61 protein-coding genes and 1 pseudogene (2 of these 62 only partly in view) are annotated in these 54,361 nt (G+C 71.2%); 36 read left to right on the top strand and 26 right to left on the bottom strand.

What is annotated here, in order from left to right; all coding sequences use genetic code 11:
• On the top strand, positions 1-83 hold the final stretch of the coding sequence (locus tag ACFQRI_RS02890; protein WP_380664068.1) for a DUF6221 family protein. Its footprint begins 238 nt before the window's first position; the window shows 83 of its 321 coding nt (coding positions 239-321); its start codon lies beyond the left edge, outside the window; it ends in the stop codon at positions 81-83.
• A 91-nt stretch (positions 84-174) separates the two neighbouring features.
• Positions 175-1,062, top strand: a complete 888-nt coding sequence (locus ACFQRI_RS02885; protein WP_380664066.1) for a universal stress protein — start codon at positions 175-177, stop codon at positions 1,060-1,062.
• A gap of 25 nt (positions 1,063-1,087) precedes the next feature.
• Here ACFQRI_RS02885 and ACFQRI_RS02880 read toward each other — a convergent pair whose 3' ends face one another.
• On the bottom strand, positions 1,088-1,435 hold the full coding sequence (locus ACFQRI_RS02880) for a hypothetical protein (RefSeq protein ID WP_380664064.1): 348 nt from the start codon (positions 1,433-1,435) through the stop codon (positions 1,088-1,090).
• 403 nt (positions 1,436-1,838) lie between these two features.
• Here ACFQRI_RS02880 and ACFQRI_RS02875 point away from each other — a divergent pair, with 403 nt between their 5' ends.
• The 3 genes from ACFQRI_RS02875 (at position 1,839) to ACFQRI_RS02865 (ending at position 5,959) form a co-directional block, all read left to right on the top strand.
• Positions 1,839-4,127, top strand: coding sequence for an FdhF/YdeP family oxidoreductase (locus tag ACFQRI_RS02875; RefSeq protein WP_380664062.1), 2,289 nt, complete (start codon positions 1,839-1,841; stop codon positions 4,125-4,127).
• Between the two features lie 28 nt (positions 4,128-4,155).
• Positions 4,156-4,992 (top strand): formate dehydrogenase accessory sulfurtransferase FdhD, encoded by an 837-nt coding sequence (fdhD, locus tag ACFQRI_RS02870; RefSeq protein ID WP_380664060.1) that lies wholly within the window; start codon positions 4,156-4,158, stop codon positions 4,990-4,992.
• A gap of 67 nt (positions 4,993-5,059) precedes the next feature.
• Positions 5,060-5,959 (top strand): LysR family transcriptional regulator, encoded by a 900-nt coding sequence (locus tag ACFQRI_RS02865; RefSeq protein WP_380664058.1) that lies wholly within the window; start codon positions 5,060-5,062, stop codon positions 5,957-5,959.
• 1,052 nt (positions 5,960-7,011) lie between these two features.
• Here the strand turns inward: ACFQRI_RS02865 and ACFQRI_RS02860 are convergent.
• From ACFQRI_RS02860 to ACFQRI_RS02850, 3 genes are all read right to left on the bottom strand, one after another.
• On the bottom strand, positions 7,012-7,563 hold the full coding sequence (locus tag ACFQRI_RS02860; RefSeq protein ID WP_380664056.1) for a P-loop nucleotide/nucleoside kinase family protein: 552 nt from the start codon (positions 7,561-7,563) through the stop codon (positions 7,012-7,014).
• A complete protein-coding gene (locus tag ACFQRI_RS02855; protein ID WP_380664054.1) occupies positions 7,551-7,724 on the bottom strand; it encodes a hypothetical protein in 174 nt (57 codons plus the stop codon). The genes ACFQRI_RS02860 and ACFQRI_RS02855 overlap by 13 nt, the downstream gene beginning before the upstream one ends.
• 74 nt (positions 7,725-7,798) lie before the next feature.
• Positions 7,799-7,978 (bottom strand): hypothetical protein, encoded by a 180-nt coding sequence (locus ACFQRI_RS02850; protein WP_380664052.1) that lies wholly within the window; start codon positions 7,976-7,978, stop codon positions 7,799-7,801.
• Between the two features lie 268 nt (positions 7,979-8,246).
• Here ACFQRI_RS02850 and ACFQRI_RS02845 point away from each other — a divergent pair, with 268 nt between their 5' ends.
• The 3 genes from ACFQRI_RS02845 (at position 8,247) to ACFQRI_RS02835 (ending at position 9,760) form a co-directional block, all read left to right on the top strand.
• Entirely contained in the window at positions 8,247-8,687 is a 441-nt protein-coding gene (locus tag ACFQRI_RS02845) for a VOC family protein (RefSeq protein WP_380664050.1), read from the top strand.
• Between the two features lie 92 nt (positions 8,688-8,779).
• Positions 8,780-9,313 carry a dihydrofolate reductase family protein gene (locus tag ACFQRI_RS02840; protein WP_380664048.1) on the top strand — a complete coding sequence of 178 codons (534 nt, stop codon included), beginning with the start codon at positions 8,780-8,782 and terminating at the stop codon, positions 9,311-9,313.
• A 159-nt stretch (positions 9,314-9,472) separates the two neighbouring features.
• Complete coding sequence (locus tag ACFQRI_RS02835; protein ID WP_380664046.1) at positions 9,473-9,760, top strand: DoxX family protein; 288 nt, start codon at positions 9,473-9,475, stop codon at positions 9,758-9,760.
• Between the two features lie 73 nt (positions 9,761-9,833).
• Here the strand turns inward: ACFQRI_RS02835 and ACFQRI_RS02830 are convergent, their stop codons facing one another.
• The 4 genes from ACFQRI_RS02830 to ACFQRI_RS02815 form a co-directional block, all read right to left on the bottom strand.
• Positions 9,834-10,598: a class I SAM-dependent DNA methyltransferase gene (locus tag ACFQRI_RS02830; RefSeq protein ID WP_380664044.1), complete on the bottom strand. Its 765-nt coding sequence runs from the start codon at positions 10,596-10,598 to the stop codon at positions 9,834-9,836.
• 244 nt (positions 10,599-10,842) lie between these two features.
• Positions 10,843-11,871, bottom strand: coding sequence for a DUF2278 family protein (locus tag ACFQRI_RS02825; RefSeq protein ID WP_380664042.1), 1,029 nt, complete (start codon positions 11,869-11,871; stop codon positions 10,843-10,845).
• Between the two features lie 219 nt (positions 11,872-12,090).
• The gene (locus ACFQRI_RS02820) at positions 12,091-12,414 is read right to left on the bottom strand and encodes a putative quinol monooxygenase (protein ID WP_380664040.1); all 324 of its coding nucleotides are present in this window, start codon (positions 12,412-12,414) and stop codon (positions 12,091-12,093) included.
• A 73-nt stretch (positions 12,415-12,487) separates the two neighbouring features.
• Positions 12,488-13,210: a 3-keto-5-aminohexanoate cleavage protein gene (locus ACFQRI_RS02815; RefSeq protein ID WP_380664038.1), complete on the bottom strand. Its 723-nt coding sequence runs from the start codon at positions 13,208-13,210 to the stop codon at positions 12,488-12,490.
• Positions 13,211-13,330: 120 nt separating this feature from the next.
• On the opposite strand from ACFQRI_RS02815, the gene ACFQRI_RS02810 reads away from it, so the two are divergent.
• A complete protein-coding gene (locus ACFQRI_RS02810; RefSeq protein ID WP_380664036.1) occupies positions 13,331-13,897 on the top strand; it encodes an ASCH domain-containing protein in 567 nt (188 codons plus the stop codon).
• On the opposite strand, the gene trpS is transcribed toward ACFQRI_RS02810, so the two are convergent.
• Positions 13,879-14,943: a tryptophan--tRNA ligase gene (gene trpS, locus ACFQRI_RS02805; RefSeq protein WP_380664034.1), complete on the bottom strand. Its 1,065-nt coding sequence runs from the start codon at positions 14,941-14,943 to the stop codon at positions 13,879-13,881. The genes ACFQRI_RS02810 and trpS overlap by 19 nt on opposite strands.
• A gap of 300 nt (positions 14,944-15,243) precedes the next feature.
• On the opposite strand from trpS, the gene ACFQRI_RS02800 reads away from it, so the two are divergent.
• On the top strand, positions 15,244-16,017 hold the full coding sequence (locus ACFQRI_RS02800) for an SDR family oxidoreductase (protein WP_380664032.1): 774 nt from the start codon (positions 15,244-15,246) through the stop codon (positions 16,015-16,017).
• A 148-nt stretch (positions 16,018-16,165) separates the two neighbouring features.
• On the top strand, positions 16,166-17,152 hold the full coding sequence (locus ACFQRI_RS02795; RefSeq protein ID WP_380664030.1) for a malate dehydrogenase: 987 nt from the start codon (positions 16,166-16,168) through the stop codon (positions 17,150-17,152).
• 138 nt (positions 17,153-17,290) lie between these two features.
• On the opposite strand, the gene ACFQRI_RS02790 is transcribed toward ACFQRI_RS02795, so the two are convergent.
• Positions 17,291-18,406 carry a coiled-coil domain-containing protein gene (locus ACFQRI_RS02790; protein WP_380664028.1) on the bottom strand — a complete coding sequence of 372 codons (1,116 nt, stop codon included), beginning with the start codon at positions 18,404-18,406 and terminating at the stop codon, positions 17,291-17,293.
• Positions 18,407-18,627: 221 nt separating this feature from the next.
• On the opposite strand from ACFQRI_RS02790, the gene ACFQRI_RS02785 reads away from it, so the two are divergent.
• Positions 18,628-20,166 (top strand): YfcC family protein, encoded by a 1,539-nt coding sequence (locus ACFQRI_RS02785; RefSeq protein WP_380664026.1) that lies wholly within the window; start codon positions 18,628-18,630, stop codon positions 20,164-20,166.
• 151 nt (positions 20,167-20,317) lie between these two features.
• On the opposite strand, the gene ACFQRI_RS02780 is transcribed toward ACFQRI_RS02785, so the two are convergent.
• Positions 20,318-21,247, bottom strand: a complete 930-nt coding sequence (locus ACFQRI_RS02780; protein WP_380664024.1) for a carbon-nitrogen hydrolase family protein — start codon at positions 21,245-21,247, stop codon at positions 20,318-20,320.
• A 45-nt stretch (positions 21,248-21,292) separates the two neighbouring features.
• Positions 21,293-22,513, bottom strand: coding sequence for a styrene monooxygenase/indole monooxygenase family protein (locus ACFQRI_RS02775; protein ID WP_380664022.1), 1,221 nt, complete (start codon positions 22,511-22,513; stop codon positions 21,293-21,295).
• Between the two features lie 143 nt (positions 22,514-22,656).
• On the opposite strand from ACFQRI_RS02775, the gene ACFQRI_RS02770 reads away from it, so the two are divergent.
• A complete protein-coding gene (locus ACFQRI_RS02770) occupies positions 22,657-23,400 on the top strand; it encodes an SDR family oxidoreductase (RefSeq protein WP_380664020.1) in 744 nt (247 codons plus the stop codon).
• Between the two features lie 65 nt (positions 23,401-23,465).
• On the opposite strand, the gene ACFQRI_RS02765 is transcribed toward ACFQRI_RS02770, so the two are convergent.
• Together ACFQRI_RS02765 and ACFQRI_RS02760 are read right to left on the bottom strand one after the other, a co-directional pair.
• Complete coding sequence (locus tag ACFQRI_RS02765; protein ID WP_380664018.1) at positions 23,466-24,956, bottom strand: NCS2 family permease; 1,491 nt, start codon at positions 24,954-24,956, stop codon at positions 23,466-23,468.
• Positions 24,957-25,130: 174 nt separating this feature from the next.
• On the bottom strand, positions 25,131-25,982 hold the full coding sequence (locus ACFQRI_RS02760) for a LysR family transcriptional regulator (protein ID WP_380664016.1): 852 nt from the start codon (positions 25,980-25,982) through the stop codon (positions 25,131-25,133).
• Positions 25,983-26,051: 69 nt separating this feature from the next.
• Here ACFQRI_RS02760 and ACFQRI_RS02755 point away from each other — a divergent pair, with 69 nt between their 5' ends.
• Positions 26,052-26,921 carry an EamA family transporter gene (locus ACFQRI_RS02755; protein WP_380664014.1) on the top strand — a complete coding sequence of 290 codons (870 nt, stop codon included), beginning with the start codon at positions 26,052-26,054 and terminating at the stop codon, positions 26,919-26,921.
• Positions 26,922-26,931: 10 nt separating this feature from the next.
• Here the strand turns inward: ACFQRI_RS02755 and ACFQRI_RS02750 are convergent, their stop codons facing one another.
• Positions 26,932-27,183 carry a hypothetical protein gene (locus tag ACFQRI_RS02750; protein WP_380664012.1) on the bottom strand — a complete coding sequence of 84 codons (252 nt, stop codon included), beginning with the start codon at positions 27,181-27,183 and terminating at the stop codon, positions 26,932-26,934.
• A gap of 235 nt (positions 27,184-27,418) precedes the next feature.
• Here ACFQRI_RS02750 and ACFQRI_RS02745 point away from each other — a divergent pair, with 235 nt between their 5' ends.
• Positions 27,419-28,435, top strand: coding sequence for a DUF6528 family protein (locus tag ACFQRI_RS02745; RefSeq protein ID WP_380664010.1), 1,017 nt, complete (start codon positions 27,419-27,421; stop codon positions 28,433-28,435).
• A gap of 63 nt (positions 28,436-28,498) precedes the next feature.
• Here ACFQRI_RS02745 and ACFQRI_RS02740 read toward each other — a convergent pair whose 3' ends face one another.
• The 4 genes from ACFQRI_RS02740 to ACFQRI_RS02725 all read right to left on the bottom strand — a co-directional run bounded on the left by ACFQRI_RS02740 (position 28,499) and on the right by ACFQRI_RS02725 (position 30,916).
• Positions 28,499-29,092 (bottom strand): alpha/beta fold hydrolase, encoded by a 594-nt coding sequence (locus ACFQRI_RS02740; protein WP_380664571.1) that lies wholly within the window; start codon positions 29,090-29,092, stop codon positions 28,499-28,501.
• Positions 28,984-29,283 carry a hypothetical protein gene (locus ACFQRI_RS02735; RefSeq protein WP_380664007.1) on the bottom strand — a complete coding sequence of 100 codons (300 nt, stop codon included), beginning with the start codon at positions 29,281-29,283 and terminating at the stop codon, positions 28,984-28,986. The genes ACFQRI_RS02740 and ACFQRI_RS02735 overlap by 109 nt, the downstream gene beginning before the upstream one ends.
• A 140-nt stretch (positions 29,284-29,423) precedes the next feature.
• Entirely contained in the window at positions 29,424-29,816 is a 393-nt protein-coding gene (locus tag ACFQRI_RS02730) for a VOC family protein (RefSeq protein WP_380664004.1), read from the bottom strand.
• A gap of 59 nt (positions 29,817-29,875) precedes the next feature.
• The gene (locus ACFQRI_RS02725; protein ID WP_380664001.1) at positions 29,876-30,916 is read right to left on the bottom strand and encodes a tyrosine-type recombinase/integrase; all 1,041 of its coding nucleotides are present in this window, start codon (positions 30,914-30,916) and stop codon (positions 29,876-29,878) included.
• 532 nt (positions 30,917-31,448) lie between these two features.
• Here ACFQRI_RS02725 and ACFQRI_RS02720 point away from each other — a divergent pair.
• The 6 genes from ACFQRI_RS02720 to ACFQRI_RS02695 all read left to right on the top strand — a co-directional run bounded on the left by ACFQRI_RS02720 (position 31,449) and on the right by ACFQRI_RS02695 (position 36,863).
• Positions 31,449-32,273, top strand: a complete 825-nt coding sequence (locus tag ACFQRI_RS02720; protein ID WP_380663998.1) for a DUF899 family protein — start codon at positions 31,449-31,451, stop codon at positions 32,271-32,273.
• 304 nt (positions 32,274-32,577) lie between these two features.
• On the top strand, positions 32,578-33,384 hold the full coding sequence (locus ACFQRI_RS02715) for a thioesterase family protein (protein ID WP_380663995.1): 807 nt from the start codon (positions 32,578-32,580) through the stop codon (positions 33,382-33,384).
• A 96-nt stretch (positions 33,385-33,480) separates the two neighbouring features.
• Positions 33,481-33,726 (top strand): hypothetical protein, encoded by a 246-nt coding sequence (locus tag ACFQRI_RS02710; RefSeq protein ID WP_380663993.1) that lies wholly within the window; start codon positions 33,481-33,483, stop codon positions 33,724-33,726.
• A gap of 340 nt (positions 33,727-34,066) precedes the next feature.
• Positions 34,067-35,482, top strand: coding sequence for an argininosuccinate synthase (gene argG / locus ACFQRI_RS02705; protein WP_380663990.1), 1,416 nt, complete (start codon positions 34,067-34,069; stop codon positions 35,480-35,482).
• A 115-nt stretch (positions 35,483-35,597) separates the two neighbouring features.
• Complete coding sequence (gene mug, locus ACFQRI_RS02700) at positions 35,598-36,164, top strand: G/U mismatch-specific DNA glycosylase (protein WP_380663987.1); 567 nt, start codon at positions 35,598-35,600, stop codon at positions 36,162-36,164.
• A gap of 171 nt (positions 36,165-36,335) precedes the next feature.
• On the top strand, positions 36,336-36,863 hold the full coding sequence (locus tag ACFQRI_RS02695; RefSeq protein WP_380663985.1) for a hypothetical protein: 528 nt from the start codon (positions 36,336-36,338) through the stop codon (positions 36,861-36,863).
• Positions 36,864-36,947: 84 nt separating this feature from the next.
• On the opposite strand, the gene ACFQRI_RS02690 is transcribed toward ACFQRI_RS02695, so the two are convergent.
• Complete coding sequence (locus ACFQRI_RS02690) at positions 36,948-38,108, bottom strand: SGNH/GDSL hydrolase family protein (protein WP_380663983.1); 1,161 nt, start codon at positions 38,106-38,108, stop codon at positions 36,948-36,950.
• A gap of 12 nt (positions 38,109-38,120) precedes the next feature.
• Positions 38,121-38,951 carry an ABC transporter ATP-binding protein gene (locus ACFQRI_RS02685; RefSeq protein ID WP_380663980.1) on the bottom strand — a complete coding sequence of 277 codons (831 nt, stop codon included), beginning with the start codon at positions 38,949-38,951 and terminating at the stop codon, positions 38,121-38,123.
• A gap of 171 nt (positions 38,952-39,122) precedes the next feature.
• On the opposite strand from ACFQRI_RS02685, the gene ACFQRI_RS02680 reads away from it, so the two are divergent.
• A complete protein-coding gene (locus tag ACFQRI_RS02680) occupies positions 39,123-40,139 on the top strand; it encodes a s-methyl-5-thioribose-1-phosphate isomerase (protein ID WP_380663978.1) in 1,017 nt (338 codons plus the stop codon).
• 27 nt (positions 40,140-40,166) lie between these two features.
• Here the strand turns inward: ACFQRI_RS02680 and ACFQRI_RS02675 are convergent, their stop codons facing one another.
• Positions 40,167-40,616 carry a MarR family winged helix-turn-helix transcriptional regulator gene (locus ACFQRI_RS02675; protein ID WP_380663976.1) on the bottom strand — a complete coding sequence of 150 codons (450 nt, stop codon included), beginning with the start codon at positions 40,614-40,616 and terminating at the stop codon, positions 40,167-40,169.
• Positions 40,617-40,716: 100 nt separating this feature from the next.
• Here ACFQRI_RS02675 and ACFQRI_RS02670 point away from each other — a divergent pair, with 100 nt between their 5' ends.
• The 5 genes and pseudogenes from ACFQRI_RS02670 to ACFQRI_RS02650 form a co-directional block, all read left to right on the top strand.
• Positions 40,717-41,646, top strand: a complete 930-nt coding sequence (locus tag ACFQRI_RS02670) for a quinone oxidoreductase family protein (RefSeq protein ID WP_380663973.1) — start codon at positions 40,717-40,719, stop codon at positions 41,644-41,646.
• Between the two features lie 107 nt (positions 41,647-41,753).
• Positions 41,754-42,338: a helix-turn-helix domain-containing protein gene (locus ACFQRI_RS02665; protein WP_380663971.1), complete on the top strand. Its 585-nt coding sequence runs from the start codon at positions 41,754-41,756 to the stop codon at positions 42,336-42,338.
• The gene (locus ACFQRI_RS02660; protein ID WP_380663968.1) at positions 42,335-42,619 is read left to right on the top strand and encodes an MFS transporter; all 285 of its coding nucleotides are present in this window, start codon (positions 42,335-42,337) and stop codon (positions 42,617-42,619) included. The genes ACFQRI_RS02665 and ACFQRI_RS02660 overlap by 4 nt, the downstream gene beginning before the upstream one ends.
• A gap of 187 nt (positions 42,620-42,806) precedes the next feature.
• The gene (locus ACFQRI_RS02655) at positions 42,807-43,064 is read left to right on the top strand and encodes a hypothetical protein (RefSeq protein ID WP_380663966.1); all 258 of its coding nucleotides are present in this window, start codon (positions 42,807-42,809) and stop codon (positions 43,062-43,064) included.
• Positions 43,001-43,423, top strand: a pseudogene (locus tag ACFQRI_RS02650) (hypothetical protein); the annotation flags it as partial. The gene ACFQRI_RS02655 and the pseudogene ACFQRI_RS02650, both read left to right, overlap by 64 nt.
• 78 nt (positions 43,424-43,501) lie before the next feature.
• Here ACFQRI_RS02650 and map read toward each other — a convergent pair.
• From map to ACFQRI_RS02635, 3 genes are all read right to left on the bottom strand, one after another.
• Positions 43,502-44,260, bottom strand: a complete 759-nt coding sequence (gene map, locus ACFQRI_RS02645) for a type I methionyl aminopeptidase (RefSeq protein WP_380663964.1) — start codon at positions 44,258-44,260, stop codon at positions 43,502-43,504.
• Between the two features lie 78 nt (positions 44,261-44,338).
• Entirely contained in the window at positions 44,339-45,019 is a 681-nt protein-coding gene (locus ACFQRI_RS02640; protein ID WP_380663961.1) for a histidine phosphatase family protein, read from the bottom strand.
• Positions 45,020-45,101: 82 nt separating this feature from the next.
• Entirely contained in the window at positions 45,102-45,950 is an 849-nt protein-coding gene (locus tag ACFQRI_RS02635; RefSeq protein WP_380663959.1) for an undecaprenyl-diphosphate phosphatase, read from the bottom strand.
• A gap of 240 nt (positions 45,951-46,190) precedes the next feature.
• On the opposite strand from ACFQRI_RS02635, the gene ACFQRI_RS02630 reads away from it, so the two are divergent.
• The 3 genes from ACFQRI_RS02630 (at position 46,191) to ACFQRI_RS02620 (ending at position 48,541) form a co-directional block, all read left to right on the top strand.
• Entirely contained in the window at positions 46,191-47,174 is a 984-nt protein-coding gene (locus tag ACFQRI_RS02630; protein WP_380663956.1) for an aldo/keto reductase, read from the top strand.
• A 174-nt stretch (positions 47,175-47,348) separates the two neighbouring features.
• The gene (locus ACFQRI_RS02625; protein WP_380663953.1) at positions 47,349-48,323 is read left to right on the top strand and encodes a YncE family protein; all 975 of its coding nucleotides are present in this window, start codon (positions 47,349-47,351) and stop codon (positions 48,321-48,323) included.
• Complete coding sequence (locus ACFQRI_RS02620; RefSeq protein WP_380663951.1) at positions 48,320-48,541, top strand: DUF5703 family protein; 222 nt, start codon at positions 48,320-48,322, stop codon at positions 48,539-48,541. Before ACFQRI_RS02625 ends, ACFQRI_RS02620 begins: the two co-directional genes overlap by 4 nt.
• Before the next feature lie 3 nt (positions 48,542-48,544).
• On the opposite strand, the gene ACFQRI_RS02615 is transcribed toward ACFQRI_RS02620, so the two are convergent.
• Positions 48,545-49,600, bottom strand: coding sequence for a lipoate--protein ligase family protein (locus tag ACFQRI_RS02615; protein ID WP_380663948.1), 1,056 nt, complete (start codon positions 49,598-49,600; stop codon positions 48,545-48,547).
• Positions 49,601-49,737: 137 nt separating this feature from the next.
• Between ACFQRI_RS02615 and ACFQRI_RS02610 the strand changes: the two genes are divergently transcribed.
• The 6 genes from ACFQRI_RS02610 to ACFQRI_RS02585 form a co-directional block, all read left to right on the top strand.
• Positions 49,738-51,285 (top strand): N-acyl-D-amino-acid deacylase family protein, encoded by a 1,548-nt coding sequence (locus tag ACFQRI_RS02610; RefSeq protein WP_380663945.1) that lies wholly within the window; start codon positions 49,738-49,740, stop codon positions 51,283-51,285.
• A gap of 212 nt (positions 51,286-51,497) precedes the next feature.
• On the top strand, positions 51,498-51,641 hold the full coding sequence (locus tag ACFQRI_RS02605) for a hypothetical protein (protein ID WP_380663943.1): 144 nt from the start codon (positions 51,498-51,500) through the stop codon (positions 51,639-51,641).
• 135 nt (positions 51,642-51,776) lie between these two features.
• Entirely contained in the window at positions 51,777-52,427 is a 651-nt protein-coding gene (locus ACFQRI_RS02600; protein ID WP_380663940.1) for a TetR/AcrR family transcriptional regulator, read from the top strand.
• Positions 52,424-53,368 (top strand): ATP-binding cassette domain-containing protein, encoded by a 945-nt coding sequence (locus ACFQRI_RS02595; protein ID WP_380663937.1) that lies wholly within the window; start codon positions 52,424-52,426, stop codon positions 53,366-53,368. The genes ACFQRI_RS02600 and ACFQRI_RS02595 overlap by 4 nt, the downstream gene beginning before the upstream one ends.
• Before the next feature lie 10 nt (positions 53,369-53,378).
• A complete protein-coding gene (locus ACFQRI_RS02590; protein WP_380663934.1) occupies positions 53,379-54,221 on the top strand; it encodes an ABC transporter permease in 843 nt (280 codons plus the stop codon).
• 16 nt (positions 54,222-54,237) lie between these two features.
• Positions 54,238-54,361 carry the 5' end (the start) of a macrolide family glycosyltransferase gene (locus ACFQRI_RS02585; RefSeq protein ID WP_380663931.1) on the top strand. The gene runs 1,067 nt beyond the window's last position, so 124 of the gene's 1,191 nt are visible here — the first part of the coding sequence; the start codon lies at positions 54,238-54,240; the stop codon falls past the right edge of the window.

The raw sequence follows: 54,361 nt of genomic DNA, 5'->3' as shown, positions 1-54,361 counted from the left end.
ACGAACGAGGCTGCCCCACCAAAGCCCTCCTCGGCCTGCCCTACACCGACCGCCCCGGCTACCAGCAACGCTGGCGCCCCTGAACCACCAACACCAGGGGAGCGGTTGACCCGCACCCCGCAGCGGGTACACCCGGGGTGCCGACGCCGCGCACGCCCCACCGAGGTGATCCGCATGGCCAACAACACCAGCCAACCGGTCATGGCCGGCTTCGACGGATCCGAAGCCTCCCGCACCGCGGTCCGCTGGGCCGCGCAGGAAGCCTCCAGCCGAGCCGCACCGCTATCCCTGGTGCACGTCCTGGCACGCCCCTTCGAACACTCCATCCCGATGCGGCTGCCCGACCAGGACCACCTCCTCGACACGCTGCGCAGCACCATCAGCCGAGAACTCGACGCCCTGGAGCAAACCTGCCGGGAGATCGACACCGACCTCGACATCGACAAGCGCATCCCCTTCGGCGACGCCGCCGACGTCCTCAGCGAACTGGCCAGCGACGCCCAGCTCATGGTCCTCGGCGGCCCCCTCGTCGGATCCCGCACCGACCAGCTGGGCATCACCGCCGCCGAAGTCATCGCCCGCCGCGCCAAAGCCCCCATCGCCGTCATCCGCGGCGAACCCGACGCACCCGCCCAAGCACCCGTGGTCGTGGGCATCGACGGCTCCACCGTCAGCGACCACGCCATCGGCTTCGCCTTCGAACACGCCTCCCGCCACAACCGCCCCCTCATCGGCGTGCACGCCTGGAGCGACTCGACGTTCAACCCCTTCCACGCCGGCGACGACGAACGCCGCAACCGATCCCGCGACCACGCCCGAGAACTGCTCACCGAATGGCTCACCGAATGGAGCCAGCACTACCCGGACGTCCAGCTCCAGCACGCAGTCGGCGCCGACCAACCCGCACACGCCCTGCTCGAACACGCCGAAGGCGCAGCCCTGCTGGTCATCGGCAGCCACGGACGCGGCCCGGTGCGCCGAACCCTGCTCGGATCGGTCAGCCACGCCGTGGTCAACCAGGCCAACTGCCCCGTGGCGATCCTGCCCGCCCACACCACCTGACGACCCCGGCCAGCACCACCGCCGCTCAACCGCGCCGCGCCACCTCCGCGCTGAGCACCTCCGACTCGTGACGAGCGCGAACGCGCCCCAACACCGCCGTGGTCACCGCGTGCGCCACCGCCAGCACCAGCAGCAGCACCCCGATCCGGCCCACCAACGTCTCCGGCGCACTGCCCAGATCCATCGGCACCACGGCCAGCAACGCCACCAACCCCAGCGCACCCAGGTGAAACACCACCGTGACCAGCTGATTCATCGGCCCCGCGTTCTCCCCGAGCTCGCGCAAGTAAGCCGTCCCGCTGCGCCGCAACAAGTGACCGTCCACGACCACCAGCAACGCACCGGAGAGCAGGAAAACCAACAACGAAGTCATCGCAGAAACTCCTTTCCCCGCCCGCGGCCCTACCCGAAGATCGACGACCCGCAAACGCCCGTCCACCGAACGCAGCAGACCCACGCCCGAACCCCATTCCCCGACAATTCCGCCCGAACAATCCCCGCGACGAACCCAACGCATTCCACAACAACACCGATCAGTGATCCTGGGCACACCGAGCCCGCCAACACCACCACACCTCACCCCCGGTCGACGCCCTCACCAGGGAAAACACGCGCCGAACCCGCAACCGCGCACCCGTTGGAAAGCAACGCCTATCAACCCATAGGCCACAGCTCTTTGACTTCACCCCAACGGCGACCAAAGCTGACCAACGCTGCGATTCGCCATCCACCGCGACGCACCGACGAACGCGCGAGAACAGGGGACTGGCCACACCATGACCGGAACGCAAGACCCGGCAGACGACCTCTCGGTAACCCCACCGAAGAAATGGGCCACCGGCCTGCCCGCCGTGGCCCACGCGCTGCAGTACTCGCTCACCCAAACCTCACCGCGCCGCACCGCCCTGACCCTGTTCAACCTCAACCAGGGCAACGGCATCGACTGCCCCGGCTGCGCTTGGCCAGACCCCGACCCCAAGCACCGGCCGATGAACGAGTACTGCGAGAACGGTGCCAAGCACGTCAACGACGAGGCCACCTCGCACCGCATCACCCGGGACTTCTTCCGCCAGCACTCCGTGACCGAACTCGACCAGAAGTCCGACCGCTGGCTCAACCAGCAAGGCCGCCTGACCGAACCCATGATCAAGCGCTCCGACTCGGACTTCTACGAGCCGATCAGCTGGGACGACGCCCTCGACCTCATCGCCGGGCAACTGCGCGAGCTCGACTCGCCCGACGAAGCCCTCTTCTACACCTCAGGCCGGCTCAGCAACGAAGCCGCCTTCCTGCTGCAGCTGTTCGCCCGCGCCTACGGCACCAACAACCTGCCCGACTGCAGCAACATGTGCCACGAGTCCAGCGGCTCGGCCATGCAGGAAACCCTCGGCATCGGCAAGGGCAGCGTCAGCCTCGACGACCTGCACCACTCCGACCTGATCTTCGTCATCGGCCAGAACCCCGGCACCAACCACCCCCGGATGCTCTCCGCCCTGGAGAAGACTAAGGCCAACGGCGGCGAAGTCGTCGCGATCAACCCGCTGCCCGAAGCCGGCCTGATGCGGTTCAAAAACCCCCAGAAGATCCGCGGCGTCCTCGGCCGCGGCACCGCCATCGCCGACCAATTCCTGCAAATCCGCCCCGGCGGCGACCTCGCCCTGTTCAAAGCCCTCAACCTGCTGCTGCTCGAAGCCGAAGACGCCGCACCCGGCACCGTGCTCGACCACCAGTTCATCCAGCAGCACACCACCGGCTTCGACGAGTTCGCCCGCCAAGCCCGACAGCTGTCCTGGGACCAGGTCCACGCCGCGACCGGACTCACCCGCGAGGAAATCGAACGAGTCCGCGACCGCGTGCTGGCCAGCAACAGCGTCATCGCCTGCTGGGCCATGGGACTCACCCAGCAGAAGCACGGCGTCGCCACCATCCGCGAAATCGTCAACTTCCTCATGCTCCGCGGCAACATCGGCAAACCCGGCGCAGGCGTGTGCCCCGTGCGCGGACACAGCAACGTCCAGGGCGACCGAACCATGGGCATCTGGGAACGCATGCCGCAAACCTTCCTCGACGCACTGCAACGCGAATTCGACTTCAACCCACCGCGCGAACACGGCTGGGACTCCGTGGACTCCATCCGCGCCATGCTCGACGGCCGCGCGCGCCTCTTCCTCGGCGTGGCGGGCAACTTCGTCCGCGCCACCCCCGACAGCGACATCACCGAGAAGGCGATGCGCCAGTGCAAGCTCACCGCCCACATCTCCACCAAGCTCAACCGCTCCCACACCGTCTGCGGCGAAACCGCCCTCATCCTGCCCACCCTCGGCCGCAGCGACCGCGACGTGCAGAACGGCATCGAGCAGTTCGTCACCGTCGAAGACTCCATGAGCATGGTCCACGCCTCCCGCGGCCGCCTCGAACCAGCCTCCGACCACCTGCTCAGCGAAGTCGCGATCCTCTCCCGCCTCGCCCGCCGCACCCTCGGCGACCAACCCGACATCCCGTGGGAGCAGTTCGAGACCGACTACGACACCATCCGCGACCGGATCTCCCGCGTCGTCCCCGACTTCCAGGACTTCAACCACCGAGTGGCCGACCCCGCCGGATTCGCGCTGCCCAACCCCGTCAACCGCGGCGAATTCCGCACCCCCAGCGGCAAAGCGGTGTTCAGCTCCAACGCCTTCGAAATGCTCGAACCCCCCGAAGGCCACCTGATCCTGCAATCCCTGCGCTCCCACGACCAGTGGAACACCATCCCCTACGCGATGGACGACCGCTACCGCGGCATCCACAACGCCCGCCGCATCGTCCTGGTCAACCCCGACGACCTCCACGACCTCGGCTTCACCGACCGCGACCAGGTCGACCTGGTCAGCATCTGGCACGACGGCGTCGAACGCCGAGCACCCGGCTTCCGCGCCGTCGCCTACCCGACAGCCCGCGGCTCAGCAGCCGCCTACTACCCGGAGACCAACGTGCTGGTCCCGCTCGACAGCGTCGCCGACGTCAGCAACACACCCACCTCGAAGGGCATCATCGTGCGCCTGGAACCGACCACCCAGAACTGACCCCGACACCCCGCCAGGGAGGACCACCATGGGACGTGCCACGGTGCGCCGACCGGTGCTGCGCATCCGCGGCGACAACCACACCCGGCGCCCCGACACCCTCGCCGCCGAAGAACCCATGGAAATCCGCCTCGACGGGCGCCCCCTGACGGTCACCATGCGCACCCCCGGCCACGACTTCGACCTCGCCACCGGATTCCTGGTCGGCGAGGGAGTGCTGCACGCCCCGACCGACCTCAGCACCATCCGCTACTGCGCGGGCACCGCCGAGGACGGCACCAACACCTACAACGTCGTCGACCTCGCACTGGCCCCCGGCATCACCGCACCCGAGGCATCACCCGAGCGCAACTTCTACACCACCTCCTCCTGCGGCGTGTGCGGCAAAGCCAGCCTCGACGCCGTGCGCACCACGACCACCTGGCCGGTGGCCGACGACCCGCTGCACATCGACCCGCAGATCCTGCCCACGCTGCCCGAACAACTGCGCGACGCGCAGCGGATGTTCGACAGCACCGGAGGCCTGCACGCCGCCGCGCTGTTCACCCCCGAAGGCCACCTCATCAGCGCGCGCGAGGACGTGGGACGGCACAACGCCGTGGACAAGGTCATCGGCCAGGCGCTGCGCGACGACCGGCTACCGCTGCGCCAGACCATCCTCATGGTCAGCGGACGGGCCTCCTTCGAACTCGTCCAGAAGGCCATCATGGCCGGCATCCCCGCCCTGGCAGCCGTGTCAGCCCCCTCTTCGCTGGCCGCCGAACTCGCCGCCGACGCCGGCCTCACCCTGATCGGCTTCCTGCGCGGCGACTCCATGAACGTCTACACCGCAGCGCAGCGGCTGAGCCCGCGCGCAGCCGCGTGAGCAGCCCGGCCCGCTCGACCGCGAAGTCCCCACCGCCACCAGCAGCGATCGTGTGGTCGAATGGGCCATGCAGTTTCGCCAGCTCGAGTACTTCGTCGCGCTCGCTCGGGAACGCCACTTCGCACGCGCCGCCAGCGCCTGCCACGTCTCCCAACCCGCGCTGTCCGAAGCCATTCGCAAGCTGGAGCAGGAGCTCGGCGTTCCGCTGGTCCGCCGCGGGCACACCTTCGAGGGCCTGACCTCGGAGGGGGAGCGGCTCGTGCTGTGGGCCAGGCGAATCCTGGCCGAGCACGACAGCCTCAAGCACGAGGTCACCGCGCTGCAAACCGGCCTCGCCGGCCGGCTCCGCCTCGGCGTGATCCCGGCGGCCTCGGGCACCGTGGCCCTGCTGACCGACCCGTTCTGCACCGAGCACCCGCTGGTGACCATCCAGCTGGAAACGAGCCTGCGCTCGGCGGAGATCGTCGAACGCATCCGGCGCTTCGAACTCGACGCGGGCGTGATCTACTCCAGCGACCAGGACCTGGAGGACATCGCGGTCACCCCGCTCTACGAGGAGGAGCACGTCCTGGTCGGCAACGCCGAGCTGCTCGCGGGTTACGCCGAGACGGTCAGCTGGCCCGACGTGCTCGAACTGCCGATGTGCCTGCTGGACGGGGGAATGCGCGGCAGGCAGCTCATCGACGACGCGATGGCCGCGCGCGAGCTGGCGATCACGCCCCGGCTCGAGACGGACTCGTTCGTGTCCCTGCTCGCGCACGTGGGGACCGGCCGGTGGGCGAGCATCGTGCCCCGGGCGTGGATCCAGGTGCTGCGTCCGCCGGAAGGCACGCGCGTGCTGCGCCTGGAACCGTCGATGACGGCCTCGATCGCCCTGGTCACCAGCGCGGCCGAACCCCGCCCGGTGCTCGTGCGAGCGTTCGAGCGGACCGCCGAGAACGCCTGGCCCGGACGGGGCAGCGCCTGAAGCCCGCGAGCCCCGGGCACAGGGGAGAGGTGGCCGCCCGGGAGGGCCGAGGGCATCGAGGGGAGCGGCGAACCGCGGTGGCTGGGCGCCAGCGATGGGCGAGGAGTCTCCGGGCGTTGCGACGGGTCGCGGCCGCGGTGTCCTGGTGCCAGCTCGCGAAGTTGATCTCGGAGGGAGATCATCAAAATGATGGATAATGTACGTTATCCACGAAACTTGGACCTGGGGAAGCGGTCAGGGGCGGCCGGGGGCGAGGGGACTTGACCGATGTCTCGCGCCTCGCCGCCTGACGGACGACCAGCGAGCAACCACGCCGCACACACGCGCTGCGGAACAACTCCGCTGCGCGCGCCGCAGTTCGACAGAAGGCAGCGCGCAACGCCCGCAGCGGGCATCGCCGAGTCGTTGATCAAGATCGCGAACGCCTCGCGTCGCACTGCGTTCCAGGTCCAGATCGACCAACCCCAATCCGTCACAGTGACGTTAACAGCGGTGTGGCCCCGGAGGTGAGCAGCAGGGGCTAGAGGGTCGACTTCGGGAATGAGCGCCCGCACGGCGAACGAGACGGCCCAGCGCGAGACGTCGCCGGCATCGCCGGTCTGCGCGCACCCAGCGGGTGGTCGCGTGCGCGGACCGGACCCGCCAACCGTCACCCGAGCGCCCGCCGACGCCACACCTTCGACCCGTCCGCGCGCAGGCCTCTGCAGCGTGCGCGCGATGCCCGATGCGCCCAGCTGACAACCACTCTCGTGCAGCTGCGCCGAAGTGCGCTGAAATCCGATAATGTACATTATGTTAAGTTAATGGTTTGCGGGCGGAATGAGACGGCCAAGCGGCCATCCCCTCTGCCTCGATCGATCCGCGCACGGCGGTCCGCTGTTGGCCGCAACGATCCGTGCTGGGGTGAACCGAACGCCGATGGCCAGCCGAGCTGTGCGCTGACTTCTGAAGTGGCATGCCGAACCGTTCAGCGCTGCTCGGCGGATCACCTCGCGCCCGAGCGTCCACGCACCAGCGCGGGCGCGAACGACGAAGGCTGTTCGAACCATCGGCTAGGTCGCGTCGAGCGCGTTGAGGAGGCATCGGTACGTCGCGTCCTCCCCCAGGCCTGTCGTGTCGATCCGGACCGCACCGGGACGCCGGGTCAAGTACTCGTCCAGGTGACCCAGGATTCGTTCGATCAAGTCGGAATCGGGGTCCTCCAGCGCGGCTTGGATTCGCACCTCCACTTCGCTGGTGGGGTGCTTGCCCCGCAGGCGTTGCCTGTGCTCGCGGTCGTCGACGACGAGGGCGACCTCGACGAATGCGGCGCCTGCTGCGCGAGATGCTGATTCGAGGGCCGGGTCCGGTTGGCGGTCGTGAACCGTCACCAGTTGCGGGAAGATGACGTCGCATCCGGCGCGCAGGTGGCGCGTGGCCAGCGCCCGCCCGTGGTCTCGCGCCGTTTCCAGCGCAGCGGGGAAGTTCTCCTGCCACCCGCCGATCAGCCCGGTGAGCACGTCCAGATCGAGCACGAGCGTGCCGGGATGGCCGTCGGCGTAGCGGCGGGCGAGCGTCGACTTCCCCACGCGCGAGGGCCCGTTGAGGTGGATCAGTCGTGCCATGGCGCGCCCCCGTTCGCGGTCTCCGACACGCGGACGAGCTCGTGGTCCTCCATCCCGCCTCCGCCCGCGACGGTCACCGAGGTGGCGAAGCTGAGCACGTCCACGAGGTCGGCTCGTGCAACCGCGGCGTCGAAGTCGTCCCGCACGAACAGATCGGCCATTCGCGCATCGTAAGTACCCCGCCGCTACCCCACCCGGCCCGGGCTCAGCCGGGGCCAGGTGGGCTGGGGGTCGGCTAGAGGCGCTTGCCCGCTCGGTGGGCCTCGCGGCACTCGCGGCAGTTGGTGTCACCGATGATCCAGTGTGCCTCGAAGGCGCGGTGTTCGAACTTCTCGCCGCAGAGGGTTTTCGCGTGGCTGTCCCACCACGACACCTTCACCTTGTGCCTGGGTCCCCGGGTGGTGATCTCGACCATGAGCGGTTCCTCCTCGGGCTCAGCTAGGTACCCCGATTGAGGGTTGCAGCCTGATAATGACTGCTCGGCGTGACTAACTGGTAGTGCTCTTCGACTAATGGTCACCTTGAACGGCGAACGGTTCGCCCGGGTCAGCGGATGTGATCACTGACAGTAGGTTCGTGTTGGTCGTGCACCGGGTGTCGCTGGGGTGCGAGGACCATCGTGGCCAGGAGCCCTGTGGCCGACCGGCCAGCGGGGTGGGTGTTCGCGGCCTAGGGTGCCGGGCATGGCGCTGAAGCGGATGGACAACGTGCTCGTCGTCGTCGAGGACATCGACGCGGCCATCGAGTTCTTCGTGGAGCTGGGCATGGAGCTCGAAGGGCGCACGGCGATCGAGGGGCGGTGGGCGGACCGCGTGATCGGCATCGATGGCGCCCGCTCGGAGATCGCGATGATGCGCGTCCCGAACGGGAACGGCCGGCTGGAGCTGACGACGTTCCACTCGCCTGCGCCGATCCGGTCGGAACCCGCGGATGCGCCGGTGAACGCCTTGGGGATCCGCAGGCTCATGTTCGCCGTGGACGATCTCGACGAGGTCCTCCCCCGGCTTCGCGCGCGCGGTGCCGAGCTCGTCGGCGAGGTGGTGCGCTTCGAGGACGTCTACCTGCTGTGCTACGTGCGGGGTCCGGAGGGAATCATGATCGGGCTGGCCGAGGAGCTCGGGTGACCTGGCGGTGACCGACCGAACCGCTGGCGGCGATGAGTTCTGCGCCCTCGCCGGATCTGCACGTGCGGCGGACGGCGAGAAGGAGGTCGACGGTGCGTTCGATCACGGCGACGGTGTTCGTCACGCTCGATGGTGTCGTGCAGGGGCTCGGTCGGGCCGACGAGGACACCCGCGGTGGTTTCGCGCACGGTGGTTGGGGTTTGCGGTACGACGACGAGGTCATGGCCCGGTCGGGCGACCTGCTGTTCGGCCGCAGCACCCGGGAGGACTTCCGCGAGGTGTGGGGCCGAGCGCGGGACGGCAACCCGTTCAGCGCGCGGATGAACGCGGCGACCAAGTACGTCGTGTCGAGGCCGTCTCCCGACGTGGGTTCGTGGCAGGACTCGGTGCTGCTCGCCGGTGAGGCGGTCGAGACCGTGGCCGAGCTGACGGCGCCGCCGGGAAGGGATCTGTCGATCAACGGCAGCGCGTCGCTGGTGCGCGGCTTGCACGCGGTTGGGCTGATCGACCGCTTAACGTTCCTGATCCGCCCGGTGACGCTGGGCTCGGGCAGGCGGTTGTTCGAGGGGCCTGCGCCGCGGCCGAGTTCGAGCTCACCAGGAGCGTCACGACCGGCAAGGGCGTGATCATCGCGCACTGCGCGCGTCGCTAGGGTGCCCCGCTCCCCTGCCGTCGGGTCTGGTCGGTGGCTGCCCGGCGTCACATGAGCGGCCGCGGGTTCGTCGTTCGGGGTGGATTCGGTCGTCCGGTGATGGGGGTCGGTTGTGTGGTGCGCAGGTGTGGTCGTGGTGGCGGCGCTGTTGTGCGCGGTTGCGTCGGTGGCGGATCTGGCGGGTTGGCGGTATCCGCTGCGCGAGGCGAATCGCAATGGTGTTTCCCGGTGGTGGGTTCGGCCGTTGGGGGTGGTGTTGGGTGCTGGGGCGGTGGGGTTGGTGACCGGTTTGGTGGTGCCGGTGGTGGGTGTGGTGGCCGCGGCGGGGTTGGTGGTGCACGTGCGGGCGCGCAACTGGGATGTGCGTGGGTGGGCGGTGTTCTTCGCGGCGTCGGTGGGTGCGTTGGTGTGCTCGTGGTGAGGTCGCAGGTCGGCAGGTTCGAGTTCGGGCTGGTCGCAGAGATCGGGTGATCGCTCGGGGGTGGTGCGGTGGGTCAGGTGGTGGTGCGCCAGATCGAGATGTGCTGGGTGCTGTCTTCGGTGAATCGGGTGCGGTTCCAGTCGGCCCAGCGGTGGGTGAGCGTCATTCCGGCGATGCGTGCCATGAGGTCGAGTTCGGCGGGCCAGGCGTAGCGGAAGGGGATGCTGCGGAATTCGCCGCGTCCGTCGGGTGTGACGGTGATGTGGTTCGAGGTGAACTGCTGGGTGACGACGTCGTAGTGGTCGAATCCGGCGTATCGGTGGTCGTCGCCGCTGGTTTCGAGGTGGAACGGGACGGTGTTCTGGCCGGGTGGCAGGTGGCGCAGGTCGGGGACGCCGACTTCGATGAGGAAGTGGCCGCCGGGTCGGAGGTGCGCGGCGGCGTTGCGGAAGACCTCGACCTGGCCGTGCTGGGTGGTGACGTTGTTGATCGTGTTGAACACGAGGTAGACCAGGGAGAAGGTGCCGGGCACTCGGGTGGTGGTCATGTCGCCGATGGTGACGTCGATGGTTTCCCCGCCGGGTTTGCTGCTGATGCGGGCGGCCATGGCGCGGCTGAGTTCGATGCCGCTGACGGGGATGCCGCGGGTGGCCAGCGGTGCCGCGATGCGGCCGGTGCCGATGGCGAATTCGAGGGCGGGGCCGTCGGCGAGCTCGGCGAGGAGGTCGACGGCGGGGGTGATGGTTTCGGGCGTGTTGGCGCCGCCGGGGTTGTCGTAGTCGGAGGCGATGCTTTCGGGGAACCAGCCGTCTGCGGGGTCGTCCGCGCTCGTGGTCATGGGAGTGGACGGTACGTCGGTCGCCGACCGTTCTCAGCTGGTTTTCCGGGTGGGGTCGGGGCCTGTTGTCGGGCACCGCTCCCCTGCTGTTTGCGGGTGTCGCGTCGCGTGGGTTCGTCGTTCGGGCCGCTGGGTGACCGCGTTGTGCTGGTGTCGAGGTCGCGGGCCAGCGGGGGCCGGCGCACCTGCCGGCCCCCGCTCGTTCGTGGTCGCCCCTCCCCCTTTTTCCGGTCGGTGGGGTCGTTCAGAAGACGATGGTGGTGCCTTCGGCGCGGGCGTGTTCGGCGGTGTAGGTGACGCCGTGGGTCTTGCGGCCTCGGGGGTCGAGCAGGGTGAGGGCGCCGCCGTCGTTGCCGAGCTGGACGTCGGCGGTGACCGGGATCTGCAGGGTGGCTCCGGCGGGGAGGTCCTGCTGGGGCAGCGGCATGGTGTTCTTCTGGGCGTCGGCGAGCTTCCAGCCGGTGAGGTCGGTGGGGGTGGCGGCGGTGTTGATGATGGTGATGGTTTCGGGTTCGTCTCCCCCGCCGATGGGGTTGGCCAGGGCGGCGAGGATGCGCAGCGGGTCGGCTGCGGGGGCGGGTTCGGGCTGGGGTTGTCCGGGCTGCTGCGGGGGCTGGTCGGGCAGGGCGTGGCCGGTTTCGTCGTCGGTGTGCCAGGACTGGCTCTGGAAGGCCAGGAAGATGGCGACCCAGCGGTTCTCGCCGGCGAAGTGCAGCAGCAGGCCGCCGTCCTGCCAGACGCCGTCGTCCTGGGCGTACTTGTCGCTGTTGCCCTGGTTCATGTGGACGTTGTGCACGCCGTTTCCGGGTTGGAACCCGAAGATCTTGTCGGGGGTGTCCTCGGGGCCCCAGGGTTCGCCGAAGACGTAGGCGTGGGCGGTGGGGTCCTGCTGGGCGCGGCGGATGTAGTGGTCGAGGAAGTCGGCGAGGTCGTTGTTGGGGCCGTCGGCTTCGGTGGGCACGGGGCGCATCTGGGTGCGCTCGACGATGTTGGCGCGGATGTAGTCGAGGTTGGCGCCGCCGGGGCGGGTGGGGAGGTCGTGCCAGCCGGTGCCGGGTTCGGGCAGCTCGGCGGTCAGCGGGTGCTGGAAGTTGTCGGCGGCGAAGTAGAGCAGGTCGGAGGGTTCTTCGGCGGATTGGACGTTGATGGCCGCGCGGTAGTGGGTGCCGTCGTTGGTGGTGAGCTGGACCTGGTAGTGGGGTGTGTCCTGGCCGTCTTCGCGGCGGGTGTCGGTGATGCGGGCGGTGAGCACTCCGTAGGAGTTCAGCGGCATGGTCGTCCCCCGTTGTGGGTGCGTGTTGATTGCGCTGAACACAGTCGTGGTTTGGGACGTTCGGCGGCAAGCGGTTGGTGATCATTTTGCTGGCGCGTCGGTGTCCGGTCATCTGCGCGCGGCCGGCGGTTCGACGACGCGCGGTGGGCGGGCGAGAAAAGAGGGAGGGGTTGCCAGCGGGTGTGCTGGCGACCCCTCCCTCTTTTGGCCGGCGTCGTCTCAGTCGACGGCCATTTCGCCGAGGCGGGACCAGTCGTCCTGGTCGACGGTGGTGTTGATGACCCGCGGGGTTTCGGCCAGGTGCGGGGGCAGGTCGCGCTGGGCCTGCTTGAAGTGGTCGGAGTTGACGTGGGCGGCGCCGGCCTCGCCGTCGCGGAAGGCCTCGACGAGCACGTACTCGTTGGGGTCTTCGAGGCTGCGGGACCAGTCGAACCACAGGCAGCCGGGTTCGCTGCGGGTGGCGTTGGTGAACGAGGCGGCGATCTGGGGCCACTGCTCGGCGGATTCCGGTTTGATGCGGAACTTCACGGTGATGAAGATCATCGCTGCTCCCCTCTCGGGCTGCTTGGCGTCGCCGACCATCCTATGTGGAGCGGGTTGGTGCCCGGGGGCGGGTTCAGCGCGTTCGGCCGGACAGGAGGTGCTTGGCGGCGGTGACGAGTTCGGCGTTGTCCTCGGCGACGCGCCCGTCGGGCAGCAGCAGGGTGTCCTCCAGGCCGATGCGGGCGGCGAAGCCGCGGCGTGCGGCAACGGCCAGGACGGGCCAGGCGCCGCCTGCTTCGCCGTGCAGCAGGATGGGTGCGCGGGCGGGGTGGAGCCGGTCGAGGAGGGCTTCGGCGGTGGCTGCTGCGCCGCTGGTGGTGGGGTCGGTGACCTTGGCGAGCATGCGGGTGATGCGGTTGCGGTGGGGTGAGCGGGCGAGGTGGCGTTCGCCGTCGGTGCCGGAGTGGATGCCGGCGTCCACGGCGATGCCGCGTTGCAGCAGGGCGGCGGCGATCTCGTCGGCGCCGGGTTCGTGCCAGTCGACGGTGGCGTGTTCGGGCAGCACGGTCCAGGCGCGGATGTCGCGCACGCGGCTGCTGGTGTCGGGGGTGCTCCAGGTCGCGGTGGGGATGCCCACGGGGGTGCCGGGCACGGCGGCTCGCACGGCGCGCAGGGCGGCGGCCACCGGGTGGGGGTCGGTGCTGTCGGCGCCGTCGGGGGTCTTGGGGTGCAGGTGGATGTCGGTGGCGCCTGCGGCCACGGCCGCGGTGGCGGCCTTGGCGAGGTCTTCCGGCCGGACCGGGAGGTGGAAGTGCTCCCGCGGGGAGCGGGCACCGTTGAGGCAGACCTGCAGCATGGGTCGATTCTGCCCCGCGTGGCCGGTGCGGGGTAGTTGGCGACCTCGGATCGTGATCATCTGTTGGTGCTTTTGACCCGGTCAGGGCCTTGCGGATGCCGCGGGTATTAGCGTTGGGGTGTGTTCAGCGATCGCGTTGCGCGTGCCGTGGCCGCCGGGGAGGTCACCGAGGCCTACCGGCGCGCTCCTCGGCGGCCGGCCGAGCCCGGGGATCGGGTGCGCACGGTGGCCGGTCTTGTGGGCATCACCGAGGTGACCGAAGTCGACCCCGGTCGGGTGAGTGATGAGCAGGCTCGGTGCGCGGGGTTCAACAGCGCTGCGGGGTTGCGCTCCTCGCTGGCCAAGCACGGCACCGGCCCGGTGTTCCGGTTGCGGTTGGTGCCGGCGGGGCCGGGTGAGCCGCCGCCGCCCGAGCCGGTGGTGCTCGACGACGGGCGGCGGCGGGTGATCGAGGCGCGGCTGGCCCGGTTGGACGCCGATTCGCCGCGCGGGCCGTGGACGGCCGACCTGCTGGGACGGCTGTCGGCGGGCCCGGTGCGCGCCGCGGAGCTGGCTGCCCAGCACCAGCGGCCGGTGTCGCGGTGCAAGAGCCAGCTGTGGCGGTTGCGCGAGCTCGGTCTGGTGGAGTCGGTGGCCGCCGGGATGCGCCTGACGGGCTTGGGCGTGGCCTACGTTCGGGGCCGGTAGCTGGTGCCCATGGCCGCGCGGATCTCCTCGAGGGTGGTCTCGGCGATCTCGTTGGCGCGCTGGTTGCCCTCGGTGAGCACCTGGCGCAGCCCGGCGGGGTCGGCGGCGTAGGTGGCGCGGGCGGCGCGCAGCGGGCCGAGGTGTTCGTTGACCGCTTCGGTGGTCAGGCGCTTGAGCTCGCGGGCCCCGCCGTCGCCGATCTGCTCGGCCAGGACGTGCGGGTCGGTGCCGGTGCACAGCGAGGCCAGGCGCAGCAGGCTGGCGACCTCGGGGCGGGTCTCGGGCTGGTAGGTGATGCGGCGTTGCGAGTCGGTCTTGGCGCCGCGCAGCAGCCGGGCGGTTTCGTCGGCGGTGGCGCGCAGGGTGATGGCGTTGCCGCGGGATTTGCTCATCTTGGTGCCGTCGGTGCCCAGCAGCAGCGGCGCGGCCGACAGCAGGGCGTCGGGTTCGGGCAGCAGCGGGGCGTAGCGGTCGTTGAAGCGGCGGGCGATGGTGCGGGTCAGTTCCAGGTGCGGGAGCTGGTCTTGGCCCACGGGTACGAGGTTGGCCTTGCAGAACAGGATGTCGGCGGCCTGGTGGGCGGGGTAGGTGAACATCAGCCCGGAGACCGCGGTTCGCCCGCTGTGCGCGATCTCGTCCTTGACGGTGGGGTTGCGCTGCAGTTCGGGCAGCGAGATCAGGCTCAGGAACGGCAGCAGCAGCTGGTTGAGGGCGGCCACGGCGCTGTGGGTGAACATCGTGGCCGAGCGGGGGTCCAGGCCGGCGGCGAGGTGGTCGGCGATGAGCCCGAGGACGTGGTCGTCGAGGTGCGCGGCGGTGTCGCGGTCGGTGAGCACCTGGTAGTCGGCGATGACCACGAGCAGGGGCACGCCTCGGCGTTGCAGGCGCACGCGGTTGGCCAGGGTGCCGAAGTAGTGGCCCAGGTGCAGCGCTCCGGTGGGGCGGTCGCCGGTGAGCACGCGGAACTGGTGGGGGTCGGTGGCGATGCGGGCTTCGAGGTCGCGGCTGCGCTGCTGGGCCGGGGTGAGGTCGATGGTGCTGGGCACGGTTGCTCCTCGGGTCGGGATGGGGCCGGGCCCCGCCCCGGTTTCCGGGGAGCGTGCGCGTGCCAGCGTGCGGGGCCCTTCGAGCGGCCCCGCGGGTGTCGGGTGTGCGTGCAGGTCGGGTGGCCGCTCCGGTCAGGAGCGCCACCAGGCAGACCGCGGGCACGTGCGCACGTGCGGGAGGCTAGCCGGTGGCCGCGGTGGGGCGGAAGCGAATTCGGCCACGCCCGCGGTGGGCGCGGTGGTGCGGGTGAGCGATGATCACGCGTGGTGTTCGGCGGTGTCGGGGAGGTCGGTGTTGTCATGATCGATCCGCGGCTGCGGGGTCGTGTCGCGGTGGTCACCGGTGCCGACAGCGCCCTCGGCGTGGGGGCGGCGGTGGCCCGCGGGCTGGCCCGGCACGACGTGCGGCTGCTGCTGGTGCGCTCCCCCGCCGCTGGTGATCACGTGGCCGCTTCGTTGCGGGCCGATGGGGCCACGGTGCAGTCGGTGGCGGTCGACCTGGCCGATCCGGGTGCGGCCGAGCAGGTCTTCGAGGTGGCCGAGCAGCAGGTCGGTGCGGTGCAGATCCTGGTCAACAACGCCGCCCACCACGACCCCGACACCTTCGCCGGGTCGCCGGGTCGCGGTTCGGTGGCGCTGGCGGCCGAGGGCCTGGATGCCCACTACGCGGTCAACACGCGCGCGCCGGCGCTGCTGATCGCCGAGTTCCACCGCAGGCACCTGGCGCGCCGGGACGACTGGGGGCGGGTCATCACGATCGCCGCCGAGCCCGGCTGCGGTGGCGCCCCGGCGGTTTCGCTGCGGGCCACCACCGGCGCCCTGGAGTCGTTGACGCGTTCGGCCGCCGCCGAGCTCGGTCCGGCGGGCATCACGGCCAACCTGGTGGCCTCCGGTGTGGTGCAGACCGGGTGGCTGCGGCGCGAGGCCGAGCAGCGCTTGGCCGAGCAGAGCCCGCTGGGGCGGGCCGGTGGGCCCGAGGACGTCGCCGATGTCGTGGTGTTCCTGGCCTCGCACCAGGCGCGTTGGTTGACCGGGCAGATGCTGCGGGCCACCGGTGGCAGCGGTCTGCGCTAGCGGTGCTGTGGTGTGGCTCTCGGCGGGCTGAATCGGTCCCGGAGGTGGTCCACTGTGATCCGTGGCGGGCGCGTCACCGCCCGGCGGTGCTGGGGATAGCATCCGGGAAAGCCAACTTGTTCACCCGGCGAGCAGGAGAACGAACCTCATGACCAAAGCTCCCGTCACCGTGACCGTCACCGGTGCGGCCGGTCAGATCGGCTACGCGTTGCTGTTCCGGATCGCCTCCGGGCAGCTCATCGACGCCGAGACCCCGATCAAGCTGCGTCTGCTGGAGATCCCGCAGGGGCTCAAGGCCGCCGAGGGCACCGCGATGGAGCTCGACGACTGCGCCTTCCCGCTGCTGGAGAGCATCGACATCACCGACGACGCCCGCACCGCCTTCGAGGGCACCAACGTCGGTCTGCTGGTGGGTGCGCGCCCGCGCGGCAAGGGCATGGAGCGCGGTGATCTGCTGGAGGCCAACGGTGGCATCTTCAAGCCGCAGGGTGAGGCCATCAACGCCGGTGCCGCCGACGACGTGCGCGTGCTGGTGGTGGGCAACCCGGCCAACACCAACGCGCTGATCGCCCAGGCGCACGCCCCGGACGTGCCGGCCGAGCGGTTCACCGCGATGACCCGCCTGGACCACAACCGGGCGCTGACCCAGCTGGCGCAGAAGCTGGGCGCGTCGGTCAACGACATCCGCAAGCTGACCATCTGGGGCAACCACTCGGCCACCCAGTACCCGGACCTGTTCCACGCCGAGGTGGGCGGCAAGATCGCTGCCGAGCAGGTCGAGCAGTCCTGGCTGGCCGACGAGTTCATCCCGACGGTGGCCAAGCGCGGTGCGGCCATCATCGAGGCGCGGGGCGCCTCGTCGGCGGCCTCGGCGGCCAACGCCGCCATCGACCACGTGCACACCTGGGTAAACGGCACCCCGGAGGGCGACTGGACCTCGGCGGCGATCCCCTCGGACGGCTCCTACGGCGTGCCGGAGGGTCTGATCTCGTCGTTCCCGGTGACCGCCAAGGACGGCAAGTTCGAGATCGTGCAGGGCCTGGAGATCGACGAGTTCTCCCGCGAGCGCATCGACGCCTCGGTGGCCGAGCTGGTCGAGGAGCGCGACACGGTGCGCAAGCTCGGCCTGGTCTGAGCCCGGCACAGCCGGCACCGCTTGGCGAAGGGGGGCGCGAACCCGCGGGTTCGCGCCCCCCTGTTTTTGCGTCAGCAGGCCCGCCAGCGTGCGCGCGACCGCGTGGTCCGAGAACGCGGCTCGCGCTGAATGGGGGTTTCAGCTGCCGGGTTGCTGGTCGGTGGTGCGGGTGTCGAGCTGGCGCTCGGCGCGTTCGGCGCGGGCGCGGGCCTGGTCGCGCGCGTCGGCGAGGGCTTCGAGGCGCTGGGTGAACGACTCGCGTTCGGCCTGCAGGCGCTCGGCGGCCTCGGCGCGCACCCGCTGGAGCTCGTCGGCGTTCCCGCGGCGCAGCTCGTCGAGCTCGCCGCGGTGGCGTTCGATCTCGGTGCGCGCGGAGCGCAGCGCGCGGGAGTTCTCGTCGAGCTGCGAGCGGGCGGCCTGTTCGGCGGCCTCGGCGCGCGCGGCGCGCTCGAGGGCCTGCTGGGCCTCGGATCGGGCCTGGTCGACCTCGTGGCGGGCCTGCTGCTTGGCGGCCTCGAGCTCCTCGGCCGCGCGGGCGGTGGCCTGCTCGGCTTCCTGGCGGGCCTGCTCGACCTGGGCCCGGGCGTCGTCGCGGGCCTGGTCGATCTGCTGCTGGGCGTCGCGGTGGGCGGCCTGGGTGGCGACCTCGGCTTCGTTGCGGGCGGCCTCGACATCGGCGGTGGCCTGCTGGCGGGCTTGCTCGGCGTCCTCGTGGGCCTGCTCGGCCTGCTGGCGGGCCTCGGTCGACTCGGTGCGGGCCTGCTCGGCGCTGGCGATGGCGTCCTCGGTGGCCTGCTCGGCTTCCTGGCGGGCCTGCTCGGCCTCGCGGCGCTGCGACTGGGCGGTGGCCAGGGCCTGCTCGGCCTGGGCGATGCGGTGGGCGGCTTCGGCTTGGGCGGCCTGGATCTGGGCCTCGGCCGCCGAGGGGTCGGCGATGGTGGCCAGCTCGGCCAGCCCGGAGCGCAGGTTGCGGGTGAGCTGTTCGGACAGCAGCCGGTACTGGCGCAGCAGCTCCTCGGCGCGCAGCCGCGCCCCGTCGAACTCGGCCGCCGACTGGGTGGGGGCCTCGGGGACCTGTTCGGCGGCTTGCTGGCGCTGGCGCTGCTTCCAGGCGCGCCAGCGGGTGTGCTCGGGCAGGTCGCAGTACTCCGGTGGCCGCCCGGGTCCGCTGCGGCGTTCCACGGGCCGGTCGCACCCGGGAAACCGGCAGCTGCCGTCGGCCTTGGTCTCGCTGTGCTCTGCCTGCTGGGCCACGGCGCGAAACGCTACCAACACCCCTGACCGCGGCGGTGATCAACCACGCGGCTCGCGCCCCGTGCGCGTCGGCGGGCGGTGGAGTCTGCGGCTGGGGTCGATGCCGTCCCGGGTGCATCGCAGTCCGGTCGGGGCGAGGAGCCGCACACCGCAATCGTGTGCGCCCTGCGCGTGTTTTCCGCGAAGCCAACCCGAGTGAATCATCTTCGGATTTTGCTGTCTTGACTCGCGCCGAGATCGAGTTCACACTTCTCTTCGCATTGCGGTCGTATACTTCCGCATCACGACAAAATCAGCAGTCGCAGAAGGGCCCGGCCGTGCAGATGGAAAGCGACTCGTCGGCCGCAACATCCCGCCCCGCGAAGAGAACGTTCCGGATGCCGCACATCTACATCATTCTCTTCGCCTTCAGCGCGATCGCGGCCATCACCACCCACTTCATCCCGGCAGGACGCTACGACCGCGTTGCGGGCCCCGACGGCAAGACCGCCATCGACCCCGATTCCTTCCGCATCGTCGAATCGGAACCGGTGGGTCCGCTCGGGTTCGTGATGGCCATTCCCAACGGCTTCATCGCCGCCGCCGAAGTCGTGTTCTTCACCTTCATCATCGGCGGCATGTTCATGGTGATCCGGGAAACCGGAATCATCGAAACCGCGGTGGACAAGCTGACCAGGAGATTCGCCAAGCGCAGCATCCTGGTCGTGCCCGTGCTCATGGTGCTGTTCGCCGTCATCGCCAGCCTCATCGGCACGCAGGAACTGTCCTTGGTCTACGTGCCGGTGATCCTGCCGCTGATGATCTCGTTGGGATTCGACTCGGTCACCGCGGCGGCCGTGGCGCTGTGCGCGACCTCTGCCGGGTTCACCGCAGGAGTGCTCAACCCGATCAACACCGGCCTCGGCCAGAAGATCGCCGGCGTACCGGTGTTCTCGGGAATCCCCCTGCGGCTGGTCGTGCTGGTCCTGCTGGTGGGTGCGGCCATCGCCCACGTCATGCGCTACGCCTCGAAGGTCCGGCTCAGCCCCGAGCGGAGTCTGGTGCACGCAGAACCCGAGGAGATCGAGAAGCAGCGGCTCTACCGGCACTCCCTGTCGGAGAGCCCGCTGACCTTCACGCGGCGGCAGGCCGCTGCCGGCCTGGCCACGCTCGCCCTGTTCGGCGTGCTCGTCTGGGGAGTGCTCACCCAGGGCTGGTTCATGGTCGAGATGTCCGGGCTGTTCATCGTCATCGGTATCGTCGCCGGCCTGATCGCCGGTCTCAGCGGAACACAGATCTGCGAAGCCTTCAACAAGGGCCTCAGCCAGGTGCTGGTCGGCGCGATGATCGTCGGCGTGGCCCGCGCCGTAGCGGTCGTGTTCGAAGAGGGCCAGATCATGGACACCATCGTGCACGCGCTCGGCGACGTCGTGGGCGGCTTTCCCGTCGTCCTCTCGGCGGTGGGCATGTTCCTGGCCCAGCTCGGGTTCAACTTCCTCGTTCCCTCGGGCAGCGGTCAAGCCCTGGTGACCATGCCCATCATGGCCCCGCTGTCCGATGTGCTCGACGTGACCCGCCAAACCGCGGTGCTGGCCTACCAACTCGGCGACGGCCTCGGCAACATCCTGTATCCGACCTCCGGCTACTTCATGGCCACGCTGGCCCTGGCCGGGGTTCAGTGGGGCAAATGGGTCCGCTTCTTCTTCCCCCTGTTCGCGATCTGGGTCGCCATCGCCATCGGGGTGACCATCTACGCCCAAACCACCCTCTGGACCGGCTGACCCCGGGGGTGGAGGGAACACGACGAGCCGGTCGTGCGGACCGGGAGGCCTCCCTCCGGGATTCCGACCTCGCGGAGCTCTCCCCCGGTCCGCACGACCGCTGGGCCTGGCCGGGCATTACGCGTCCCCTGTGCTGCGTCGCCGGATCGGCTCACAGCCGGGTGCGCTCGCGCGAGCGCGGGTGGTCGGTGGTGGTGCCGCTGTGCCAGGTGCCCTCGAGCGCGCGGCGGCGCCAGTGCGCCGTCGCGTCGTAGAGGTCCTCGGTGGTGTCGACCTCGGTGATCAGCACGCCGGGAACGTTGCGGACCAGCCTGCCGGTGGTGATGCCGTCGGCGCGCACCGCGAAGGCCGGCCACAGCGACTCGGGCGCGCACGAGTTGGCCGCCGAGACCCGCACGTGGTCGCTGGCGGCCACCGCGGTCATGGCCGCGGGCATGGTCACCGCCGGGTAGGTCAAGGTGCTGGCCGCCGGGTTGTGCGCGGCCTGCTGCGCGCCGATGCCCGCGGTGATCTCGCGCAGGCGCGCCGCGGGGACGCCGCCGGTGTGGAACGAGTGCAGCAGCAGCTGCGCGCCGCGGCGGGCCAGGTCGCGGTGCAGCTCCGGGAACCGGTAGTCGTAGCAGATCAGCGCGCTGCAGGTCACGCCGCGCACCTGCCAGGTGCAGGTGTGGTCGCCGGGCGTGTAGTGGGCCAGGTCGCCGGTGGTGGTCTGCGGGTCGCCCGAGCAGAAGCGCTTGTCGTAGCGCTCGCGCAGCTGGCCGCGATCGTCGACGACGTGCAGGCTGTTGTGGGGTTTGAGGCCGTCGGCCAGCGGGTGCGCGGTGCCCAGCACCACCCACACCCCGAGCTCGGCGGCGGTGGCCATGACCTGCTCGGTGGCGCGGCGCAGGTGGGTCCAGTCGTAGCCGTCGAAGCCGGCGAAGTCGGTGCCGGCGTAGCCCGACAGGGCGGCTTCGCCGAAGTGCACCAGGTGCGCGCCGGCCTCGGCGGCCTGGGTGAGCTGGTGGCGCACCCAGGCGAGGTTAGCGGCGATGTCGGCGGTGGTCGGGAACTGGCAGGTCGCCAACCGCAACGCGCTCATGGCCGCAGCCTGCCGCATCCGGCGGCCGGGGTGCAGCCCGGATCGTCAGCTCGTGCGGGCCAGGAAGGCGCGGGTGCGCTGCGGGGTGGCCAGGATGTCCCACTGGCGTTCCGGGTAGTTGAAGTTGGAGGTGAACACGTCGGCCACCGCGGGGTCGCGGCTCATGGCGGTGATCAGTTCCAGCAGGTGCGGTGGTGGCGGCACGGCCAGCATCAGGTTGGTCCAGTCGGTGGTGGCCTGCACCCGTCGTCGGCGGCGTTGGGCGACCTTGTCGCAGAAGTGCTCGTCGAAGTGCGGGTCGTCGAGGATGGTGCGGCCCAGCTGCCAGGCGGAGTAGGAGGCGCAGTTGGCGCCTTGGCCCACCACCGGGTCGACCAGGGCGTGCACGTCGCCGACGGCGACGATCGGGCGGCCGCTTTCGAGGGTGATGTGGTCGGCGCTGATGCGCGGGGTGATCGCGCCCTGCACCAGGTCCAGCGGATCGGTGAGCCCGAAGGTGGCGGGGTCGACGCGTTCGTAGACGCTGGGGTGGTGCTCGCGCAGCAGGTGCAGCACCTGGGTGCGAAATCCCCGCGGGTCGGCGTCGTGGTCGGCCTGGGCCAGGGCTTCGAAGGCCCCGCCGGGAACGGCTTCGAAGAACAGGGCGGTGACGTGCCCGGCGAAGGAGTACATCGGGATTTCGATGAGCTCGCCGTCGCCGGGGGCGATGCTCAAGGTCACTCCCTTCGGTTCGGCGGGGGCCACGCCGGTGTAGAGCCCGGCGCAGAGCTTGCGCTGCGGGCTGGTGTACGGGGACTTCTCGGCGATCGGTTCGAACAGGCCGCCCAGGCCGCCCCGGCCGGTGGCGGCCACGACCAGGTCGTGGCGCGCGGCGAGTTCGTCGAGCTCGCCCGGCCCGATGCTGCGGATGCGCAGCTCTCCCCCGGCGGCTGTGAAGTCCTGCAGCAGCCGCGGCAGGTACAGGCGGTAGTCCACCGCCCGCGAGGGTGCGCCGAGCCCGCCGGTGAAGCGGGCCTGCAGCGGGCCGCCGACGTAGTGGTGGTGCACCGCGTAGCCGTAGTCCTGGGCGCTCCAGTGCTCCACGCCCAGGGCGCGTTCGCGGGTCACGGTGGTGTTGTGGTGGGCCACCGCGGCGGGTAATCGGCCCGAACCCAGCTGCTCGGGGGTGCGGTCGCTGTAGAGGGTGGTGGGGATGTCGTTGCGCCGCAGCAGCAACCCCAGGTGCAGTCCGGCCACGCCCGCGCCGATGATGCCGATGCCGTCCATGCCAGCCCTTCCCGGTCGTCGACCCCTGTCGGCCAGCCTGCTCGGCGGCCTGCGGTGCGGCAAGCCACCTGTTGGGGCAACCCGGGCAGATCGGGTGGCTGCTTGCCGCCTGCGGCGCGGCGAGCGGGTGGCATGATGCGGTGATGTCGAAGTTGACCATCATCACCGGAGGCGGGCGCGGCATCGGCGCGGCCACCGCGCTGTGCCTGGCGCGCGCCGGGCACGATCTCGTGCTGGCCTACCGATCCCGGCCGGATGCGGCCGGCGAGGTCGCCGAGCGCGCGCGGGAGTTGGGGGTGCGCTGCCAGCCGGTGCGCGCCGACGTCGGCGTCGAGTCCGATGTGGAGTCGTTGTTCGCGGCGGCCGGTGAGCTCGGGGTGGTCACCGGGCTGGTCAACAACGCCGGGTTGACCGCCCACATCGCCGATCTGGCCGACACCCCCGTACCGGCGATCCGCACGGTGCTCGAGGTCAACCTGCTGGGCACGATCCTGTGCTGCCGGCGGGCGGCGCAGGTGATGTCGACGGGCCGCGGCGGGGCCGGCGGGGCGATCGTGAACATCTCCTCCAGCGGCGCCACGCTGGGTTCGCCGCACGAGTACGTGCACTACGCGGCGGCCAAGGCCGGTGTGGACGCGTTGACGATGGGGTTGTCCAAGGAGCTGGCCGCCGAGGGCGTTCGGGTCAACGCCGTGGCTCCGGGATTGGTGCACTCCGACATCCACGCCGGCGCGGGCGTGCCCGATCGGGCCACCACGGCCGCGTCGCGGGTGCCCTTCGGGCGGGCCGGCGAGCCCGAGGAGATCGGCCCTGCGGTGGAGTGGCTGCTCTCCGAGCGCGCCTCCTACACCAGCGGGGCGGTGCTGCGGGTGGCCGGGGGACTGTGAAAACGCCTGCGGGGTGGTCCTCGGGGCGAATGTCGCCGAGGACCACCCCGCAGGCGCGCGGCCGCTCAGCTCAGGCCGAGCAGCCCCTGGATGGGTTCGATGGTGAAGTAGATGACGAACAGCGCGGCGACCACCCACATCAGCGGGTGGATCTCGCGAGCCCGGCCCTGCACGGTGCGCAGCACCGCGTAGGAGACGAACCCGATGCCGATGCCGGCGCTGATGGAGTAGGAGAACGGCATCACGACCATGGTCAAGAACGCCGGGATGGCCACGCCGTAGTCGGAGAAGTCGATGCCGCGCACCTGGGTGAGCATCAAGAACCCGATGATCACCAGCGCGGGGCTGGCCGCTTCGAAGGGCACGATGGAGATCAGCGGGGTGAAGAACATCGCCAGCAGGAACAGCGTGCCGGTGACCACGTTGGCCAGACCGGTGCGCGCGCCTTCGCCGATACCGGCGGCCGATTCGATGAAGGTGGTGTTCGACGAGGTCGATCCGGCGCCACCGGCGATCGCCGAGATCGAGTCGATGAAGAACACCCGGCCGATGCCCGGCAGGTTGCCCTTGTTGTCGAGCAGGTCGGCCTCGGCGCCCAGGCCCACCACGGTGCCCATGGTGTCGAAGAAGTCCACCAGCATCAGGGTGAACACCAGCAGCAGCACCGCGACCAGGCCGATGCGGTCGAACGAGCCCAGCAGGTTGAACTGGCCCAGCAGCCCCAGGTCGGGCACGTCGACGAGCTTGTCGGGCAGCGTGGGCACCACCAGGCCCCAGCCGCGCGGGTTGCTCGACCCGTCCGCACCGGTGGAGGGCCCGGTGCTGGTGAGCGCCTCGACGATGACCGCCAGCACCGTGGTCGACAGGATGCCCAGCAGGATCGCGCCCTTGACGCGGCGGGACACCAGCGCGGCGGTGATCAGCACGCCGATGGCGAAGACGAACACCGGCCAGCCCGCCAGGTTGCCGTCGATGCCCAGCTGCAGCGGGGTCGTGGTCCCGGCGTCGTCGGGGATGCGGCGCACGAACCCGGCGTCGACGAACCCGATCAGCGCGATGTAGAGCCCGATGCCCACGCTGATGGCGGTCTTGAGCTGCCCGGGCACGGCGTTGAACACCGCCGTGCGCAACCCGGTGAGCACCAGGATCGTGATGATCACACCTTCGATGACGATCAGGCCCATCGCGTCGGCCCAGGTCATCTGCGGGGCCACGACCGAGGCCAGGAAGGCGTTGAGGCCCAGACCCGTGGCGATGGCGAAGGGGTACTTGCCCACCACGCCCATCAGGATCGTCATCACCCCGGCCACCAGCGCCGTGGCCGAGGCCACCGCGGTGACCCCCAGCGTGGCGCCGGTGGAATCCGGGGCGGTTCCCACGATCAGCGGGTTGAGCACCACGATGTAGGACATCGCGAAGAACGTCGCCAACCCGCCGCGGATCTCGCGCGAGACGCTCGAACCGCGCGCCGTGATCTCGAAGTAGCGGTCCAGCGCACCCACCGGGCGGGTGCTGCGCGCCGTGGGCGGGTCGGGCTCAGGACGGGACGAGGGCATCAGCGTGCAACTCCAGCAGGGACAGCTCGAAAAACACCGGACAACGGCCCCGGGGGCGGGGCGGTTGAGTGATCCTACTGGTCACCCGAGCCGGAACCGGTGATTTCACCGCGATCGCAACCGCCCCGTTGCCCCACGACCTGCTCGCGGCCCCGCAGCACCCCAGAACCGCCGCTAGCCGCGGTAGAGCTCGGTGAGCAGGTCGACCAGCTCCGCGGCCCGCACCGGCGGCTGATCGCGCCACCACATCACCCGCACCGGGATCGGTGGCGCGTCGCGCACCGGGCGGAACACCACCCCGGTGCGCCGGTACTGACTGCGGGTGCTCTCGGCGGTGATGCCCACCGCGCTGCCGGCGGCCACCGCGGTCAACCAGTCGTCGACATCGCCGACGTAGGCCAGCTCGGGCCGGCGGTCGGCGGGCCACAGCTGGGGCGTGGTCGACCCGGCGCGCCGATCGATGAGCACGGTGCGCTCGGCGACCTCGGCCAGGCGCACGAACCGCCGCCGCGCCCACCGGTCGTCGGAGGCCATCGCCACGTAGCGCGGCTCCAGCCCCACCACCGCGCTGTCGAAGCGCCGCGCATCGGGCTCGGCGCGCACCACCGCCACATCGCAGGCGCCCTCGGCCAACCCGGCCGTGCCCGAGTTGGTGCGCACCAGCTGCAGCTGCACCTGCGGGTGCTCGGCGGACCAGCGGCGCTGCAACTCCACGGTGTGGCGGCCCACCGCCGACCACGCGTAGCCGACGCGCAGCAGCGCTTGCCCGGTGGTGGCCGAGCGCACCAGCTCGTCGGCCTCGGCCAGCACGCGGCGCGCCCGCGCCAGCACCTCGCTGCCCGCCGCGGTCAGGGTCACCTCGCGGCTGGTGCGGCGCAGCAACCGCGTGCCCAGCGCGCGCTCCAGGGAGGCCAGCGTGCGCGAGACCGCCGCCTGGGACAAACCCAGGTCGATGGCCGCGTCGGTGAACGTGCCGGCATCGACGATGGCCACCAGGCACCGCAGCTGCCGCAGCTCCACATCCATGCGCCCAGCGTATAGCCGCGACGAGGTATGCATTTTGCGCAACGGTGCGCCGGATCCAGGCTGGCGGCCATGACCACCACCACGCCCACGCCCGCCCCCGCTGCGCCCAAGACCGGTCGGGCCGGTGGGATCGCGCTGATGCTGGCCAGCCCGCTGTCCAACCAGACCGGTGCCGCGGTGGGCTCGCTGGCCTTCGACGTGATCACCCCGGCCGGCGTGGTCGCGGTGCGCCAGTGGATCGCCGCGCTGGTGCTCATCGCCACCACCCGGCCCGGCTGGCGCAGCTTCACCCGGCGCCAGTGGCTGCTCGTCGCCGCGCTGGCGGTGGTCTTCGCCGTGATCAACCTCGCCCTCTACAGCGCGGTCGACCGCATCGGCCTGGGCCTGGCGGTCACGCTGGAATTCCTCGGCCCTCTCGCGGTGGCACTGGTCGGATCCCGCCGCCGCGTCGACGTGGGCTGCGCGGTGCTGGCCGGCGCGGCGGTGGCGGTGCTGATGCGCCCGCAACCCAGCACCGACTACCTCGGCATGGGCCTGGCGCTGCTCGCAGCGGTGTGCTGGGCCTGCTACATCCTGCTCAACCACCGGCTGGGGCGGACGCTGCCCGGCGCGCAGGGCACCGCCACCGCCTGCGGCCTGTCCGGACTGGTCTACCTGCCGGTGGGCAGCGCGGTGCTCATCGCGCACCCGCCCACGCCCACCGCCGCGGTCTGCGCGATCACCGCGGGCGTCGCCTCCTCGGCGGTGCCGTTCCTGTTCGACGCCCTGGCGCTGCGCCGCGTGCCCGCCCCGCTGTTCGCGATCTGCATGAGCCTCAACCCCGCGCTGGCGGCCACCACCGGGCTGCTCGTCCTCGGCGAGCAGCTGCAGGCGACCCAGTGGGCCTCGATCGCGGCGATCGTGGCCGCCAACGCCATCAGCATCCTCACCCGCAAGTGAGTCCCGGCGCTCAGCGGGTTCGGCGAGCGCGACCGCTCCCGGCGGCGGAACGCATGCCCAGGTTGTCGTGACGGGCCAGGCCGGTGAACAGGGCGCAGCTCCGCGCCTGCGCGGGCGCGCGGGCCTCGGCGCGCCCCAGACCGCGGCCCTGCAGGTCCGGGGCCACCATCAATCGCCCGATCCCGCAGCTGCCCTCGTCCGCGGGCCCGAGGGTGAGCCTGGCGCGCACCGAGCCGACCAGCCCGCCTGCGTCCAGGTGCACCGCTGCGACGTCGAGTCCTCGACCTCGGCGCCGGGAAACGGGTGTCCTGACGACCTCTGGGCTCGGCGACCACCGGTTCGCCGGGACGTCACCCTCGAGACCCCCGGATTTCACCCGATCGGGAACCCGTGTGCTCCGCGGCGCGTCTCAACGACGGCCGTCGAGCCGGTTCGGCCCTGGGGAACTCGCAGCCGGACCCGCTCGACCGGCCCCACAACGACGACGAAGGGATGCCATGCACAGCAGGCGCACCGTGCTCAAAGGACTGGCCGCAGGCGCGGTCCTGGCGCCGGCCTCGGCACTGGCCGCGGGCAGCGCGCACGCAGCTGGGGGATACCACCTCGCGGTGGTCGACCAGAACTCCGGGACCGTGCGGATCTTCGACCGCGACGCCACGCGGTGGAACGACGACGCGGTCGTGTGGTCGTTCGCGGGAAAGACGCACTGGTGGTCGGACGTCTGGGCCGATCTCTCCGACGTCAAGATCCGCCGGACCCGGGCGCGCGGGATGATCGCGCTGGTCGTGGCCTCCGGCGGCGCGGCGGGGGTCGTCGCGGTCCGCCGCGGCGAGCGCACCGATTCCGACAACGATCTGCTCTGGGAGGCCGAACCGGGCGACAACCCGCACTCCATCGAGCGGATCCCGCACAACGGCTCGATCCTGACGGCCAGCTCCAAGGGTGGCAACAACCTGCAGCTCTACAGCCCCGCTGACCCCGACGACATCGACGACTTCGACAACTACGAGAAGGTCAACTCCTGGAGCTTCCCGGGCGCCCACGGCATCCTGTGGGACCCGCGCACCAGCAACTCGGTGGCCGAGGGCGTGCTGTGGGTGCTCGGGGAAGGCAAGCTCGTCGGCTACCGGGTCACCGGCAGCGGCACCAACACCGACCTCGACGTGTGGCGCGAGGTGCCCATCGCCCACGACGGCGCCAAGATGGGCCACGATCTGCAGCCCGACTACACCCACCGCGGGCACCTGCTGCTGACCGACAGCCGCGGCGTCTACCGCTACGACGTCAACAACGACCGGGTCATCGACGACCCGATCTGGCGCAAGGGCCGGGTCAAGTCCATCGCCCGGCACCGCAGCAGCGAGGAGTACATCTGGGTGGTCGGCTCGCCCGACACCGGCGAGATGGGCACCCGGGTCAGCATCGGCACCGAGCTGGGCGAGGCCTCCGAGCAACGCGGCTGGTCCCAAGCGCGCTTCTACAAGGCCCGCATCGTCAGCCCCGACTACGAGTGATCCCGCCGCGGGGCTACCCGGGCTGCCGGGTGGCCCCGCAGGTGGCGCCGGCTGGTCGAGAATTCACAGCGCGAGCATCGCCGTGGCGATCCGGTCGGCGCCGCGGTCGCGCACCGCGGTGCCCATCTCGTCGAACGCCAGCAGACGTGCCGCGGCGATCTCGGCGGCGAGCGCTTCGCCGTTGCCGATCGGGAAGAACGGGTCCTCGCGGCCGTGCACGACCAGCGTCGGCACGCAAAGCTCGCCCAGCCGCTCGCGCCACCGCGGCGCGCAGTCGAGCCGGGCGAACACCACGCCGAGCTGATTGGCCTGCTGCACCGACGGGCGGGTCGACGGCGTGCGGTCCCAGATCCGCGCCGCGGTCGCACGCGCCTGCTGCGGGTCGTTGCCGAGCAGCTCGGCGCCGTCGGCGGCGAACGCCGCGACCGCGGCGCGGTCGCTCCAGTCGGGCATGGCGCGCGAGAACAGCGCACCCATGACGGCCTGGTCGTGGTCGGGCAGGTCCTCGTCGACCGGGCCCGGTGCCACCGGGCGGGTGCTCACCAGCGTCAGCGCCGAGAACGCCAACGGGTGTTCGAGCGCGGCGACCTGGGCGACCATCCCACCCACGCCTGCGCCGCCGAGATGAGCTGCGGGCGCACCGAGCGCGGCGACCAGCGCGGCCGCGTCCGCGGCGAGATCGCGCAGGTCGTAGCGCGGCGCCTATCGGGCCACGACAGCATCGTGGTGCCGCCCGCCAGCAGCACGAGCGGATCGTCCTCCCGCCCGAAGCTCTCCACGCCCAGGTCCACACCGTTGGCCCGCACCCCGTGCAGCGGGGCTGCGCGGTCGCGGGTCACCGGTTCCATGCCGTGACCACCTCCAAGTCCTTCGACCGCGAACTCACCCGGGCGAGCAACTGGCCGGGGGCACGTGGTTTCAACCGATGCGCCGCGGGCACCAGCAGTCGACGACCCCCGCAGCGCAGGTTCCTTTTGCGCAGCCGTCGTCAGGCCTGCACGACGGCGATGTGGTTGCCGTCGGGGTCGCTGAGCATGAACAGCAGCGGCGCACCCGGCGTGCTCTCGGGTTCGGAATCCAGCTGGACATCCCCCAGCGCGCGCAGCCGCTCGTACTCCCGGTGCACGTCGGGGGTTTCCACGCCGATGCCGCAGCCGCCCGGCTGGCCACCCATCGGTGGGTTCAGCGCCAGCCGCGCGGTCGACCCCGGCGGGGCGACCTCGATCCAGCGGTACTCGCCGTTGTCCCCGAAGCGGGTGTCGCCGCGCAGCTCGAAACCGAGCTTGTCGACGTAGAAGCGCAGCGCGGCGTCCTGGTCGGAGACGGTGAACATCACGACGCCGAGGTTGTTGATCGTGGTGGTGTGCGTTGTATCGGTCATGCCAGGTGGACTCCGCCGGCGCCCGAAACTCATCGCGCCCAGCTTTGCGTCACCGTGACTTAACCACCGTGGGTGTCGGCGCCCGCCTCCGACGTGGTGTTCGGCGTTGCCGTGGCCCGCGAGACCAGGTGCGCGGGGTCGCGGTCCAGCGACAGCGCCACGTGGTCGTAGAGCTGGGTGACCGCCGCCGAGGAGTGCCCCAGCGCGTCGCGCCGGTCCTCCAGGGCCGCCCCGTGCTGGCGGGCGATGGTGTTGAAGGTGTGCCGCATCGAGTGCGGGGTGATGCGCTGGGGCATGGCCACGCCGGCCTCGGCGGCCATGGCCTGCACCAGCCGGTAGACCTGGTGGCGATTGATGCGCTCGCCCCGCCGGGTGACCACCAGCGCGTCGGTGTCGGCCTCCGGGCGCTGCTCCAGATAGGCCTCCAGCAGAGGCGTCACCGAAGTCGGGATCGGCCGGGTGCGCTTCTTGCCGCCCTTCATCCGCACCGTGAGCACCCGCATGCCCTCGCGCCTGCCCAGGTCGGCCAAATCGGCGCCGCAGAGCTCCGAGACCCGCACGCCCAGGTCGATCAGCAGCGCCATCACCAGCGCCGCCGCCTGCGGCCCCAGCGTGCGGTGCCGGTAGTCGCGGCTGGTCGAGAGCATCTGCCGGGCCTCATCGGCCGAAACGCTGGCGGTCGGCGAGTGCGCCCGGTCGTAGCGGGGGCGGGCGGCGTCCCGAGCGGGATTGGCATCGATCGCCCCGGCGCGCACCAGGAAGGTGTAGAAGCTCGACACCGCGGCGAGCTTGCGCGCCCGGGTGGAGGCGGCCAGGGGCTTGCCGCTTGGCCCACCGGCTCCCGCGGCCAGCTCGGTGGCATACATCTGCACCTCGGGCAGCCGCACCGCCAACGGGTCCAGGTCCCGGCGAGTGCACCAGTCGAGGTACTCGCGCAGGTCGCGCCGGTAGGCGCCGCGGGTCGCCGCGGATTCGGAGAACGAGCCCAGCCACGAGGCGATCAGCGCACCCAGCGTGTGCCCGGTGCGCGCGGTGGTCGCCAATTGCGTTTGCGGCCGCTGCCCCACCACCTCCGGACCGGAAGCGCTCTGGATGTCCATGAACGCATGCTACCGCACATAAGCGCGATTATGCGCGGTGCCCTTCTCCGGATTTCCAACCCAGTCGATCCGTTAGGTTTGTGTCGTAACGTTAGTAACGTAATTAGGTTGAGCGGGGGCAGAATCGAGCCCCGCAGCCGGAGGACGACAGGACCGCGTCGAGCCGCCCATGACGGGGCCGGTGCACCGGCCCCGGGTGATGCCCCGGGAGCAAGGCCCAGGCCGCTGCGGCAGGCCCGTTCGCGCGTCGCCTCTGAGTCGGCGACTCGGCCGACGCCGCCCGCTCCCCGTTGGTCTGCCGACCATCAGCCGGCACACCGACCACGAACCCGATATCAATTCATCAGTGACACTTCTCGCCGGCGAGGAACGGTTCCGGCGAATCCACGCTCGTCGAAGCCAAGACCGTCGCGGGCTTCAACTCCGAAGGTGGTTCCGGGTTTCGGTTTCGCACGCGGTGCGGCGGTGACGTGGACGCCTCACCATTGGCCACCTGCGAACGCCACGAAGGAATCGACGAGCGGACGAGGCCATGACCGATCACGAGAACACCGCGAACGACGAGGCGCCGGCGCTGCCACCGGTGGTCGACCGCGCCACCTTCCAAGCCGAGCTGGATGCGCTGCGCGTGCGGGAGAAGGCGCACACCCGCGAGGGTGACGCGATCGCGGCGGCCCGACGGCGTTTGCCCGCGGTCGAGATGGACCCCGATCTGGAGCTGCTCGGGCCTCACGGGCCGCTGACCCTGCTCGACGCGTTCGAAGGCCGCCGACAGCTCATCGCCTACTACTTCATGTGGAACCCCGGCCGGCCCGCAGCCGAGCAGTGCGAGGGCTGCACGGTGTACACCAGCCAGGTCGGCGAGCTGTCCTACTTGCATTCCCGCGACGCCACCTACGCGGTCTTCTGCCAGGGCCGCAACGTCGCCGTCGGTGGGGCTGATCCGCGGGTGAGCTACGACGAGAGCCTCCGCTACCGCGACTTCATGGGCTGGGACATGCCCTGGTACTCGGCTCAGCCCTCCCTCGATGCGCTCCTCGTCGGTCGCGTGATCGGCCTGTTCCACCTGGTGTGCTACCTGAGAGACGGCGACCGCGTCTTCGAGACCTACTGGACCAAGGGCCGCGGCGTGGAGGCGATGGACTACAGCTGGGCGTTGCTGGACATGACCGTCTACGGGCGGCAGGAGGCCTGGGAGGACTCGCCTGCGGGCTGGCCGATCGGGTGGGAGGCCGACGAAGACCACTACCGGACCAGCGGACGTCCCATCGCCCAGTGGTCACGGCTCGAAGCCGGACGCTCCGACGACCTCGGAACCGCTGGGGCGGCGACGGCGCCGCGACCTCACCGTCGCTGACGGAGATCCTCGGGCAACGGGCGCGGCGGGGCGAGGCGCGTGGTCATGTCCGGGCGAGGATTCCGCAGGGGTTGGTGGTGGACCAGAACGGCAGCGCCTTCACCGGCCCGCTGCACCGTGACCGGCAACCACCTCGACGACATCGACGGCGGCCCCGTCCCGCTGCCCGGAGTCGGCGCGTCCTGCACCGCGGCGCCAGGTGCGAGCAACGCCACTGCCTGAACCGGTTCGCGCGCCGTCGCACCGCGGGCGGCGGTCAATAGGCTGGGATGGTTAACCGCCCGAAGCATCCGAGGAGCTCGTCTTGACCGCCACCCCGCCGCCGGCCCAGCACTACTTCCAGCGGATCGGCCCGGAGCGCTTCCGCCCGACCAGCCGGGTCGGCGGCGCCTGGCGCGAGGACGAGCAGCACGTCAGCCCGCTGGCCGGGCTGATCACCCACGCCGTCGAGACCCACCGCGAGCAGCGGCAGGCCGCGCCGATGGCGCTCAGCCGCATCAGCTTCGACATCCTCGGCCAGATCCGGCTGGAGGACTTCGACCTCACCGTGGAGACCACCCGGCCCGGCCGCACCATCGAACTCCTCGAAGCCAGCGTGATCATCGGCGGCCGCGCCGTGGTGCGCGCCCGCGCGTGGTTCATGGCCGAGGCCGACACCAGCGCCGTCGCCGGCGGCGAGCCCGACCGCATGCCCGCCCCGCACACCTTGGAGCCCTGGCCGATGGACTCGGTGTGGCCGGCCCGCGGATTCATCAGCTCCATCGAGGCGCGCACCGTCGGCGAACCGCAGCCGGGTCGCACCTCGGCGTGGATGTCGACCGGCATCCCCCTGCTGGACGCCGAACCGGTCAGCACGCTGGCCTCCTTCGTGGCGCTGGTGGACACCGCCAACGGCATCGCGGTGCGCACCGAGCCCACCAAGTGGATGTTCCCCAACCTCGACCTGACCATCCACCTGCACCGCAGGCCCGAAGGCGCCTGGACCGGCCTGGACACCGGCGTGGTGTTCGGAACCTCCGGTCTGGGGCTGACCAGCACCGTCCTGCACGACGAACTCGGCCCGGTCGGCCGCGCCGAGCAGACCCTGACGGTGCGCGCGCTGGAGCAGTGACCGCGCCGGCGGCTCCGCCGGCGATCTAGACTCGGTCGAAACCGATCTCGGTCGCCGATGATTGCGCGGTTTCGGTGTCCGAACCGATCGACCGCGGTGGCGCGACGGGTGCTGCTGGCCGCCTCGGGAAGCGCCGGGGACGTGCTGCCGTTCATCGGGCTCGCGGTGTCGTTGGGCGGGCGACTGCGCGAGCTGGGTGTCGGTCCTGGCTGGATGCCGTGCAAGAAGCTGACCACCGCCGGGTTGGCTGAGCTGGTTCGCCAGGCCACCGGCGAACCGCGCCTTCGCGAGCGCGCACGTTGGCAGCGCAGGTCGAGGCCGAGGACGGTGCTGCTGCGGTGATCGCCACCATCGACGGCCTGCTGCGCGGCTGACCGGGGGTCGCGCCCGGTTTCGACTGCTCACGGCGGCCGCGCGCGGCTGAACCTGATCGGAGTGCCCGCAGCCGGTTGCTGCTCGTGCCGCGTGGTCCCCCGGGAGCCCGGCGCCGCGGGTTCGGTACTCGTCGACCGATCGCCGGCGGGCGCGATGTCGATGAGCTCGATCCGGCCGCGGGTCGGGGCTGCTCGGCGAGGTGCGTCGGGTGCCGCCGCGGCCTGGCGGTGCTCTGCTGCGAGTGAGCCGTCACACGCTCGCGCACCCCGGGTGGATAATAATGCAGTCTATCGCATAAACTTTCCGCATGTCCAAGGTTCTGACGTCTCTGCCGGTCGGCCAGCGGGTCGGCATCGCCTTCTCCGGCGGCCTCGACACCTCCGTGGCCGTGGCCTGGATGCGCGACAAGGGCGCCGTTCCGTGCGCCTACACCGCCGACATCGGGCAATACGACGAGTCCGACATCGCCTCGATCCCAGGCCGCGCTGGTGACTACGGCGCCGAGATCGCGCGCATGGTCGACTGCCGCGAGGCGCTGGTCGAAGAGGGCTTCGCCGCGCTGACCTGCGGTGCTTTCCACATCCGCTCGGGCGGGCGCACCTACTTCAACACCACTCCCCTGGGCCGGGCGGTGACCGCCACGCTGCTGGTGCGCGCGATGCTGGCCGATGACGTGCAGATCTGGGGCGACGGGTCGACGTTCAAGGGCAACGACATCGAGCGCTTCTACCGCTACGGGCTGATGGCCAACCCGCGGCTGCGCATCTACAAGCCGTGGCTCGACGAGGAGTTCGTCTCCGAGCTGGGCGGCCGCAAGGAGATGTCGGAGTGGCTGACCGAGCACGGTCTGCCCTACCGCGACTCGGCGGAGAAGGCCTACTCCACCGACGCCAACATCTGGGGTGCCACCCACGAGGCCAAGCAGCTCGAGCACCTCGACACCGGCATCGAGATCGTCGACCCGATCATGGGCGTGAAGTTCTGGGACGACTCGGTGCACATCCCCACCGAGGACGTCACCATCTCCTTCCGGCAGGGGCGGCCGGTGGCCATCAACGGCAAGGAGTTCGACTCGCCGGTGGACCTGGTGCACGAGGCCAACACCATCGGCGGTCGGCACGGGCTGGGCATGAGCGACCAGATCGAGAACCGCATCATCGAGGCCAAGTCGCGCGGCATCTACGAGGCCCCGGGCATGGCGCTGCTGTTCACCGCCTACGAGCGGCTGGTCAACGCCGTGCACAACGAGGACACCGTCGCGGCATACCACAACGAGGGCCGCAAGCTGGGCCGGTTGATGTACGAGGGCCGCTGGTTCGACCCGCAGGCGCTGATGCTGCGCGAGTCGCTGCAGCGCTGGGTGGGCTCGGCGATCACCGGCGAGGTCTCGCTGCGGCTGCGCCGCGGCGAGGACTACTCGATCATCGACACCCGCGGTCCGGCGTTCTCCTACCACCCGGACAAGCTGTCGATGGAGCGCACCGAGGACGCCGCGTTCGGTCCCACCGACCGCATCGGGCAGCTGACGATGCGCAACCTCGACATCGCCGACTCGCGCGCCAAGCTGGAGAACTACGCCCAGCTGGGTCTGGTGGGCAAGGCCCAGACCGACCTGGTGGGTTCGCTGGAGTCCGGCGGGGCCGAGGCCATCGCCTCGGTGGGCGCCGAGGAGTCCGAGTCCGGGGCGCTGGATCGCGCGGCGATCGAGACCGGCACCGACTGACATCGTGCCGGCACGGCTGCCGCGGCACCCCTTCGCGCGGGAACCGGGGGTGCCGCGGCAGCGTCGCATTTGATGCCCTTAGTGTGGTCGGGGAGCTTTTTCGGGGAGGTGCGGGTTGTCTGTGCGACCGAGTCCGCAGCAGGTGGAGGCCGCGGAGGGGGCGGTGATCCCCGACGTGGTGGCACCGGATCTGCGCGTGCTGTTCTGCGGGATCAATCCCGGGCTGTGGTCGGGGGCCACGGGTCTGCACTTCGCCCGCCCCGGCAACCGCTTCTGGCCGGTGCTGCACGCCGCCGGGTTCACCCCGCGACGCCTGCAGCCCGAGGAGCAGGACGAACTGCCCTCCTTCGGGCTGGGCATCACCAACCTGGTGGCGCGCGCCAGCGCCAAGGCCGCCGAGCTCTCCGCCGAGGAGCTGCGGGCCGGGGCGGCTGCGCTGGCCGACAAGGTCGCCCGGCTGCGCCCGCAGTGGGTGGCCGTGGTGGGCATCACCGCCTACCGCACCGCCTTCGGTCACCGGCGCGCGGCCTTCGGCAAGCAGGACCGGCGCATCGCCGGGGCCGGGGTGTGGGTGCTGCCCAACCCCAGCGGGCTCAACGCGCACTGGACCGAGCAGACCCTGGCCGCCGAGTTCGGGCAGCTGCGCCAGGCGGCGACCACCGGTGACTGCGTGGCGCGCTGAGCGTGATCGCGCTGCTCCGTTGGTGCCAACACCGGCTGGCGAGATCGGTCCGAGTGGGTTGGGGAACACGGGGGTGTGCTTTATCGGTCCGTTACCGGTAGGGTCTCCCCGACCGGAATGGAAGTACCTGATCCGGTGACACTGGCCGTTGCTCACGCAGAGTCGATACGGATGACTATTCAAGACGATCTTTCTCGACCGTGGTTCCAGCCCGTGGTCCCCTCCGGGGCCGAGCAGCAGGATTCGGGGCCGCCGACGACCCGCATCGCGGGCAGCCTGCCCCTGGACGAGGTGATCGCCGAGACTCCGGCGGCCCCCACGCGCCCTGCCTCCGCCAACAGCACCCCGCCCGGCGCCCCGCCGCCCCCGAACGGTCTCGAACGGCCCGCGCCCCAGCCGGCCCGGCCGCAGCCCCCGATGGCCCCGGCCCCGGCGCCCGAGCACGTCGAGGTCACCCAGCCCTACATCCCGGCGATCCGCGACGAGCAACCCGAGTTCGCCAAGCGCCTCAACCCCGAGCCCTCGCCGGTCCTGGCCAGCGCGCCCACCGGGCCGCAGCAGCCGGTGGCCCCGGCGCCCGAGCTCGACACCCCGGCACCGGCGCCGACGGTGCCCAAGCGCAGCCTGATGCGCCGCGTGGTGCGCGCGATCATCGGCCCGGACCTGCTGCGCAAGGACCCGCCGAAGAAGAAGCGCTGAGGCGCCACCACTCCGTGCGGTGGTCCTGGCACTGGCGCAGACCTGCATCCTGCGCCAGTGCCAGGACCACCGCTTCGGCGCGCTCTAGGCGAACACGCCGCCGGGGGTGAAGGCGTGCTCGGCGAAGCGCTCGCCCATGAGCCGATGCGTCGCGGCATCGGGGTGCAGCGCGTCGGGCAGCGGCAACTCGACGGCATCACCGGGCCCGTAGAGCTCGCGGCCGTCTAGGTAGTGCAGCTGCGCGTCGTCTCGTTCGGCCACGACCCCGGCCAGGGCCTGGCGCACGGTTTCCAGCGCGATCTTGCCGGAGCTGATCTCGGCGGGATCGCCCGTGGCGACGAAGCGCACCTGCCCGCCGGTCAAGTCCGGCGCACTAGGTCCCGGGGTGCGCTCGTGGATGTCGCAGTGGATCGGTGAGATCACCAGCAGCGGCACCTCGGGGTGGCCCTCGCGGATGGTGTCGAGGAACCCGTGCACGGCGGGCACGAACGCGCGCATGCGCATCAGATCGCCTCCCACCAGGTTGATGCCGATCTTGAGGCTGATCACCTCCGCGGGAGCATCGCGGATCGCCCGGGCGGTGAAGGGGTCCAGCAGCGCGCTGCCGCTGAAGCCCAGGTTGGTCAGCTCCACCCCACCGCGGCGGGCGGCCAGCGCGGGCCAGGTGCTCGCCGGGCCCGCGGCGTTGGAACCGTGGCTGATCGAGCTGCCGTGGTGCACCCAGCGCCGCAGGCCGGGCTCGGCCGCCGGGTGCACCGGGGCGTCGGCGCGCAGCCCGAGCAGCTCGGTGGTCTCGGTGTGCGGCAGCCAGATCTCCACGGTCTTGTCGCCCTCGCCGAGCCCGGTGAACACCGCGGTACCGGGCTCGCCGGGCACCTCGGTGCGCTGCCCGGTGGCCATGTCGATCTCCACGACGTTGCCGCCGCCCACCGAGGCGTGCGCGACGGGCCGCCCGTCGACCAGGAGCTCGTAGACCCCGTCGGGCCTGCTCGGCGCACCGGTGTAGGCCACGGTGGTGCGCCGCGCGTCGAGCTCGATCGCGCTGGCGCTGGTGCGCAGCGCCACGCGCACCCCGGAGGGCTGCGAGGCCGCCAGCAGCACACCGGCGTCGGCGCCCCGCTGCCGCACCCATCCGGGCAGACGCTGCGGCAGCAGGCCCTCACCGGTGCGCTCGACCTCGAGCGCGCCGCGCAGCATCTTCTCGGTGATCTCCTGGGTGACCCATGCCGGGCGCGCGTTGCTCATCGGCCCAGCCTGTCAGCTCGACAGCCGGTTGCGCACGCCGTTTTCGGCCCGCGCCGACCAGCGGCCCTCCACACGCGACAGCCGCACCGGGTGGTCGAAGCACTTGGTGATGCGCTCACCGGTGAGCACCTCCTCGACCGGGCCGCTTGCCAGGGCCTGACCGTCGCGCAGCAGCATCGCGTGGGTGGTGCTGGTGGGCAGCTCCTCGAGGTGGTGGGTCACCAGCACCGTGGCCAGCTGCGGGTGCTCGGCCCGCAGCGCGTCCAGGCTGGACAGCAGCTGCTCGCGGGCGGCCAGGTCCAGCCCGGTGGCCGGTTCGTCGAGCAGCAGCAGCCTCGGGGTGGGCATCAGGGCGCGGGCGATGAGCGCGCGCCCGCGCTCGCCCTGCGAGAGGGTGTCCCAGCGCGAGCCGGCCCGATCGGCCATGCCCAGGGTGCTGATGAGCTCCTCGGCGCGGCGGACCTGCTGCTCGGTGGGTTCCCAGCGCGGAACCAGCTCGGTGGTGTTGGTGGCTCCGGTGAGCACCACCTGGCGCACGGTCAGCGCGGTGCGCAGGGGGTGGCGCGGGTTGACGTGCCCGACGTAGCTGCGCAGGGTGCGCATGTCCACCCGGCCGAGCCGGTGCCCGAGCACCTCGACGCTGCCGCGGGTGGGGTGGGTCAGCGCGCCCAGCAGTCCCAGCAGGGTGGTCTTGCCCGCACCGTTGGGGCCCAGCAGCGCCCAGTGCTGCCCGCGCTCCACGCGCAGCGAGACGTCGCGCAGCAGATGGGTGCCCTCGCGCACCACGGCGACGTCGTCGGCCCGCAGGACGGGACCGGTTTCGGCGGGCCGGGAATCGACCACGGTGCGCGCCCTCCTCGGGGGTGTGGGCCGACGGCAGCGGGGCGGTCGGCGGCTGCCGCGCGCGGGTCCGCGCGGCGATGATCAGGGGCGTTAGCCAGCCTAACAACTGTGCGGGTGCTGGCGGTTAGGCTGGCCCGCGCACGATTCCCCCGCGCTGTCAGGAGCTGCCGCATGCCGCCGCCCTCGTCGTACCCGGACCTGCCGACGCTGGCCGACAGCGTGCGGCTCGACGACGACGGCGTGCACCTGCTCGACCGGCGCGTGTTCCCCTTCGAGCACCGGTGGGTGCGCGCCCGCACCGTCGAGGAGGTGGCCACCGCCATCGAGGACATGGTCACCCAGTCCTCGGGCCCCTACTTCGCCGTGCTGGGCGGCATGGTGCTGGCCGCCCGCGAGGCGGCCGGGCGCGCCGATGCCCGCGAGCGGCTCGGTGCCGCAGCCGAACGGCTCATCGCCACCCGCCCGACCAACGACCAGCCGCGCAAGGCCGTGACCTGGGTGCTCGACGAGGTCGACCGCGGCCGGACCGACCTGCTCACCGCCGCCGAAACCGGTGCGCGGGAAGGCGAGCGCGACTACCGGCGCCGCTGCGCGGAGATGGGGCGCGCGGCCGCGGCGCTGCTGGGCCCGGACGCGCGGGTGCTCACCCACTGCTGGGGCGACCTCTACCTGCTGGGCGTGGTCCAGGCCGCGCTGGAAGCCGGCAACCGGCTCCGCTTCGTGTGCACCGAGACCCGCCCCTACCTGCAGGGCGCGCGGTTGACCGCGGAGTCGCTGGCCGAGATGGGCGTGGAGGCCACGCTGGTCACCGATGCGATGCCGGCCTCGCTGATGCGGGAGGGGTCCGTCGACGCGCTGGTGACCGCCAGCGACCGGGTGAGCATGGACGGCCACGTGATCAACAAGGTCGGCACGCTGCAGCTGGCCACCGCCGCGCGCGCCTTCGGCGTGCCCTTCCACGCCTTGTGCCACGCCCCGGACCGGAACTCGCCCACCGGGGCCGACGTGCCCATCGAGTACCGCGACGGCTCCGAGGTCTGCCACGCGCTGGGCCACCGCACCGCCGGGCCCCGCGTGCGGGGGCTCTACCCGGCCTTCGACATCACCGATCCGCACCTGGTGACCACCGTGGTCACCGACCGCGGCGCCTACCGCCCCGACGAGGTCGGCGACTACTGGCAGCGCTGAACCCGCCTGCCGGGCCGGGCGAGGCGCTCAGCGCTGGATGCGGTTGAGCAGGGTCATCAGCAGGTGGCGCTCGGCCTTGCTCAGCGGCGCCAGCAGCTGTTCGTTGGCGCGGTCGGCCAGCTCGCCGCAGCGCCGCAGCGCGTGACGCCCGTCGTCGGTGATCGACACCGCGTTCTTGCGGCGATCGTCGGGGTCGGGGCGGCGCTGCACCAGACCGCGCTGCTGCAGGTGGTCGAGGTGGACCACCACGTCCTTGCGGTCGAGCTCCAGGCGGCGCACGAGCTCGGCCTGGGCCAGCGGCCCGTGCTCGGACACCGCGGCCAGCACGGCGTACTGCCCGGGGCGCAGACCTTCGGCCGCGATGGCCTCGGCGACCAGCTCGCGGCCGCGCGCGGCGACCCGGCCGGTCAGCCAGCTGGGCAGCGACTCGATGTGAGCCAGAGCTCGTGCGGGATCGGTGAATTCGGCGCGTGCCACGTTCGGGGACTCTACCCGATATTCGTTGGACACCCCAACGGTTCCGCCGCTAGCGTGGAATCCGTTGGGAAGCCCAACGGTCATTGCTGGGGAGGTCGCGATGCAACGCGTGCGCTACGAGACCAACGGCGGTCCGGACGTGCTGTTCACCGAGGAGGCCGCCGCGCCGCTGCCCGGCCCGGGCCAGCTTCTGGTGCGGGTGGAGGCGGTCGGCGTGACCCTGCCATCGGTGCTGCACGTGCGCGAGGGCCCCGCGCCCGGCCCGCTGGCCGGCGAGGTCGTCGGCGAGGTCACCGCGGCCGGTGAGGGCGCCGGGATCCAGCCCGGCACGCGTGTTGCCGGGATGTGCCTGCAGGACGCCTACGCCGAGTTCGTGCTGCTGGATCGCGGCATGGCCGCAGCGGTGCCTGCCCACGTCCGCGCCGCCGAGGTGGTCGCGCTGGTGCGCTCCGGGCTCGTCGCCCGCGGCGCGTGCACCGCGGGTCTGGTCGGGCGCGGCGAGTCGGTGCTGGTGACCGCCGCAGCCGGGGCCACCGGGGTGCTGGCGGTGCAGCTGGCCAAAGCCGCAGGCGCCGAACGGATCGTGGCGGCGGTCTCCGATGCCGCCAAAGCACCCTTCGCCCTGCGCTACGGCGCCGACGAGGTCGTCACCTACCCGCGGATGCCACCGCAGCACCCGGTCGAGGTCGTCCTCGACGGCGTGGGCGGCGAGCTGCTGGGCCCGGCGGTGCGTTCGCTGCGCCGGGGCGGGCGCCTGGTGGCCTTCGCCTCGAGCGGCGGCTCGGTGGACACCCGAGAACTGGTGGCGCGCAACGCCTCGGCCACCGGGTTCCAGATGGCCGCGCTCGCCGGTGACAAACCCGGCCTGTTCGCCTGCTGGCGCGACGAGCTGTGGGACTGGCACCGCAACGGCCTGTTACATGCACCGGTGCATGCCCAGTACCCGCTGGCCGAGGCCGCCGCCGCGCACCAGGCCGTGGAATCCCGCCGCACCCAGGGCAAAGTCGTGCTGACCACCTCAGGCGATTGAGCCAGCGCGGCGGGATGCGGGTGGGGATCCGGCCGCGATCCCCACCCGCCGGCCAGACCGCAAAGAGATGATTGCAAATGATCCTTTGTGGTCGTAGCGTGCTGCGCATGGACATCGACGAGCACGCGCAGGTGGCGCACCTCGACCCCAAACGCCTTCGCGCACTCGCACATCCACTGCGCCTGCAGCTGCTGGGAGCGCTGCGCACCGAAGGCGCGGCCACCGCAACCTCCCTGGCCAAGCGCTTCGGGCACAACTCGGCCAACACCAGCTGGCACCTGCGCCAGCTCGCCGAAGCCGGGCTGGTCACCGAAGACCTCGGCCGCGGCAACCGGCGAGAGCGCTGGTGGACCGCCGCCCACGACTACACCCACGCCGATGTCATCGAGCTCGGCCGCGACCCCGCCCTGCTCGACGCGCTGGCGACCTACCTGCACGGCATCAACGCCATCCACCACCAGCAGGCCAGCACCTACCTGGCCGAGATGGACCGCTGGAGCGAGACCTGGCGCGGCGCAGCCGAGCTCTCCGACCACAGGCTGACGCTGACCGCCGAGGAAGCCACCCAGCTCAACGACCGCATCAACGAGGTCATCGCCGACTACCGCCGCACCCGGCAACCCGGAGACACCGATGTCGTCGTGCAATGGCACCTGCTACCCCAGCACCCGGGCGACGAGGAAACCCCATGAGGCTACCGGTGGCCGGAATTGCCACCGGTGGCGCGATCTCCGGGGTGGGAACCGGCATGACCCTGCTGACCATCCCGTGGTTAGTGCTGGCCACCACCGGCAGCGCCGCGCACACCGGAGCGATCACCGCAGCCGAAACCGCCGGACTGCTGATCGGTTCGGCCTTCGGCGCCCCGTGGATCGACCGGTTGGGCCCGCACCGCGCGGCGGTGCGCTTCGACCTCGCCGCAGCCCCGGTGGTCACCGCGATCCCCGCGCCGCACCGCTGCTGGCCGCCCTAGCCGCGCTGTTGGGGGTATCGCGCGGCCCGGCGACGCTGCGCGCCTGGTGCTCGTCCCCGAGATCACCGCGACCACCGGAACCCCGGTCGAGCGGGTCACACCCGCCCACGACACACCCGCCCAAGCCGCCCGCGCACTGGGAGCACCGATCGCCGGTGCGCTCATCGCGTGAACGGGCGCGCCGGCCGTGCTGCTGCTCGACGCCGCCAGCTTCACCCTCGTTGCGCTGATCACCCGCACCCTGCTGCCCGAAACCACCCGCCACCCGGCCAACGCCGACCGCCGGGAGGGACTGAGACCGGACTGGCGCTTCCTGCGCGACCAACCCGCGCTGCGGGCGATCACCCTGCTGACCGCGGCCACCAACGGCATCCCTACGGCATGTGGGTGCTGGGTTCGCCCGCCCACACCGGCGCGATTCACACCGCCACCGGCGCGGCGATGATCGCCCGGACCCTGGCGTTCACCACCTTCGGCCTGCGGCTGCCCCGCAGGACGGTGCTCACCGCGTGCTTCCTGCTCGTGCTCGCACCCCGCTCGGCGATCTTCCTGCTGCAGCCACCCGTGGCGGTGCTGGTGATCGCCATCGCCGCGCTCATGCCGGCCTTCGGCCCGCTGAACCCGATCATCGCCGCGGTGCGCACCGAACGCACCCCGCCACGGCTGCGCGCCCGGGTGTTCGCCACCATCTCGGCCACCTCGACCCCGGCCATGCCGCTGGGCACGATCACCGCGGGTGCACTCGCCGATCAGCTCGGGTTGATGACCGCACTGAGCGCGTTCACCGCCGCCTGTGGGGTGCTCTCGCTGGTTCCCCTGCTGCTGCCGGCCGGCGCGAACTCGACTCCCGCGCACCGGGCCTCGCGCCCGCGCGGCGCGACACTACGGGGCGGTGAGCACCAGCGGTCCGTAGTCGGTGATGGCCACGGTGTGCCCGAAGTGCGCCGCGCGGGACTCATCGGTGGTGGTGATCGCCGGCCCACCGCGATCGAGGTGATCAGCACCACCTGCGGTGAACATCGGCTCGATGCTGATCACCAGACCCGGGCGCAGCGGCGTGCCGCGGTGCGGGTGCCCGTCGTTGGCCACCCGCGGCTCCTCGCGCAAGCACCTGCCGATCCCGTGCCCGCCCAGCGGCGGGATCCCGAAACCGGCGCTGCGCCCGACCACGCCGACCGCGCGAGAGACATCACCGACGCGCGCCCCCGGCCGCGCCGCGGCGATTCCATCGGCCAGCGCCTGCTCAGCAGTGCGCACCAGCCGCAGGTCCTGCGCAGACCCCTTCCCGGCCACGCGCGTGATCGCCGCGTGGCCGATCCAGCCATCCACCGCGGCTGCCAGATCCAGGCTGAGCACATCACCGGCCGACAGCACCCGCCCATCGGGCGCACCGTGGGTGATCTCGTCGTTGAGCGAGGTGCGCACGACCCCGGCGAAGGGGGCGGCCACCGGACAGCGGCGATGTCCCTCGAGCACGGGTCGCGCTCCGGCACGCGCGAGCAGACCGCGGGCGATCTCGTCGAGCTCGGCCAGCGCCGTGCCCGCGGTCACCCGCTCGCCCAGCAAGGCCAGCACCTCGGCCACCACCTGGCCCGCTCGGCGCATCGCGTCGATCTCATCGCGCGTCTTGAGCTCGCTCACCCCTACCGCTCCCGGCATGCGCGCACCCGTGCTGACCTGATCATCATGCCGCGCACCGGCGCACCCGCGCCACGGCGCTCAGGGGCTGGTCTGGCCCGTGGTGCCGCCGGGCACCGCGTCCGAGGAGCCGGTGTCCTTCGGCGGCAGCAGGCCGGAGACGTCCCCACCGGTGTCGTTGATCTTGAGCACGAACGGGCGGGTATCGGTGTAGCGCACGACGCTCACCGAGCAGGGGTCGACCACGATGCGCTGGAAGGAGTCGAGGTGCAGCCCGAGCGCGTCGGCCAGCACCGACTTGATCACATCGCCGTGGCTGCACAGCATCCACACCTGGTCGTCGCCGAGCTGGCGGTCGTGCTCGCGCACCGCGGCCACCGCGCGCGACTGCACCTCGGCAAGTCCTTCGCCGCCGGGGAACACCGCCGCCGACGGGTGCTGCTGGACGACCTTCCAGAGGTCCTCGTCGGTGAGCTCGGTGATCTTGCGGCCGGTCCAGTCGCCGTAGTCGACCTCGGCCAGCCGCTGCTCGACCACCGGCGACAACCCGCGCTGCGCGGCCAGCCCGGCCAGGGTTTCCCGGCAGCGCTGCAGCGGGGAGGTCACCAGACGAGCCAGCGGCACCCCCTCCAGCCGCTCGGGCAGACCCGCGGCCTGCGCGGTGCCCGTCTCGTCCAAACCGATTCCAGGAGTGCGGCCCGCGAGGGTGCCCGACCCGTTGGCCGCCGAACGCGCGTGCCGCAGCAGGATGAGAGTCGCCACGTCCGCCGAGGCTACCCGCGGCACAACGCAGCGGGGCGGCCCGCAGGTGCGGACCGCCCCGAAACCACTGCCGAGAGCCGCGTCAGGCCGCGATCATGCCCGAGCCCAGCAGCGCGTAGACCGCCAGACCCAGCGCGATGCGGTACCAGACGAACACGTAGACGCTGTGGCGCTGCACGAACCGCAGCAACCACGCGATCACCGCGTACCCGATGACCCCGGCCACGATGGTGGCCACCCACATCTGCGCCGCGCTCGGCTGCAGCCCGTGCGAGCTGGGCTCGAAGACGTGCCCGAGCTCGGAGATCCCGGCGGCGAACACCGCGGGGATGGCCAGCAGGAACGAGAACCGCACGGCGGTGGCCCGCGCCAGACCCAGCGACAGTCCCGCGGTGATCGTGCCACCCGACCGCGACACACCCGGGATCAGCGCCAACGCCTGCGCCAGACCCATCAGCACACCATCGCTGAGCCGCAGCTGCGCCTGAGCGCGCAACTGCTTGCCGTAGCGCTCGGCCAGGCCCATCAGGATGCCGAAGACGATCAGCGTGGTGCCGGTGATCCACAGGCTGCGCAGCGTCGAGCGGATGTAGTCCTGGAACAGCAGGCCCAGGATGCCGATCGGGAGGCTGCCCACGATGACGTACCAGGCCAGCCGGTAGTCGGGGGTGTTCCGCACCTCGGCGTTGAACAGGCCCCGGAACCACACCGCGATCAGCCGCACGATGTCACCGATGAAGTAGATGACCACCGCCAGCTCGGTGCCGATCTGCGTGACCGCCGTGAACGACGCGCCCGCGTCGGCGCCGAAGAACAACTTCGACACGATCGACAGGTGCCCGGACGACGAAATCGGCAGGAACTCGGTGAGCCCCTGGACCACGGCCAACACCATGGCCTGCAACCACGACAACGAAACCCACTCCAGCACGATCGAAATGAAATCCGGGCCTTGACAATCCCGGTCCGGTTCCCCCAGATCTTGCAGCATCGGCCCCGCGCCACCGGCCCCGGCCCATCACCTCATCGGGCCAGGTCAGCGACCGAGTGATCACCCACAGCAACGGCACAGGCCGCAACACGAACAAGCTGTGATACACAACACGTCAACGCGGACCCGCCGAGGCAACCTCACCAACCCCGACCAACCGACCGAATACCCTCAACCCCCGTGGAACAGCGACAGCTCGGCCGCAGCGGCCTCCGCGTCTCCCGCTTCGCGCTCGGCACCATGACCTGGGGAATGGACGTCGACACCGACGAAGCCACCGAGATGCTGACCACCTTCCACGACGCAGGCGGCACCCTCATCGACACCGCCGACGTCTACGCCGACGGCACCAGCGAACACATGCTCGGCGAGCTGCTCACCCACCACCTGTCCCGCGACGAGATCGTCCTGGCCACCAAAGCCGCCGCACGCCGCGCACCCGGCCCCTTCGGCGGCGGCGCCTCCCGCGGCTCCCTGCTCGCCGCCCTCGACGCCTCCCTGCAACGCCTGCGCACCGACCACATCGACCTGTGGCAACTGCACGCCTGGGACCCCGGCGTCCCCCTCGACGAAACGCTCGCCGCCCTCGACACCGCCGTGACCAGCGGCCGCGTGCGCTACGCGGGCATCGCCAACTACGCCGGCTGGCAAACCGCCACCGCCGCCACCCACCAGAACGCCCACCCCGCACGCACCCCGCTCATCTCCACCCAAGTCGAGTACTCCCTGCTCGAACGCGGCATCGAACGCGAAGTCACCCCCGCCGCCGAACACCACGGACTCGGCATCCTCGCCTGGGCGCCCCTGGGACGCGGCGTGCTCACCGGCAAGTACCGCAACGCCACCCCGCCCGACTCCCGAGGCGCCACCACCGACCTCGCCAGCTACGTCGAGCACCACCGCACCGAACGCGCCGCACGCATCGTGCAAGCCCTGCTCACCGCCGCCGAAGGCCTCGCAGCAAGCCCAGCCCACGTCGCCCTGGCCTGGGTCCGCGACCGCCCCGGGGTCACCGCCCCCATCATCGGCGCGCGCACCGCCACCCAGCTCAAGAACAACCTCACCGCCGAAGAGCTCACCCTGCCACCGGCCATCCGCGCCGCCCTCGACGACATCAGCGCACCCCAGGCCACCTACCCCGAACGCAGCCCGGCGCAGGACTGACCACGCACCACCGACGCAGCCGCACGCACCCGCGACCGGTTCCCGCCACGCGCACGACGTGCCAAGCTGAACGCTTATCCACGGGGCAGGCTGCATCCCCCCAACCCACATCGGGGATGCTGGGAAGGAGCCACCGCACGTCCCGCGGGTGGAGCAACACCGAGGAGGAGCTCGTTGCGTCGTCTGGTCATCACCTGCATCACCGCGACCCTGCTGGCCGGTTGCGGAATGGACCAGAGCAGCGACCCCCTGCAGGTCACCGACAACCTCACCGCCGCGACCCCCGCGGCCTCACCGGCCACCACCGCACCAGCAGGCACCGTTCGACGAGCCCCGCCCGTCCAGCACACCGCCTTCGACCGCGACACCCGAACCCTCGTGCTCGCCGCCGGCAACCAGCTCATCCTCACCGGACCCGACGGCACCCGCCGCACCGTGCAGCTGCCCGCCGCACCCGCCTCGCTGCGCACCGCACCCGCAACCGCACTGGTCGCCCTGCCCGAAGCCGACCAGATCACCCGCGTCGACCTGCGCACCGCCACCGCAACACCCACCCCCGTGCCAGGCGGCCCCGTCGACGCCGTCGACCTGCCCGACGGCCGCACCGCGGTCATCACCCAGCGATCCCGCACCGTCAGCGTCCTCGACGGCGACCGCCCCACCACCTCCAGCGAACCCTTCACCGGCCCCGCCCGACTGCTGCCCGCCGCAGGCGAGATCAACGTCCTCGACCGGCTGACCACCTCCATCACCCCGGTCGACCCCACCAACGGCAGCAAGGGCGCCGGACTGCGCGCCGGACGAGGCGCCACCAACGCCGCGCTCGACCGCTTCGGCCGCATCCTGACCATCGACACCCGCGGCCAATCCCTGCTCGCCTTCAGCACCGGCCCCCTGGTGCTCAAGCAGCGCTACCCCGTGCCCGGCGCCCCCTACGGACTGGCCTACGACCCCAGCACCGACCTCGCCTGGGTCACCCTCACGGCCACCAACGAAGTCGTCGCCTACGACGTCGCAGGCGGCCAACCCCGCGAAGTCCGCAGGCTGCCCACCATCAGCCAGCCCAACTCCATCACCGTCGACCCCAACACCTCCACCGTCTACATCGCCTCCGCCAACGGCGCCGGATACCAGGTGGTGAACCCATGAGCACCCTGGAAGGAACCACGACCGACACCGACTGGGAGTACCGGCCGCTGCGCCTCCCACCCGGCATCACCCGCCTCAGCGCAGCGACCCAACTGAGCATCCACGCCGAGTTCGCGGGCTGGGAACTGTCCCGCGTCCTGCTCTACTCCGACGGCACCCGCAAGATCTGGCTGCGCCGCAAGCGCAACACCCCCGGCCTGCCCGAACCGCTCACCTGAACCTCAGGGCACCCGCTCCAACCACTCCGGCGTCGCGAACTTCGCCTCCACCAGCTCGCGCGCCCGAGCCCACTCCCCCTCGGTCACCTCACCGGCGCTCAGCCCGAACCGAGACCGGAACCCCGCCGCGAGCCGATCGATGACCACCTCGCGCGCCAGCCCCGTCTGCCGCGCCAGCGGATCCACCCGCTTGGCAGCACTGGCAACGCCCTTGTCCGACAACTTCTCCCGCCCCACCCGCAGCACCTCGCCCATGCGCGCCGCGTCGATCGAGTAGGACATCGTCACGTGGTGCAGCACCGCACCACCCCGCATCCGCTTCTGCGCCGCACCACCGATCTTGCCGCCGTCCGAGGTGATGTCGTTGATCGGCTGATACCACGCGTTGAGCCCCAAATCCCCCAGCGCGCCCAGCACCCAGTCGTCCAGGAACGCGTACGACTCCGCCGTGCTCATCCCCGCCACCAGCGACGCGGGCGCGTACAGCGAATAGGTCACCGTGTTGCCCGGCTCCACGAACATCGCCCCACCACCGGTGATCCGCCGCACCACATCCACCCCCAGCCGCCGCGCAGCAACCACGTCCACCTCGTTGCGCACCGACTGGAAGCTCCCGATGATCACCGCAGGCGTGGCCCACTCCCAGAACCGCAACGTCGGCTCCCGGCGCCCCGCGTCGACCTCCTCGGCCAACACCTGATCCAGCGCCATGTGCATCAGCGGCGACTGCGGCCCGTCGTGCACCAAACCCCACCGGTGCTCACCCCAGTCCGACGCCCGGGTCAACGCCCGCCGCAACGCCACCGCCACCGACTCCGCGCTGAACCCCACCAACCGCGCGTCGGCGGGCAACCCGCCCCGGATCCGCGCGGCCAGCTGCGCACCATCGGCATCGACCGGCGCACCCACCAGCGAATCGTTGATCGACTCCAGCGCCTCGTCGGGCTCCAGGAAGAAGTCCCCGCTCAACCGCACGTCGGACAACCGGCCACCGGCGACCTCCACGTCGACGACCACCAGCTTGCCGCCGGGAACCTTGTACTCACCGTGCACGACCACGCACCCCTCACCTCGGACACGCCGCCCGACCACCGGGCGGCACCACCAACCCCAACACGCCCGCGAGCTCGGGTCATTCCCCGCACCCGCCCGACGCGGCAAGATGATCTCGACCCCGGACGTGAAAGGGCGGGCGCATGACCGAACTGCTCACCGGAGCCACCATCGCCGACGGCACCGGCGCCGCATTACGCCGCGCCGACGTGCTCCTCGACGACGACCGCATCACCGACGTCGTCGAACCCGGCACGGCACCCGAGCACCTCCCCCGGCGCGATCTGACCGGGCTCGTGCTCGCACCGGGCTTCATCGACGCCCACTCGCACGCCGACAACGCACCCCTGCTCCCGGAGCACGACACCACCAAGATCCTGCAAGGCGTGACCACCGAGGTCGTCGGCAACTGCGGCTTCAGCCTCGCCCCGACCGGGCACGACCACGCCGAGGCGGTCACCGGATTCCTCGGCCGGCTCTTCCCGCCCACCGACATGACCTGGCGCGGCTTCGCCGAGCTCTACGCCGCCACCGACGCCGCGGGCTACGTCACCAACCAGTGCCCCCTGGTCGGCCACGGCACCCTGCGCGCCGCGGCCACCGGCATGACCGACGCCGCACCCGACGACGAAGCCGCGCGCACCATGCGCGCAGCCCTCGAAGAGGGCATGAGCGCCGGCGCCTTCGGCCTCTCCAGCGGGTTGGGCTACCCACCGGCCCGCCACGCCACCACCGACGAGCTCATCGACCTGGCCGGAGTCCTCGGCGGTTCCGGGCTCTACGTCACGCACATGCGCAACGAGGGCGACCAGCTGTTCAACGCCATCGACGAGGCGCTGCGCATCGGCCGGGCAGCCGGCCGCACGCACATCTCGCACCTCAAGGCCGCGCTGCCGCACAACTGGGGCAAGCTGCACCCCGCGCTGCACCGGCTGCGCCGCACCCGACGAGCGGGCCACCAGGTGTGCAACGACGTCTACCCCTACACCGCCTCGTCGACCACGCTGACCGCCATGCTGCCGGCCGACTACCTCGCCGGCGACGACGAGCACACCCTCAACCGGCTCAAGAGCCGCAGCGCGCGGTGGGAGCTGGCCACCGCCATCGAGCAGCGCACCAGCTTCGACCGGATCGCCGTGGCCTCCACCCCCTCCCACCGCTTCGAAGGGCGCACGCTGGCCGACATCGCGGCCGAGCTCGGCGTCGAACCGGTCCAAGCGATGATCGAAGTGCTGGTCAGCGAACGCCTGAAGGTCTCGATGACGCACTTCTCGATGCACGAGGACGACCTGGAGCGCGCCCTGCGCGACGAGCACACCATGATCGGATCCGACGGTTTGCCGCCCGGGCTGGGCGGCAAACCGCACCCGCGCATGACCGGGACATTCCCGCGCGTGCTGGGCCGCTACGCCCGCGACCGCGGCGTGCTTTCGCTGCCGGAGGCCATCCGCCGGATGACCTCGCTGCCCGCCGAGTGGTTCCGGATCCCCGACCGCGGGGTCATCGCCCCCGGCAGGACCGCCGATCTGGTGGCCTTCGACCCGGACACCATCACCGACATCGGCGACTACCAGGACCCGATGCGCCCGCCCCGCGGCCTCCCGTGGGTGTGCCAAGCGGGGCGCACCGTCGTCGACGGGGGTCGCTACCTGGGCATCCGCAGCGGAGCTCGCCTCAGCCCGAAGGTCTGACCTGCCTTCCCCGCGGTTTTTCGGGGTCCGGTGAGCGCGCCTGCTCGAAGAGCATTTGTTTCATTCGGCACTGAAGCTGCAGATGCACTTGTAGCGATGTGCGGTTTCCCAGGCGGGCGATTTCGGGGGTCATCCGGGTGTGTCGCACATGCGATCTCGCAGGCCGAGAAGCACCATCACCCGGTACGTTCCGCGCCGAGAGGAGCCCCGCCATGACGCTCTCCGAGAACCGCACGATCCCGCAGGACTCCCTCGAGAGCGATTTCGAAGACGTCGACCTCCCGGGCCAAACCCGCCACGAACGGGTCGACGAACCGGAGGAGGACGAGGCACACCTCGTCCGCGGCTACGACTGACCGCTCCCCCGTCAAGCGCCCCCGAGCGATCGCCGGGGGCGTTGTTCGTCTCGGCGCCCTCGACCTCCTTCGAGAACGACATGAGTGAGCACGCACTCATTGACGCGAGTGAGCGCTCACTCATACCGTGGTGAGGTGACCGCAGAACACTCGCGCCGCCGCGCCTCGGCGATGAGCCCCGAGCAGCGCCGCGAGGCCATCGTCGAAGCCGTGCTGCCCCTGGTGCGCCAGCACGGCGCCAAGATCACCACCAAGCAGATCGCCCAGGCCGCCGACATCGCCGAAGGCACCGTCTTCCGCGCCTTCAAGGACAAGGACGAACTGCTGCGCGCCTGCGTGACCGCCGCGCTGCGGCCCGACGAGCTGTGCGCCGCGGTGCGCGGAATCGACCGCGACACCGATGCCGCCGTCCGGCTGACCCGGGCCTCCGGGCTGTTCCTCGATCACTTCACCCGCTTCGGCGAACTCATGCACACCCTGGCCGCGTCCGGATTCGACCTCCGAGGCGGCCACGCGGAGGGCAAGCCCTCCCCCATGGACGAACGCGAGCAGTTCATCCGCGACCTCAACGCCGCGCTCGCCTCGCTGTTCGAACCCGGCGAACTGCGCATCCCGCCCGAACGGCTCGCCGAGCTGCTGCAAGCGCTCGTCCTCGGCATCCGGTTCACCTCCACCGCGGCCAACACCGCCGAAGTCGACCAGGACGCCGAGATCCGCGACCGCGTCGACGTCCTGCTGCACGGCGCCGCCGCCGACAACACCAACACCACCGGGGAGCCCCGTTGACCGATCCGATCATCCGAGCCGACCACATCACCCAGAAGTTCGGCGAGGTCACCGCCCTCGACGACGTCAGCCTCGCGGTACCGCAGGGCAGCGTGCTGGGCCTGCTCGGCCACAACGGCGCGGGCAAGACCACGCTGATCAACATCCTCAGCACCCTGTTACCGCCCACCAGCGGCACCGCCCGCATCGCCGACCTCGACGTGGTCTCCGACCGCCGCGAGGTCACCGCACGCATCGGCCTGACCGGCCAGTTCGCCGCCGTCGACGAGCAGCTCTCCGGCTACGACAACATCGTGCTCATCGCCCGGCTGCTCGGCGCCTCCCGACGCGACGCCCAGCAGCGCGCCGACGAGCTGCTGGAGACCTTCGACCTCACCGAGGCCGCCCGCCGCCCCGCGCGCACCTACTCCGGCGGCATGCGCAGGCGCCTGGACATCGCCGCCAGCCTGGTCGGCCACCCCGACGTCATCTTCCTCGACGAGCCCACCACCGGGCTCGACCCCGTCAGCAGGCTCAACCTCTGGCAGATCGTGGAGGGCCTCGTCGCCGACGGCACCACCGTGCTGCTGACCACCCAGTACCTCGACGAAGCCGACCGGCTGGCCGACTCGATCACCGTGCTCTCGGCCGGCAAGGTCGTGGCCACCGGCACCGCCGACGAGCTCAAGGCCCAGGTGGGCCAGCGCACCGTCAACGCCACCCTCGCCGAGGCGCGCAACACCGAGGACGCCTTGCGCGCCCTGACCGCCGCCGGCTTCAGCCCCACCCACGACGAGGGCCGCAACGCGCTGACCATCCCGGTGACGGCCTCGCGCGAACTGGCCGACGTGGTGCGCGCGCTCGACGACTCGGGCATCGACATCGGCGACCTCGGCCTGGGCGAACCCACGCTCGACGACGTCTACCTCGCCCTGGCCCACCAGCCCGCCAACGCTGCCTGAGGGGATCCCGATGACCACCACGCTGAGCACCCCCACCGAAACCCCGTCCCCGGCACCCGGTTCCGAGCGGCGCTGGCGCGGCGCCGGGTACCTCACCCAGATCCGGGTGCTGACCGGCCGCTCGCTGCGCGCCCTGCTCAAGGACCCGCGCGTGATCATCTTCAGCCTGCTGCAACCGCTGATCATGCTGGTGCTGTTCAGCCAGGTCTTCGGCAACGCGATGATGGGCAGCGTCAGCGCCGCCGGCGGCAGCTACATCAACTACCTGATGCCGGCCATCCTGGTCACCACCGGCATCGGCGCGGCCATGCAGTCCGGCGTCGGACTGGTCACCGACATGAAGAACGGCGTCATCGCCCGCTTCCGCGCGCTGCCCATCGGCATCAGCTCGGTGCTCATCGCCCGCAGCCTCTCGGACCTGCTGCGCACCGCCGTGCAGCTGATCGTGCTGCTGACCGTGGCCGCCGCCGTGTTCGGCTTCGACCCCGCGGGCGGCCTGGCCGGCACCCTCGGCGCGTTCGCCCTGGCGCTGTTCGTCAGCTGGTCGCTGTCGTGGACCTTCCTGGCCCTGGGCGCCTGGCTGCGCAAGGAGGAGGTCATGCAGAGCATCGGGTTCCTGGCCATGTTCCCGCTGATGTTCGCCTCCAGCGCCTTCGTGCCGCTGGAGACCCTGCCGAGCTGGCTGCGGGTCGTCGCCCGGATCAACCCCCTGACCTACGCCGTGGACGCCTCGCGCAACCTATCGCTGGCCCTGCCCACCGGATCCGGCGTGCTCGCCGCCGTGGCCACCAGCGCCCTGCTGTGCGCGGTCGGGATCGCCTTCGCGGTGCGCGGGTTCCGCCGCCCGCTGTAAGCCCCATCGAGGAGCCATGAAGAAGCACTTCCTGTTCACCAGCGTGCCCGCCTCCGGGCACGTCAACCCCACGCTGGCGCTGGTCTCCGAGCTCATCGACCGGGGGCACTCGGTCAGCTACGCGGTCGGCCCCGAGCAGT

This window comes from Saccharopolyspora griseoalba (genome assembly GCF_042665275.1).
Classification (GTDB): Bacteria; Actinomycetota; Actinomycetes; order Mycobacteriales; family Pseudonocardiaceae; genus Saccharopolyspora; species Saccharopolyspora griseoalba.
The sequence above is the reverse complement of the archived record's forward strand: the minus strand, read 5'-3'. Positions and strand labels throughout refer to the sequence as shown.

Bases quoted from the DNA above. Each gene is read 5' to 3' on its own strand.
- ACFQRI_RS02695 (WP_380663985.1), top strand. From the start codon at position 36,336: ATGACTATTCAAGACGATCTTTCTCGACCGTGGTTCCAGCCCGTGGTC.
- ACFQRI_RS02590 (WP_380663934.1), top strand. From the start codon at position 53,379: ATGACCACCACGCTGAGCACCCCCACCGAAACCCCGTCCCCGGCACCC.
- ACFQRI_RS02820 (WP_380664040.1), bottom strand. From the start codon at position 12,414: ATGATCTTCATCACCGTGAAGTTCCGCATCAAACCGGAATCCGCCGAG.
- argG (WP_380663990.1), top strand. From the start codon at position 34,067: ATGTCCAAGGTTCTGACGTCTCTGCCGGTCGGCCAGCGGGTCGGCATC.
- ACFQRI_RS02875 (WP_380664062.1), top strand. From the start codon at position 1,839: ATGACCGGAACGCAAGACCCGGCAGACGACCTCTCGGTAACCCCACCG.
- ACFQRI_RS02825 (WP_380664042.1), bottom strand. From the start codon at position 11,871: ATGCCGCTGAACTCCTACGGAGTGCTCACCGCCCGCATCACCGACACC.
- ACFQRI_RS02665 (WP_380663971.1), top strand. From the start codon at position 41,754: ATGGACATCGACGAGCACGCGCAGGTGGCGCACCTCGACCCCAAACGC.
- ACFQRI_RS02845 (WP_380664050.1), top strand. From the start codon at position 8,247: ATGGCGCTGAAGCGGATGGACAACGTGCTCGTCGTCGTCGAGGACATC.
- ACFQRI_RS02850 (WP_380664052.1), bottom strand. From the start codon at position 7,978: ATGGTCGAGATCACCACCCGGGGACCCAGGCACAAGGTGAAGGTGTCG.
- ACFQRI_RS02800 (WP_380664032.1), top strand. From the start codon at position 15,244: ATGATCGATCCGCGGCTGCGGGGTCGTGTCGCGGTGGTCACCGGTGCC.
- ACFQRI_RS02855 (WP_380664054.1), bottom strand. From the start codon at position 7,724: ATGGCCGATCTGTTCGTGCGGGACGACTTCGACGCCGCGGTTGCACGA.
- ACFQRI_RS02770 (WP_380664020.1), top strand. From the start codon at position 22,657: ATGTCGAAGTTGACCATCATCACCGGAGGCGGGCGCGGCATCGGCGCG.
- ACFQRI_RS02830 (WP_380664044.1), bottom strand. From the start codon at position 10,598: ATGACCACGAGCGCGGACGACCCCGCAGACGGCTGGTTCCCCGAAAGC.
- ACFQRI_RS02670 (WP_380663973.1), top strand. From the start codon at position 40,717: ATGCAACGCGTGCGCTACGAGACCAACGGCGGTCCGGACGTGCTGTTC.
- ACFQRI_RS02720 (WP_380663998.1), top strand. From the start codon at position 31,449: ATGACCGATCACGAGAACACCGCGAACGACGAGGCGCCGGCGCTGCCA.
- ACFQRI_RS02885 (WP_380664066.1), top strand. From the start codon at position 175: ATGGCCAACAACACCAGCCAACCGGTCATGGCCGGCTTCGACGGATCC.
- ACFQRI_RS02765 (WP_380664018.1), bottom strand. From the start codon at position 24,956: ATGCCCTCGTCCCGTCCTGAGCCCGACCCGCCCACGGCGCGCAGCACC.
- ACFQRI_RS02795 (WP_380664030.1), top strand. From the start codon at position 16,166: ATGACCAAAGCTCCCGTCACCGTGACCGTCACCGGTGCGGCCGGTCAG.
- ACFQRI_RS02610 (WP_380663945.1), top strand. From the start codon at position 49,738: ATGACCGAACTGCTCACCGGAGCCACCATCGCCGACGGCACCGGCGCC.
- ACFQRI_RS02775 (WP_380664022.1), bottom strand. From the start codon at position 22,513: ATGGACGGCATCGGCATCATCGGCGCGGGCGTGGCCGGACTGCACCTG.
- ACFQRI_RS02680 (WP_380663978.1), top strand. From the start codon at position 39,123: ATGCCGCCGCCCTCGTCGTACCCGGACCTGCCGACGCTGGCCGACAGC.
- ACFQRI_RS02815 (WP_380664038.1), bottom strand. From the start codon at position 13,210: ATGCTGCAGGTCTGCCTCAACGGTGCCCGCTCCCCGCGGGAGCACTTC.
- fdhD (WP_380664060.1), top strand. From the start codon at position 4,156: ATGGGACGTGCCACGGTGCGCCGACCGGTGCTGCGCATCCGCGGCGAC.
- ACFQRI_RS02735 (WP_380664007.1), bottom strand. From the start codon at position 29,283: ATGGAACCGGTGACCCGCGACCGCGCAGCCCCGCTGCACGGGGTGCGG.
- ACFQRI_RS02725 (WP_380664001.1), bottom strand. From the start codon at position 30,916: ATGGACATCCAGAGCGCTTCCGGTCCGGAGGTGGTGGGGCAGCGGCCG.
- ACFQRI_RS02690 (WP_380663983.1), bottom strand. From the start codon at position 38,108: ATGAGCAACGCGCGCCCGGCATGGGTCACCCAGGAGATCACCGAGAAG.
- ACFQRI_RS02755 (WP_380664014.1), top strand. From the start codon at position 26,052: ATGACCACCACCACGCCCACGCCCGCCCCCGCTGCGCCCAAGACCGGT.
- ACFQRI_RS02760 (WP_380664016.1), bottom strand. From the start codon at position 25,982: ATGGATGTGGAGCTGCGGCAGCTGCGGTGCCTGGTGGCCATCGTCGAT.
- ACFQRI_RS02880 (WP_380664064.1), bottom strand. From the start codon at position 1,435: ATGACTTCGTTGTTGGTTTTCCTGCTCTCCGGTGCGTTGCTGGTGGTC.
- ACFQRI_RS02660 (WP_380663968.1), top strand. From the start codon at position 42,335: ATGAGGCTACCGGTGGCCGGAATTGCCACCGGTGGCGCGATCTCCGGG.
- ACFQRI_RS02730 (WP_380664004.1), bottom strand. From the start codon at position 29,816: ATGACCGATACAACGCACACCACCACGATCAACAACCTCGGCGTCGTG.
- ACFQRI_RS02745 (WP_380664010.1), top strand. From the start codon at position 27,419: ATGCACAGCAGGCGCACCGTGCTCAAAGGACTGGCCGCAGGCGCGGTC.
- ACFQRI_RS02605 (WP_380663943.1), top strand. From the start codon at position 51,498: ATGACGCTCTCCGAGAACCGCACGATCCCGCAGGACTCCCTCGAGAGC.
- ACFQRI_RS02780 (WP_380664024.1), bottom strand. From the start codon at position 21,247: ATGAGCGCGTTGCGGTTGGCGACCTGCCAGTTCCCGACCACCGCCGAC.
- ACFQRI_RS02620 (WP_380663951.1), top strand. From the start codon at position 48,320: ATGAGCACCCTGGAAGGAACCACGACCGACACCGACTGGGAGTACCGG.
- ACFQRI_RS02860 (WP_380664056.1), bottom strand. From the start codon at position 7,563: ATGGCACGACTGATCCACCTCAACGGGCCCTCGCGCGTGGGGAAGTCG.
- ACFQRI_RS02865 (WP_380664058.1), top strand. From the start codon at position 5,060: ATGCAGTTTCGCCAGCTCGAGTACTTCGTCGCGCTCGCTCGGGAACGC.